General features: G+C 33.3%; 57 protein-coding genes (2 of these 57 cut by a window edge). 24 read left to right on the forward strand and 33 right to left on the reverse strand.

Translation table 11 applies throughout. From position 1 onward, the window contains the following. Both ACODSB_RS01585 and ACODSB_RS01590 read right to left on the reverse strand, forming a co-directional pair. Positions 1-623, reverse strand: partial view of an iron-containing alcohol dehydrogenase gene (locus ACODSB_RS01585; RefSeq protein WP_488935757.1) — the 5' portion only. It extends 535 nt beyond the left edge of the window; the window shows 623 of its 1,158 coding nt (coding positions 1-623); it begins with the start codon at positions 621-623; the stop codon falls past the left edge of the window. 177 nt (positions 624-800) lie between these two features. After that, entirely contained in the window at positions 801-1,562 is a 762-nt protein-coding gene (locus ACODSB_RS01590; protein ID WP_488935758.1) for a type 1 glutamine amidotransferase domain-containing protein, read from the reverse strand. 86 nt (positions 1,563-1,648) lie between these two features. Between ACODSB_RS01590 and ACODSB_RS01595 the strand changes: the two genes are divergently transcribed. The 13 genes from ACODSB_RS01595 to ACODSB_RS01655 all read left to right on the forward strand — a co-directional run bounded on the left by ACODSB_RS01595 (position 1,649) and on the right by ACODSB_RS01655 (position 10,392). Next, positions 1,649-2,554, forward strand: a complete 906-nt coding sequence (locus tag ACODSB_RS01595; protein ID WP_053473411.1) for a LysR family transcriptional regulator — start codon at positions 1,649-1,651, stop codon at positions 2,552-2,554. Between the two features lie 45 nt (positions 2,555-2,599). Continuing rightward, positions 2,600-2,959 carry a PKD domain-containing protein gene (locus tag ACODSB_RS01600; RefSeq protein WP_488935759.1) on the forward strand — a complete coding sequence of 120 codons (360 nt, stop codon included), beginning with the start codon at positions 2,600-2,602 and terminating at the stop codon, positions 2,957-2,959. Positions 2,960-3,087: 128 nt separating this feature from the next. Further along, positions 3,088-3,444: a PKD domain-containing protein gene (locus tag ACODSB_RS01605; RefSeq protein ID WP_488935760.1), complete on the forward strand. Its 357-nt coding sequence runs from the start codon at positions 3,088-3,090 to the stop codon at positions 3,442-3,444. Positions 3,445-3,565: 121 nt separating this feature from the next. Next, on the forward strand, positions 3,566-4,258 hold the full coding sequence (locus tag ACODSB_RS01610) for an NUDIX hydrolase (RefSeq protein ID WP_488935761.1): 693 nt from the start codon (positions 3,566-3,568) through the stop codon (positions 4,256-4,258). Between the two features lie 74 nt (positions 4,259-4,332). Then, entirely contained in the window at positions 4,333-5,166 is an 834-nt protein-coding gene (prs, locus tag ACODSB_RS01615; RefSeq protein WP_180855966.1) for a ribose-phosphate diphosphokinase, read from the forward strand. Further along, complete coding sequence (ybiA, locus tag ACODSB_RS01620) at positions 5,163-5,690, forward strand: riboflavin biosynthesis intermediates N-glycosidase (RefSeq protein ID WP_488935762.1); 528 nt, start codon at positions 5,163-5,165, stop codon at positions 5,688-5,690. Before prs ends, ybiA begins: the two co-directional genes overlap by 4 nt. A gap of 3 nt (positions 5,691-5,693) precedes the next feature. After that, positions 5,694-6,107, forward strand: coding sequence for an ADP-ribosylation/crystallin J1 (locus tag ACODSB_RS01625; RefSeq protein ID WP_456904043.1), 414 nt, complete (start codon positions 5,694-5,696; stop codon positions 6,105-6,107). Beyond that, positions 6,104-6,610: an O-acetyl-ADP-ribose deacetylase gene (locus tag ACODSB_RS01630; protein WP_488935763.1), complete on the forward strand. Its 507-nt coding sequence runs from the start codon at positions 6,104-6,106 to the stop codon at positions 6,608-6,610. Before ACODSB_RS01625 ends, ACODSB_RS01630 begins: the two co-directional genes overlap by 4 nt. A 90-nt stretch (positions 6,611-6,700) precedes the next feature. After that, entirely contained in the window at positions 6,701-7,171 is a 471-nt protein-coding gene (locus tag ACODSB_RS01635) for a macro domain-containing protein (protein WP_488935764.1), read from the forward strand. Between the two features lie 14 nt (positions 7,172-7,185). Next, positions 7,186-7,734 carry an RNA 2'-phosphotransferase gene (locus tag ACODSB_RS01640; RefSeq protein ID WP_488935765.1) on the forward strand — a complete coding sequence of 183 codons (549 nt, stop codon included), beginning with the start codon at positions 7,186-7,188 and terminating at the stop codon, positions 7,732-7,734. After that, positions 7,731-8,462, forward strand: coding sequence for a metallophosphoesterase family protein (locus tag ACODSB_RS01645; protein WP_488935766.1), 732 nt, complete (start codon positions 7,731-7,733; stop codon positions 8,460-8,462). Before ACODSB_RS01640 ends, ACODSB_RS01645 begins: the two co-directional genes overlap by 4 nt. A 2-nt stretch (positions 8,463-8,464) precedes the next feature. Next, positions 8,465-8,926 (forward strand): nucleoside 2-deoxyribosyltransferase domain-containing protein, encoded by a 462-nt coding sequence (locus ACODSB_RS01650; RefSeq protein WP_488935767.1) that lies wholly within the window; start codon positions 8,465-8,467, stop codon positions 8,924-8,926. Then, positions 8,923-10,392 carry a nicotinate phosphoribosyltransferase gene (locus ACODSB_RS01655; RefSeq protein WP_488935768.1) on the forward strand — a complete coding sequence of 490 codons (1,470 nt, stop codon included), beginning with the start codon at positions 8,923-8,925 and terminating at the stop codon, positions 10,390-10,392. The genes ACODSB_RS01650 and ACODSB_RS01655 overlap by 4 nt, the downstream gene beginning before the upstream one ends. A 260-nt stretch (positions 10,393-10,652) precedes the next feature. On the opposite strand, the gene nadD is transcribed toward ACODSB_RS01655, so the two are convergent. The 4 genes from nadD to ACODSB_RS01675 form a co-directional block, all read right to left on the reverse strand. Then, positions 10,653-11,234 carry a nicotinate (nicotinamide) nucleotide adenylyltransferase gene (gene nadD / locus ACODSB_RS01660; protein ID WP_488935769.1) on the reverse strand — a complete coding sequence of 194 codons (582 nt, stop codon included), beginning with the start codon at positions 11,232-11,234 and terminating at the stop codon, positions 10,653-10,655. 110 nt (positions 11,235-11,344) lie between these two features. After that, entirely contained in the window at positions 11,345-11,917 is a 573-nt protein-coding gene (gmk, locus tag ACODSB_RS01665) for a guanylate kinase (RefSeq protein WP_053473399.1), read from the reverse strand. Positions 11,918-12,010: 93 nt separating this feature from the next. Further along, positions 12,011-12,871 (reverse strand): YicC/YloC family endoribonuclease, encoded by an 861-nt coding sequence (locus tag ACODSB_RS01670; RefSeq protein WP_488935770.1) that lies wholly within the window; start codon positions 12,869-12,871, stop codon positions 12,011-12,013. 200 nt (positions 12,872-13,071) lie between these two features. Then, positions 13,072-13,419 carry an arsenate reductase family protein gene (locus tag ACODSB_RS01675; protein WP_488935771.1) on the reverse strand — a complete coding sequence of 116 codons (348 nt, stop codon included), beginning with the start codon at positions 13,417-13,419 and terminating at the stop codon, positions 13,072-13,074. Between the two features lie 79 nt (positions 13,420-13,498). Here ACODSB_RS01675 and ACODSB_RS01680 point away from each other — a divergent pair, with 79 nt between their 5' ends. Further along, positions 13,499-13,954: a DinB family protein gene (locus ACODSB_RS01680; protein ID WP_309844078.1), complete on the forward strand. Its 456-nt coding sequence runs from the start codon at positions 13,499-13,501 to the stop codon at positions 13,952-13,954. 41 nt (positions 13,955-13,995) lie between these two features. Here the strand turns inward: ACODSB_RS01680 and ACODSB_RS01685 are convergent, their stop codons facing one another. From ACODSB_RS01685 to ACODSB_RS01710, 6 genes are all read right to left on the reverse strand, one after another. After that, positions 13,996-14,484, reverse strand: coding sequence for a septal ring lytic transglycosylase RlpA family protein (locus ACODSB_RS01685; RefSeq protein ID WP_056208801.1), 489 nt, complete (start codon positions 14,482-14,484; stop codon positions 13,996-13,998). A gap of 90 nt (positions 14,485-14,574) precedes the next feature. After that, positions 14,575-14,997 carry a hypothetical protein gene (locus ACODSB_RS01690; RefSeq protein WP_053473393.1) on the reverse strand — a complete coding sequence of 141 codons (423 nt, stop codon included), beginning with the start codon at positions 14,995-14,997 and terminating at the stop codon, positions 14,575-14,577. A 107-nt stretch (positions 14,998-15,104) separates the two neighbouring features. Then, entirely contained in the window at positions 15,105-17,882 is a 2,778-nt protein-coding gene (locus ACODSB_RS01695; RefSeq protein ID WP_488935772.1) for a TonB-dependent receptor, read from the reverse strand. A 321-nt stretch (positions 17,883-18,203) separates the two neighbouring features. After that, positions 18,204-19,847 carry a glucose-6-phosphate isomerase gene (pgi, locus tag ACODSB_RS01700; RefSeq protein WP_488935773.1) on the reverse strand — a complete coding sequence of 548 codons (1,644 nt, stop codon included), beginning with the start codon at positions 19,845-19,847 and terminating at the stop codon, positions 18,204-18,206. Positions 19,848-19,967: 120 nt separating this feature from the next. Beyond that, positions 19,968-20,456 carry a lipocalin-like domain-containing protein gene (locus tag ACODSB_RS01705; RefSeq protein ID WP_488935774.1) on the reverse strand — a complete coding sequence of 163 codons (489 nt, stop codon included), beginning with the start codon at positions 20,454-20,456 and terminating at the stop codon, positions 19,968-19,970. Positions 20,457-20,466: 10 nt separating this feature from the next. Continuing rightward, positions 20,467-21,027: a short chain dehydrogenase gene (locus tag ACODSB_RS01710; RefSeq protein WP_488935775.1), complete on the reverse strand. Its 561-nt coding sequence runs from the start codon at positions 21,025-21,027 to the stop codon at positions 20,467-20,469. 95 nt (positions 21,028-21,122) lie between these two features. Between ACODSB_RS01710 and ACODSB_RS01715 the strand changes: the two genes are divergently transcribed. After that, entirely contained in the window at positions 21,123-21,965 is an 843-nt protein-coding gene (locus tag ACODSB_RS01715) for an AraC family transcriptional regulator (protein ID WP_488935776.1), read from the forward strand. Positions 21,966-21,989: 24 nt separating this feature from the next. Here the strand turns inward: ACODSB_RS01715 and ACODSB_RS01720 are convergent, their stop codons facing one another. The 11 genes from ACODSB_RS01720 to uvrC form a co-directional block, all read right to left on the reverse strand. Beyond that, a complete protein-coding gene (locus ACODSB_RS01720; protein ID WP_053473387.1) occupies positions 21,990-22,526 on the reverse strand; it encodes a GNAT family N-acetyltransferase in 537 nt (178 codons plus the stop codon). A 3-nt stretch (positions 22,527-22,529) separates the two neighbouring features. Next, on the reverse strand, positions 22,530-22,685 hold the full coding sequence (locus tag ACODSB_RS01725; protein WP_488935777.1) for a hypothetical protein: 156 nt from the start codon (positions 22,683-22,685) through the stop codon (positions 22,530-22,532). 103 nt (positions 22,686-22,788) lie between these two features. Beyond that, positions 22,789-23,409: a hypothetical protein gene (locus ACODSB_RS01730; protein ID WP_488935778.1), complete on the reverse strand. Its 621-nt coding sequence runs from the start codon at positions 23,407-23,409 to the stop codon at positions 22,789-22,791. A 21-nt stretch (positions 23,410-23,430) separates the two neighbouring features. After that, entirely contained in the window at positions 23,431-24,651 is a 1,221-nt protein-coding gene (locus ACODSB_RS01735) for a M23 family metallopeptidase (RefSeq protein WP_488935779.1), read from the reverse strand. 24 nt (positions 24,652-24,675) lie between these two features. Continuing rightward, positions 24,676-25,617: a tryptophan 2,3-dioxygenase family protein gene (locus ACODSB_RS01740; RefSeq protein WP_488935780.1), complete on the reverse strand. Its 942-nt coding sequence runs from the start codon at positions 25,615-25,617 to the stop codon at positions 24,676-24,678. Next, positions 25,617-26,387: a DUF3108 domain-containing protein gene (locus ACODSB_RS01745; RefSeq protein WP_053473383.1), complete on the reverse strand. Its 771-nt coding sequence runs from the start codon at positions 26,385-26,387 to the stop codon at positions 25,617-25,619. Before ACODSB_RS01745 ends, ACODSB_RS01740 begins: the two co-directional genes overlap by 1 nt. Positions 26,388-26,685: 298 nt before the next feature. Beyond that, positions 26,686-27,846: a 4-hydroxyphenylpyruvate dioxygenase gene (hppD, locus tag ACODSB_RS01750; RefSeq protein WP_142451496.1), complete on the reverse strand. Its 1,161-nt coding sequence runs from the start codon at positions 27,844-27,846 to the stop codon at positions 26,686-26,688. 228 nt (positions 27,847-28,074) lie between these two features. Continuing rightward, the gene (locus tag ACODSB_RS01755) at positions 28,075-29,232 is read right to left on the reverse strand and encodes a homogentisate 1,2-dioxygenase (protein ID WP_053473381.1); all 1,158 of its coding nucleotides are present in this window, start codon (positions 29,230-29,232) and stop codon (positions 28,075-28,077) included. 258 nt (positions 29,233-29,490) lie between these two features. Then, positions 29,491-31,788, reverse strand: coding sequence for a patatin-like phospholipase family protein (locus ACODSB_RS01760; protein ID WP_488935781.1), 2,298 nt, complete (start codon positions 31,786-31,788; stop codon positions 29,491-29,493). A 62-nt stretch (positions 31,789-31,850) separates the two neighbouring features. Next, positions 31,851-32,363: an XAC2610-related protein gene (locus ACODSB_RS01765; RefSeq protein WP_488935782.1), complete on the reverse strand. Its 513-nt coding sequence runs from the start codon at positions 32,361-32,363 to the stop codon at positions 31,851-31,853. Between the two features lie 6 nt (positions 32,364-32,369). Beyond that, positions 32,370-34,169, reverse strand: coding sequence for an excinuclease ABC subunit UvrC (gene uvrC / locus ACODSB_RS01770; RefSeq protein WP_180855926.1), 1,800 nt, complete (start codon positions 34,167-34,169; stop codon positions 32,370-32,372). A 136-nt stretch (positions 34,170-34,305) separates the two neighbouring features. On the opposite strand from uvrC, the gene ACODSB_RS01775 reads away from it, so the two are divergent. The 3 genes from ACODSB_RS01775 to ACODSB_RS01785 all read left to right on the forward strand — a co-directional run bounded on the left by ACODSB_RS01775 (position 34,306) and on the right by ACODSB_RS01785 (position 37,771). Further along, the gene (locus ACODSB_RS01775; protein ID WP_053473378.1) at positions 34,306-35,286 is read left to right on the forward strand and encodes a succinylglutamate desuccinylase/aspartoacylase family protein; all 981 of its coding nucleotides are present in this window, start codon (positions 34,306-34,308) and stop codon (positions 35,284-35,286) included. Continuing rightward, complete coding sequence (locus ACODSB_RS01780) at positions 35,273-35,845, forward strand: 5-formyltetrahydrofolate cyclo-ligase (protein ID WP_488935783.1); 573 nt, start codon at positions 35,273-35,275, stop codon at positions 35,843-35,845. The genes ACODSB_RS01775 and ACODSB_RS01780 overlap by 14 nt, the downstream gene beginning before the upstream one ends. Positions 35,846-36,220: 375 nt before the next feature. Beyond that, positions 36,221-37,771 carry a vWA domain-containing protein gene (locus ACODSB_RS01785; RefSeq protein ID WP_488935784.1) on the forward strand — a complete coding sequence of 517 codons (1,551 nt, stop codon included), beginning with the start codon at positions 36,221-36,223 and terminating at the stop codon, positions 37,769-37,771. A gap of 453 nt (positions 37,772-38,224) precedes the next feature. Here the strand turns inward: ACODSB_RS01785 and ACODSB_RS01790 are convergent, their stop codons facing one another. From ACODSB_RS01790 to ACODSB_RS01825, 8 genes are all read right to left on the reverse strand, one after another. Further along, positions 38,225-38,971 carry a tetratricopeptide repeat protein gene (locus tag ACODSB_RS01790; protein ID WP_053473375.1) on the reverse strand — a complete coding sequence of 249 codons (747 nt, stop codon included), beginning with the start codon at positions 38,969-38,971 and terminating at the stop codon, positions 38,225-38,227. A gap of 61 nt (positions 38,972-39,032) precedes the next feature. Beyond that, the gene (locus tag ACODSB_RS01795; RefSeq protein WP_488935785.1) at positions 39,033-40,787 is read right to left on the reverse strand and encodes a BatD family protein; all 1,755 of its coding nucleotides are present in this window, start codon (positions 40,785-40,787) and stop codon (positions 39,033-39,035) included. A gap of 123 nt (positions 40,788-40,910) precedes the next feature. Then, the gene (locus ACODSB_RS01800; protein ID WP_180855922.1) at positions 40,911-41,684 is read right to left on the reverse strand and encodes a tetratricopeptide repeat protein; all 774 of its coding nucleotides are present in this window, start codon (positions 41,682-41,684) and stop codon (positions 40,911-40,913) included. Between the two features lie 42 nt (positions 41,685-41,726). Beyond that, complete coding sequence (locus ACODSB_RS01805) at positions 41,727-42,755, reverse strand: VWA domain-containing protein (protein ID WP_053473372.1); 1,029 nt, start codon at positions 42,753-42,755, stop codon at positions 41,727-41,729. Between the two features lie 137 nt (positions 42,756-42,892). Then, positions 42,893-43,897 carry a vWA domain-containing protein gene (locus ACODSB_RS01810; protein ID WP_488935786.1) on the reverse strand — a complete coding sequence of 335 codons (1,005 nt, stop codon included), beginning with the start codon at positions 43,895-43,897 and terminating at the stop codon, positions 42,893-42,895. After that, positions 43,897-45,528, reverse strand: coding sequence for a hypothetical protein (locus ACODSB_RS01815; RefSeq protein WP_488935787.1), 1,632 nt, complete (start codon positions 45,526-45,528; stop codon positions 43,897-43,899). Before ACODSB_RS01815 ends, ACODSB_RS01810 begins: the two co-directional genes overlap by 1 nt. Before the next feature lie 142 nt (positions 45,529-45,670). After that, a complete protein-coding gene (locus tag ACODSB_RS01820) occupies positions 45,671-46,534 on the reverse strand; it encodes a DUF58 domain-containing protein (RefSeq protein ID WP_488935788.1) in 864 nt (287 codons plus the stop codon). A gap of 92 nt (positions 46,535-46,626) precedes the next feature. After that, entirely contained in the window at positions 46,627-47,631 is a 1,005-nt protein-coding gene (locus tag ACODSB_RS01825) for an AAA family ATPase (RefSeq protein WP_053473368.1), read from the reverse strand. Positions 47,632-47,843: 212 nt separating this feature from the next. Between ACODSB_RS01825 and ACODSB_RS01830 the strand changes: the two genes are divergently transcribed. From ACODSB_RS01830 to ACODSB_RS01840, 3 genes are all read left to right on the forward strand, one after another. Beyond that, positions 47,844-48,716, forward strand: a complete 873-nt coding sequence (locus ACODSB_RS01830) for an aldo/keto reductase (RefSeq protein ID WP_488935789.1) — start codon at positions 47,844-47,846, stop codon at positions 48,714-48,716. A 97-nt stretch (positions 48,717-48,813) separates the two neighbouring features. After that, complete coding sequence (locus ACODSB_RS01835) at positions 48,814-49,569, forward strand: SDR family NAD(P)-dependent oxidoreductase (protein ID WP_488935790.1); 756 nt, start codon at positions 48,814-48,816, stop codon at positions 49,567-49,569. Between the two features lie 129 nt (positions 49,570-49,698). Continuing rightward, entirely contained in the window at positions 49,699-50,844 is a 1,146-nt protein-coding gene (locus tag ACODSB_RS01840; RefSeq protein ID WP_488935791.1) for an ATP-binding protein, read from the forward strand. A 69-nt stretch (positions 50,845-50,913) separates the two neighbouring features. Here ACODSB_RS01840 and ACODSB_RS01845 read toward each other — a convergent pair whose 3' ends face one another. After that, entirely contained in the window at positions 50,914-51,657 is a 744-nt protein-coding gene (locus ACODSB_RS01845; protein WP_488935792.1) for a DUF3298 and DUF4163 domain-containing protein, read from the reverse strand. A 104-nt stretch (positions 51,658-51,761) separates the two neighbouring features. On the opposite strand from ACODSB_RS01845, the gene ACODSB_RS01850 reads away from it, so the two are divergent. Next, entirely contained in the window at positions 51,762-52,904 is a 1,143-nt protein-coding gene (locus ACODSB_RS01850) for a cystathionine gamma-synthase (protein ID WP_488935793.1), read from the forward strand. A 77-nt stretch (positions 52,905-52,981) separates the two neighbouring features. Here ACODSB_RS01850 and ACODSB_RS01855 read toward each other — a convergent pair whose 3' ends face one another. After that, a complete protein-coding gene (locus ACODSB_RS01855) occupies positions 52,982-53,776 on the reverse strand; it encodes a THC0290_0291 family protein (protein WP_053473360.1) in 795 nt (264 codons plus the stop codon). 323 nt (positions 53,777-54,099) lie between these two features. On the opposite strand from ACODSB_RS01855, the gene gdhA reads away from it, so the two are divergent. Together gdhA and porZ are read left to right on the forward strand one after the other, a co-directional pair. Then, positions 54,100-55,443, forward strand: coding sequence for an NADP-specific glutamate dehydrogenase (gene gdhA / locus ACODSB_RS01860; RefSeq protein ID WP_053473359.1), 1,344 nt, complete (start codon positions 54,100-54,102; stop codon positions 55,441-55,443). A gap of 133 nt (positions 55,444-55,576) precedes the next feature. Further along, positions 55,577-57,671, forward strand: partial view of a type IX secretion system anionic LPS delivery protein PorZ gene (porZ, locus tag ACODSB_RS01865; protein WP_488935794.1) — the 5' portion only. The gene runs 188 nt beyond the window's last position; the window shows 2,095 of its 2,283 coding nt (coding positions 1-2,095); the start codon lies at positions 55,577-55,579; its stop codon lies off the right edge, out of view.

The raw sequence follows: 57,671 nt of genomic DNA on the forward strand, positions 1-57,671 counted from the left end.
CCTTCGTGTGGATAAGTTAAGTATTGTTCCATTACGTGCGTGAAAGCATCAACAACACCGTTTTGAATTTGTCTTTTTGGTAAAGATTCAATTACAGTTGGATCACAGATAGAAAATTTTGGAAATAAAGCACTTCCGCCAAAAGCCAGTTTTTCCTGAGTAGCTTCGATTGTAACTACAGAACCTGAATTCATTTCACTTCCCGTTGCAGGAAGCGTTAAAACAGTTCCGAATGGTACAGCATTTTCTTTAATTAAAATTCTTTTTTGTAAAATATCTATAGGATTTCCTTGGAAATTAACGGCTGCCGAAATAAATTTCACACCGTCAATTACAGATCCTCCGCCTACGGCAAGAATAAAATTGATTTTTTCTGCTTTGATAACTTCAACAGCTTTCATTAAAGTTTCAAAATGCGGATTTGGCTCAATTCCTCCAAATTCAACAATTTCAAAACCTTTTAAGTTTGTGATTACCTGATCGTAAACACCATTTTTAAAAATACTTCCACCGCCATAAGCCAAAAGGATTTTAGCATCTTTTGGAACTAAAGTCGAAAGTTTTTCAATTTGTCCTTTTCCGAAAATTAAATTCGTCGGATTGTATAATTCAAAGTTTAGCATTTTTTTAGAGTTTCTAAGATGCTAAGTTTCTAAGGGACTAAGTTTTTTTAAACTTAATGTCTTAGTATTTAGCACCTTTTTGTTATTTATTCTTTTAATTTATTGATTAAGACTTAAACGATAAGTTGCTAAAATCTTAGAACCTTAGCAACTTAGAATCTTAGCGCCTTATAATATTTATTTTAATTGATCTAACAATTTTCCAGCTACTAATTTTGATGATGCCGGATTTTGGCCTGTAATTAAAAGACCATCTTCAACAGCATACGGCTGCCAGTTTGCGTCTTTAGAAAAAATTGCTCCATTTGATGCCAAAGCGTCTTCTAATAAAAACGGAACAACTTTAGTTAATCCAACCGCTTCTTCTTCGTCATTTGTAAATCCGGTAACTTTTTTGCCTTTTACCAAATAATCCCCTTTTACTTTTACATTTTTTAAAACAGCCGGAGCGTGGCATACAAAAGCTACAGGTTTTTTATGGGTATAAAAATCTTCAATTAAAGAAATTGAACTTTTATCTTCAACTAAATCCCAAAGTGGGCCGTGTCCACCAGGATAAAAAACGGCGTCGTAATCTTTTTGATTAACAGTTGATAGTTTCAGCGTGTTTTTTAATTTTTCCTGTAAAGTTTTATCAGCATCAAAACGTTTTGTGTCTTCAGTTGCCGATGATGGATCTGCACTTTTTGGATCAATTGGCGGCTGTCCTCCAAGCGGAGAGGCAATTGTAATTTCAACTCCTTTATCTAATAATTCATAATAAGGAGCTGCAAATTCTTCAGACCAAAATCCTGTCTTTTCTCCTGTATTGCCCAGCTTATCGTTGCTGGTAACAACAAATAATACTTTTTTCATCCCTTTTTTATTTGATTTTTGTGCGACAGCAGAAACCCCTGCTGTGGCAAATGCAATTATTGCGAGTAATGCTATTTTTTTCATGTGATTAAAATTTTTAACAAATTTACGCGGAAAGTGATATTAGTAAAAATAAAATAAACTATGTTTGCTATAAACAAATTTATATCATGGTAAATCTAGAATGGTACAGAACTTTTAAAGCAGTTTACAAAAACGGCAATTTTTCAGTTGCCGCAAAGGAATTATTTATGAGCCAGCCTGCAGTAAGTCAGCAGATTTCTATGCTCGAGGCTCATGTGGGGAATAAATTGTTTAATCGGAAATCAAAAGGAGTTGAGCCAACCGAATACGCTAAGTTACTGAATAATTTGATTATAGATGCACTCGACAGACTCGAAAGTGTCGAAACAGGTTTCAGGGCAAAAGCAGAAGATGCCAACCGATTAATTTCTGTTGGGGTTTCAAAAAATCTTTTCGATTGTATCGGTAATCTTTTAATTGCTAAGTTTGATTTAATCGATTTTACTTTTGCAGAAAACGACGAACTTTTTGAATTAGTGAATTCGAAAAAACTCGATTTTGCCATTACCACAAAAAGGTTTGATACGTTTGATACAACTTATGAAATTGTTGGAAAAATTAAACTGATTATGGTTGCGCCAACAAGTTTAGACATAACAGAATTCCGCCAAAGATTAAAAGCCGATAATTTTACAGAAATAGAACAATGGCTCAATGCACAAAAATGGTACAGTCATGATGCGAGAATTCCGCATATAAAAATGTTCTGGCTGCATGCTTTTAATAAAAAGAGACCGTCGATGGTTCCTAATTATATTATTCCTTCAGAATCTGAAATGCTTAGACTTTTATCTAAAAACGAAGGAGTAGCCGTTACCTGGAATTGTAATGCAAGAGATTATATCAAACAAAATAAATTGCAGTTAGTATGGAACAGTTTTCACGTTCCGGAAGAATTTGTATATCTGCTGACGCCAAAAAACAATAATTTGAATTCGTTTTTCGAAATTATTTCAAAAGAACTAAAGTTATTTTACGGTAACAGATTGTAATTAATTCTAAGAATATCTAACTAACCAAATCCCTTTAAACCTTAAATGAAAATAGCGGCGAAAATTTTATTACTACTAATGGTAATTTTTATCAGTGATTCCTGCACAGAAGAACAATTAGATTCTATAACAAATTGCTGGGGACAATCCTCTAAGGTTGAGATACAATATTCTTTAGATCCACTTAATGCTAAGAAAATTACGTATTCGGTTAAATATGAAGGATCAGGATCCTTAAGTTCTATAAAATGGACATTTGGTGATGGAAAACCAACTGTAGAAGGTTTAAGAGTAACGCACACTTATGAAACAGCAGGAACTTATGAAGTTCAAGCGGATATTACAGTTAGAAAAGATCAAGAGAATTGTAATGTAATCGAAAAGAAAAATGTACAGGTGAATTAATAATGTCCAAAAAAGCTTTCTTTAAAATCTGAAACGATTATAAAATATATGAAAATTCTTCTTTTTTTGTTTATGCTTGCCTTTTAAAAGTATAAATTTGAATTTAACAAACATAAAATCAATAACTTATGAAAAAGATGAGAAGAATTTTTGCAGTTGTTATTATAGCTTTTTTGAGTTTTTCCTGCAGTAAGCATGATGACGAAGAAATAGTAGATTGTTTTGGAGAATCAATTTTAATTCAATTAAAGCATTCTGTTGATGGAGCTAATTCGAAGAAAATTAATTATTCGATAGAATATGCTGGAACGAGAACAGTAAGTTCTGTAAAATGGACTTTTGGAGATGGAACTTCTGGTGAAGGAATGAATGTTTCACATACTTATGCGGCTGCCGGCACATTTGAGGTAAAGGCAGATGTTACTACAAAAGAGGGAAGTTCTGCGTGTACAAGCAGTCCAAAGAAAAGTATTACGGTGAATTAGAAAAGGTTAAAGAAAAATAGTAAGATAAAAATATTGAGAGTCAATTTTATAATTTATGCTTGTGCATTAGATTATAAAATTGGCTCTCATTCGTTATATTTGTTTGATATGATTTAGGATTATGGAAAATTTACAAAATATTAGAATTGCTGTCGATGCGATTGTTTTTGGATATAAAAACAATGATTTATATGTGTTATTGATTGAACAGCAATTTGGAACTTCAGAAAAATATTGGGCTTTACCTGGCGGTTTGGTTCAAAATTCTGAATCTTTGAGCGATGCCGTTATTCGTGAACTGCACGAAGAAACAAACGTTCAGCTGACTTTTATGGAACAATTATACACCTTTGGAGATGATATTTACAGAGATTCCAGAAATCGTGTAATTTCAGTTGCTTATTATGCTTTGGTGGATGCTTCAAACTTAGATATCAAAGCAAGTAGCGATGCCGAAAGAGTACAATGGTGTAAAATAGATGAAATTCCGGCTTTGGCTTTTGATCATAATTTAATACTCGAAAAAGCAATTTCGAGATTAAAATCTAAACTTACTTACGAACCAATTGGTTTTGATTTACTTCCAGAAGAATTCTTATTTTCAGATCTTGAAAATCTTTACTGCACTATTTTAGAAAAAGAAATTGACCGACGAAACTTCAGAAAAAAAATCTTAAGCTTTGATATTTTAGAGGAAACAGAAAAATTTTCACCAATAAAAACAGGTCGTCCAGCTAAACTTTTTAAGTTTAATAAGCAGAAATATAACGAGTTAACTCAAAAAGGCTTTCACTTCGAAATAAAGTTTGCGTAATTTTTACACAAAATAAATTGTTTATTTAAAATTTAATTCTACATTTGCGTATAATTAACGCAAACTAAAAAACCATGATACTAAATCTCGACCCAAAATTCGCTCCTTTCCAAAATCAGGAAGAAATCAAATTTCAAAGTTTTACATTCTCTGGAGGAGAACCACACATAAAAATTAATCCGGATTTTGATAGCAATCAAAAAATAACAATCACACACAGATTAAACTCTTTCAATGATTTAGGTTTGTTGTGTATTACGGTTGATGCTTTACGCAGAATGGACGTTAAAATCATCGATTTGTTTATTCCGTATTTCCCGGCTGCAAGACAAGATCGTGTTATGATTCCCGGCGAACCTTTATCTGTAAAAGTGTATGCTGATATTATAAACGGACTTCAGTTAAATAAAGTTTTTGTTTTTGATGCACATTCAGAAGTTACTCCGGCTTTGGTAAATAATTGTACCGTAATTCCGAACCATACTTTTATTCAGCAAATTTTAAAAGTTATTGGTGAAAACGTGAAATTGATTTCTCCAGATGGCGGAGCTTTAAAGAAAATCTACAAAGTTTCTGAATTTTTAGGTGGAATTGATGTGGTAGAATGCAGCAAAAGCCGAGATGTAAAAACAGGAAAACTATCTGGTTTTAAAGTTTATGAAGATGATTTAAATGGAATTGACTGTTTAATTGTAGATGACATTTGCGACGGCGGCGGAACTTTTGTTGGACTCGCCGAAGAATTAAAAAAGAAAAATGCCGGAAAATTATACTTAGCGGTAAGCCACGGAATTTTCAACAAAGGTTTTGAAGTTCTGGATTGTTTTGACAAAATCTTCACCACAAATTCTTTTAAAGATTTTGATGATGAAAGAGTTTTCCAAATCAAATTAGATCAATTAATATGAAATACAATATTCAAGATATAGCTCCGGAAAGTAAGTTTTTATTTTTCTGGGGACATCAGGCTAATAAAGACGGAAAAATTACCAAAACCTGTTTCAGTCAATGGTGGTTAAGTTCTTTTAAAGTTGAAAAAGTAACCTATAAAACGGCTGAACACTGGATGATGGCAAAAAAAGCAGAATTGTTTCAGGATGAAGAAATCTTAGAAAAAATTCTAGAAGCAGATTCTCCGGCCGAAGCCAAAAAGTTAGGAAGAGAAGTTAGAAATTATGACGAAAAACTTTGGTTAGAAAACCGATACGAGATTGTAAAGCAGGGAAATTATCATAAGTTCAGTCAAAATCGGGATTTAAAAACATTTTTACTAAATACAAAAGATCGGGTTTTAGTTGAAGCAAGTCCGGTTGATCCCATTTGGGGAATTGGAATGCCAAGCGATCATACAAATGCTTCGGATCCTGAAAAATGGCAGGGATTAAATCTTTTAGGTTTTGCTTTGATGGAAGTTAGGGATGAATTGAAATAAATTATGGAAACAACAAGATTATATCGTCCGGTTGGATTGAAAGAAATGGAGCTTATTGCAGATTTGGATTACAAAGCCTTTCCACCAAGATTAGATTGGCAGCCCATTTTTTATCCTGTAATGAATCAACAATATGCAGAACAAATTGCTTTAGAATGGAATACCGTTGATGAATTTTCAGGTTTTATTGCAATAGTCACCGCTTTTGAAGTCAAAACCTCTTTTTTGGAGAAATATGAAGTTCAAAATGTAGGCGATAAAAATCATAACGAACTTTGGATTCCGTCAGAAGATTTAAACGATTTCAATTCTAATATTATTGGAGAGATTGAAATAGTAAAAGTGGATTTCACAGATCGTTCAGTAATAAGTTCAAATGTCGGACTAAGGAACAAATTAAATGAATTTAAAAAATGATTTTAGAACTTCTAAAAGCAGATATAACAGAGATTCAGGTTGATGCGATTGTAAATGCTGCAAACACTTCTTTACTTGGCGGTGGCGGAGTTGATGGCGCGATTCACAGAAAAGGAGGAAAAGTGATCTTGGATGAATGTATTCAGATTCGAAATAAGCAAGGCGGCTGCAAAACGGGTGAAGCGGTTATAACAACCGCAGGAAATCTGCCTTCTAAATATGTTATTCATACTGTTGGTCCGGTTTGGAATGGCGATAAAGAAGAGAAATCAAAATTGTTAGCCGACTGTTATAAAAATAGTTTAAACCTTGCTATTCAAAACGGAATAAAAACAATCGCTTTCCCGAATATTAGTACTGGGATTTATCATTTTCCGAAAGATAAAGCAGCAGAAATAGCAATAAGAACGGTAAAAGATTTTGAAAGAATTTCAGAAATAGAAAAGGTAATTTTTGTCTGCTTCGATGATGAAAATTATCAGATTTACAAAAACATTTTATAGATGTTCCATAGGAATATCTCATCGGTAGAATAAGATGTTATCAGGTTGTATTTACGTTCCGTAGGAACGTTTGATTAAAATAGATAAAAAATGAAAGACATTCAATATATAAAAGGAGATGCAACATCGCCTCAAACATTAGGAAACAAAATAATTGTTCATGTTTGTAATGATGTTGGAGGATGGGGAAAAGGATTTGTAATGGCTATCTCAAAAAGATGGAAAGAACCAGAAACCCAATATAGAGAATGGTTCAGATCAAAAGATAATTTTGAATTAGGAAAAGTGCAGTTTGTTCAGGTTGAAGAAGATTTATGGATAGCAAATTTAATTGGACAGCACAAAATAAATAAAGATGAAAACGGAGGCGCTCCAATACGATACAACGCCATTGAAGAAGGATTAGAAGCAGTTTCTGATTTTGCAGAAGAAAATAATGCTTCTGTTCACATGCCTAGAATTGGTTGTGGTTTGGCTGGAGGAAAGTGGGAAATGATTGAACCAATTATTCTCAAAACGCTTTCGAGTAATGATATTGAAGTCGTTGTATATGACTTCTAGAAAAAATAATAATAATGAATGAAAATACAGCAAAAACAGTAAGTAAATTTCTAAGTTTAGTACTTAGACATTCACCGGAAAAAATCGGATTAAAACTGGATGAAAACGGCTGGGCAGATGTAGAAGAATTAATTTTGAAATGTTCTCAAAAAGGAAATAGATTAGATAAAGTTCTTTTAGATTATGTGGTAGAAAACAATGACAAAAAACGTTTCGCTTATAACGAAGATGAAACTAAAATCCGTGCAAGTCAGGGACATTCTATTTCGGTTGAATTGAATTTAGCAGAAACAGAACCTTCAGAATATTTATATCACGGAACCGTTGGAAAGTTTATGGAAAGTATTCAGAAAGAAGGTTTGAAAAAAATGAGCCGTCAGCACGTACATCTTTCCAAAGACAAAGAAACGGCAATAAAAGTAGGAAGCAGACGCGGAGTTCCTCAAATTTTAACCGTTAGAAGCGGTGAAATGCGCAGAGACGGATTCAAGTTTTATTTGTCTGAAAATAATGTTTGGTTGACAGATGAAGTTCCGGCAAAGTATATCGAATTTAAATCATGAAAAGAACTTTAGTTTTTGGAGATATTCACGGCGGATTAAAAGCCTTAATTCAGTTATTAGAAAGAATTGATTATTCTGAAAATGACAGATTTATTTTTCTGGGGGATTATGTCGATGGCTGGAGCGAATCAAAACAATTAATTGATTTTCTTATTGATTTATCCCAAAAACAAGAATGCATTTTTATAAAAGGGAATCATGATGCCTGGTGTCAGGAATGGTTAGAAAAAAATATCGTAAATGATATTTGGTTTTTGCACGGAGGAAAATCGACGATAGAAAGTTATACCGATATTGAGTCTTCGGAAAAAGAAAAACATCTTCATTTTTTCAACGCTATGAAAGATTACTTTGTAGATGAAAATAATAATTTGTTTATTCACGCTGGTTTTTCATCCATGCATGGTCCAGAAAAAGAACATTACAAAACAAATTATTCATGGGACAGAACACTTTGGGAAATGGCTTTGACAATGGACAAGAGAATCAAAAAAGATTCACTTTCGTACCCAAAAAGATTATTACTTTATAATGAAATTTATATTGGTCATACGCCAACACTTCATTATAATGTTGAAGTGCCAATGCAAGGCTGTAATGTATGGAATATTGATACCGGAGCTGGTTTTTATGGAAAATTAACCTGTATTGATGTTGAAACAAAAGAATTTTGGCAAAGTGATGCAGTACAAACGTTTTATCCAGCTGAAAAAGGAAGAAATAAATAGCCATGAAGAAAATTTATAAAGCACCAGAAGAAATTCCTTTGCAAATTGATTTAAAAACCGTTTTCTTAGCAGGTTCTATAGAGATGGATAAAGCTATTAATTGGCAGAAAAGATGTGAAGAATTGCTGCAAGATCAATTTGTTGTTTTTAACCCAAGAAGAAACGAATGGGACAGCAGCTGGTCGCAAACTATAGAGAATGTTCATTTTAAGGAACAGGTAAACTGGGAACTTCAGGCACTTGAAAGGGCAGATATTATTATCATGTATTTTGCAGGAAATACAATGTCACCAATATCGTTACTGGAGTTTGGACTTTATGCACAATCGAATAAAATGAAAGTAGTCGTCGAAGAAAATTTTTGGCGTAAAGGAAATATTGATATCGTATGCGAAAGATATTCGGTAGAACAATTTAAAACTTTAGAAGAGTTAATTCAAAATTTATTAAATAAAAATATATGAACCCATTACTATTAACCGACGGTTACAAAGTTGACCACAGAAGACAATATCCAGATAATACCACTTTAGTTTATTCTAACTGGACGCCTCGTAAATCAAGAATTGAAGATCTTGATGAAGTTGTGTTTTTTGGATTACAGTATTTTATCAAAAAATATATCATTCACGATTTCGAACAATATTTCTTCAAACAGCCAAAAGAAGAAGTAGTTAAGAAATATTCTAGAAGAATCAATAACTATTTAGGCGAAAACCAAGTTGGAACAAAACATATCGAAGATTTACATGATTTAGGATATATCCCAATGGTTTTTAAAGCTTTGCCAGAAGGGGCAAGTGTTCCATTGCGAGTTTCTATGTTTACGATGTACAATACAATTCCAGAATTCTTCTGGCTGACGAATTATTTTGAAACCTTACTTTCAGCAGTAATCTGGCTTCCTTGTAACTCTGCAACAATTGCAAAAGAATATAGAAAAGTATTAGACAAATATGCCGATGAAACTTCTTCTGTTCCTGAATTTGTAGATTGGCAGGCACACGATTTCTCTATGCGTGGAATGGGTGGAATCGAAGCGGCAGTAACTTCTGCAGCCGGACATTTATTAAGTTTTACAGGATCAGATACAATTCCGGCAATTGATTTCTTAGAAGAATATTACAAAGCCAATTCAGATTCAGAATTAGTTGCAGGTTCAGTTGCCGCTACAGAACATTCTGTAATGTGTATGGGAACGACAGAAGGCGAATATGAAACTTTCAAAAGGTTAATTACAGAAGTGTATCCAAAAGGAATTGTTTCTATTGTTTCTGATACCTGGGATTTATGGAAGGTTTTAACCGATTATTTACCTCGTTTAAGAGAAGATATTGTTGCTAGAGAAGGCAAAGTAGTAATTCGTCCTGACAGCGGTGATCCGGTTGATATTATCTGCGGAAATCCAAACGGAAAAACAGAACAGGAAAAGAAAGGTGTTATCGAATTGCTTTGGAATGTTTTTGGCGGTTCTGTAAACAACAAAGGATTTAAAGAATTAGTTCCGCAAATTGGAGCAATTTATGGTGACAGTATTACCGTAGCAAGAGCGACACAAATTTGCGAAAGATTAAAAGAAAAAGGATTTGCATCTACAAACGTAGTTTTAGGAATTGGTTCTTTTACGTATCAATATAATACCAGAGATACTTTTGGATTTGCAATGAAAGCAACTTACGGAGAAGTAAAAGGCGAGGGAAGAGCCATCTTCAAAGATCCGATTACAGATGACGGAACAAAAAAATCGGCTAAAGGATTGATGAAAATCGATTTAATCGACGGGAAGTATCATTTAACTGATAATGTTTCTTGGGAAGAAGAAAAACAGGGTGAATTGAAAGAGGTTTTCAGAGATGGAAAACTTTTAGTAGATCAATCTCTAAGTGAAATCAGAACCCGAGTAAAAAGTGAAGTTAACGTTGAAGCATAAATAAAAAAGCCTGAATTTAAATTCAGGCTTTTTTATTGGATGATTAATGAAGCGAGATCTTTGTCAAAGTTTTAAACTTTGACAAAGGTTTTTCCTTTTGCAGAGAAATCAATTGCCTCAAGTTTTAACTGGAGGTTAGAGAATAGATTTGGAATAGGGCTTTAGCCAAATATTCAATTTTGGCTAAAGCCCTAAGTTGTTAAATTAAAAAACCTCCAGCTAAAGCTGGAGGCTATTCATTATTTTTTAAATTCAATTTTTTACTTCTTATAAAAATTATTATGATCAATATATTCCCAAACCTTCGGCGGCAATAAAGGCTGAATATTTTTACCTTCTTTAATACTGTTTCGGATAAAAGTGGAAGAGATTTCTACAATTGGCGCATCAATTACATGAATTTTTGGATGCGATTTTAGCTCTGTATTTTCAGGTTCATCAGAAATTCTCGGATAAACATAAATATCATGATTTTCAAGAATCACTTCATAGTTTCTCCATTTATGAAGCGTTTTCAGATTGTCTTCTCCCATAATTAAAGAGAATTCATGATTAGGATATTTCTCCTGTAAATGCGCTAAAGTAATTACGGTGTAATTTGGCTGAGGTAATTTAAATTCAATATCTGAAGGTTTGATTTTCGGATAATCTTCTGTTGCCAGATAAACCATTTGCAAACGATGATGATCATCAAGCAGAGTAGCTTTCTTTTTTAACGGATTATGAGGCGTAACCACCATCCAAATCTGATCTAAATCTGCAAACTCGGCCATATGATTGGCAATTATTAAATGACCAACATGAATGGGATTATATGTTCCGAAATAAAGACCTATTTTCATTTTTTAAAGTTTCTCAGAGATTCGCTAAGATAACACAAAGATTCGCAAAGTTTAATTAGAACTCTGCGAATCTCTGTGATTTTTTCTTTGTGAATTTCTGCAGAATAAAATTACTTATTTACAAAATCCTTAACCAATTGATGTGCTTCTTCTAAAGCAACTGGTAAATCATAGTTTTTGATAATCACGTCAAATTGTGGCGCAGTGGCTAATTCTACAGACGCTTTTGCAATACGCATATTGATTTTATCGTCGCTTTCTGTAGAACGCTCTTTTAAGCGACGTTTAAGTTCGTCCACACTTGGAGGTTTTACAAAAACAGCTAAAGTTTGTTCCGGAAATTTATGTTTAATACGTAAACCACCTGCAACATCAATGTCAAAAATTACATTTTTTCCTAAAGCCCAGATTCTTTCAATTTCAGATTTTAATGTACCGTAAAAGTTATCGCGGTAAACTTCTTCCCATTCCAGAAAATCTTCAGCTTTAATATGTTTTTTGAATTCTTCCAGCGAAATAAAATAATAATCTTTTCCGTGGACTTCTTCTCCGCGTGGGTCACGTGAAGCTGCAGAGATCGAAAATTCAAGATTTAAATCTTCTTGCCCTAATAAGTGTTTTACTATAGTTGTTTTCCCCGATCCAGAAGGTGCCGAAAAAACAATTAATTTTCCTTTGTTCATTAATTTATGCTTTAGGCTTTAAGCAATATGCTTTAAGCTTTAATATTTGTGCGGTATTCTTGCCTATGGCTTATTGCTTACAGCTTAGAGCAATTACAAAACATTCAAAACCTGTTCTTTAATTTTCTCCAATTCATCCTTCATCATCACAACCAATTTCTGCATTTGTGCGTGATTTGATTTCGAACCCATTGTATTAATTTCACGACCCATTTCCTGAGTGATAAAACCTAATTTTCGGCCGTTTGCTTCGCTTCCGCCTAAGGTTTCGATGAAATAATCTAAATGATTCGTTAAACGAACTTTTTCTTCTGTAATGTCTAATTTTTCAAGATAATAGATCAATTCCTGCTCGAAACGGTTTTCATCAACATTAACCTGTAATTCTGAAATTGCTGTTTGTAAACGATCTTTAATCGCTTGAACACGTTCCGGATCAAGAGCTAAAGCATCATTCATATATTGACGGATGTTTCCAATTCGAAGATTGAATTCTTTTTCAAGAGATTCTCCTTCGTCTTTTCTAAAACTTAAAATGTTTTGTAAAGCTTCGTCAATAATAACCTGAATTTGCTCCCAATCGTTTTCATCGATTTCTTCGCGTTCTGTTTTTAACGTATCTGGCATACGAACTGCCATTTTCATTAATTCAGTTTCATCAGCATCAGCATAAACCTCTCTCAATTGTGCTATATAATTTTTCACAACAGGTACATTTACCTTTGTCGAAGTTTGTTCTGCAGTACTTTCTACATAGATTGCAAAATCAATTTTCCCTCTTTCCAGTCTTGTTGAGATTTGGGTTCTTAAACCTAATTCCATTTCGCGGTAAACCGATGGCATTCTTACGTTTAAATCTAAACCTTTACTGTTTAAGGATTTTACTTCGACTGTGATTTTTTTTGTAGGCAATTGCAAAGAAGCTTTGCCAAACCCTGTCATAGATTGTATCATATAATTGAGTATAAAGGCGCAAAGATAAATAAAAGTTTGCAGTGTTATGATGTAAAATACTATTCTGTAGGGTATAGAGGTATTTAAAGTTTTTTTGCCACGAATTTCACGAATTTACACTAATTAATTTCACAGCTTGTGAAGTTATTAAGCTTAAACAAAATTCGTGGAAATTCGTGAAATTAGTGGCAGAAAAAAAACTAACTCAAAGCCTGAATAACTTCCGCTACATTTTTTTGGCTGTTGCCAATGTAAATTTTACCGTCAATAATAAAAACCGGACGGCTTAGAAAAGTATAATGTTCTAAGATGTATTTTTTAAAATCAGCTTCGGTCAACGATTTGTTTTTTAAATCCTTTGATTTGTATAACTGCGCTTTTCTGCTGAACAAAGCTTCGTAACTTCCTGAAAGTTTATACATTTCTTCCAATTCAGCTTCGGTAATTGGATCTTGTTTGATATCGTGAAAAACTAAATTATTTTTCGGAAGACTTTTGATGATTTTACGGCAAGTGTCGCAAGATGCTAAATAATATATTTTGTTCATGTTTTTTCGAATTTGTTAGAATACAAAGAAAATTCATTTGAAACTTAAAATTGTCTAATTTTAGAAAAAAAATAAAATTATGAGTTCAGTTTTTGAAACACAAAAGACTATCAGGGAAATCCTTGTAAAAATTTTAGACCATCATTCATTGGAACAATTAAATAAAATCCCGGACGGATTTAAAAATAATTTGATTTGGAACATCGGACATTGTATCGCTTCGCAGCAAATTCTAGTCTATAAATTATCAGGTCTGCCTTTGCAGGTTTCAGATGAACTTATTGCCAAATATTCAAAAGGAACAAAACCGGAAGCAGATGTTTCTCAGGAAGAAGTGAGTGAAATTAGAGATTTGCTTATCAAAACATTACTTCAAACAGAAAAGGATTATAAAGACAATATTTTTAAAAATTATAACAAATACACAACTAGTATGGGGTTTGATCTCAAAAATGTTCAGGATGCATTAGATTTTGTGAGTTATCATGAAGGAATTCATACCGGAATTATAATGGGTATTAAGAAATTTATCTAAAAATGAAAAATCCCGTTCTGAAATTTCAGAACGGGATTTTTTTATTCTATTATTCTTTCGATAGTTACTTTCATAGCACCGGCACCTTTGTGCTTTGTGATTTCCATAAACGCTCTTTTTGAAAGATCTATTTCGCGGGTTTTTACAAATGGGCCGCGATCCGTTATTTTTACAATTACAAATTTTCCGTTTGCTTCATTCGTTACTTTAACTCTTGTTCCAAAAGGAAGTTTTTTGTGTGCGGCGGTGTATTTATTGTTGTTAAATCTGCTGCCGTCAGCTGTTTTTCTACCATTAAAACGATCTGCATAGTAGGAAGCGTGTGCCGTTTTTTTGTATAGTTTTAATTTTAAACCGTTGTCTGTAAATACAGAATCAGTTGGGATTGCAATAATGTTTGGTCTGGCATTTTTTACAGTGTCCTGAGGGGTTTTCGGCTCAATTACTGGCTTTGTTTGACTTATTACGTAGGTAAAACAACTCAAAAAAGTTATTGCGAATGCGGTAAGTATAAAGTTTTTTTTACTCATGGTTTATTTTTTTTCAGACTTGGGGAGTTTGTACAAATAATATGCCGAGATAAAAAAAGCCCTTTTTTGGAGGGCTTTAATTGGTATTTTCTAGAACCAAAGGTTCCACGGAATTCTACTTAAAATAAGTATTAATCCTAATCCGTAATAAATAGCAAAGGTTTTATGTTTCGCCTCGCTATTAATTAGTTTTTTATGTTTTGACCATCCAATAGTTATTAAAACTATAGCAATTAGGTTAATAAGCGGATGTTCTAATGAAGTTAATCGTAATGCGGCATTAGACATTTGACCAAAAGAATCTTTTCCTAATGGAGACACAAAATAAAGGATTAATCCAATCAATAATTGTGTATGCGTTCCAATTAAGGCAAATAAAGAAATTTTGCGGTCTTTTGCTGTAAATTCTTTTTTAGAAGTCAAGCCGATAACAGCGTTTATTACTGCAAACAATAAAAGCAGTAAAGCTAGATATGCCCAGCCCGAATGAAGCTTTTGAATAAAATGATACATAAACTGTGTTTTTTTGTTAAAAACAAATATAGCAAAATTGGTCAAAAAAAAACGGCATTAAACTTAAAAGTCAATGCCGTTTATAGTATTTATTTAGATTCTAAATATTAGAAATCGTAACGTAAAGCAAAGTTCCAAGTTCTACCGAAACCGAAGAACACTTGGTTTGTAGTAGCAATACCTTTGTATGTTGGAACAGTAGGAACATCAGCTGCAAATATATTTGTTTTAGCTTCAGCAATGTAAGTGTAATCAAAAACGTTATTAACGTTTAATCTGAAACCTACTGAGTTGTCTTTGTTTTTACCAACTAACCATTTGTAAGATAATCCAGCATCAGCTGTACCGTAAGATGGTAATTGTAATGACCCTCTGTTAGTTGCAGAAGTAAAGTTTCCTGGAGAAATTGCAGCATATAACTTATCATTGTAGAAATAGTTTGCATCAACAGTAAAACGAGGTAGGATTTCGTAAATTGCTCCTAACGCTGCAGTTGTTTGAGCAGCATCTCCAACTCTTACACCGTCAAGGTATAATGTTATAGGAGTTCCTCCGCCAATAGGATTGTTTCCTGAGTCATAACGGTTACTTGTACTTGTTCCTTCATATTTCCAATCTCCAATAGAGAACATTCCAGTAAGAGTAAGTTTGTCAAGAACTTTTGCAGTAGCGTCAAACTCGATACCTGAGTGAATTTCTGTAATCCCAGCGAAATCAAAGTAACCTCCAGGGTTGTCAGCAGCTCCGTCATTTTGTCTTTGGTATCTGTCTTTCCATGAAGTACGGTAAAAGTTTAAGTTTGCAGTAAACATTTGTGTACGTAAACCATAACCAGCTTCAATACCGAAGATTTTCTCATTTGTTAAGTTACCATTTACTAATGAAGCGTTGTTTGGGTAAACAGCATTAAAGAATGGTTGTTTTGAGTAGTATCCTGAGTTAACAAAAACGTTATGGTGCTCGTTGATGTTGTAGTTAACACCACCTTTTACGTTACCACCTAAGATGTTCTCATAATCTGTACTTGCCAACGGAGTTCCTGCTTGATATTTGAAATAGTCAACTCTTTTGAATCCTTGCTGAGAAAGTGCACCTTGAACGAATGCAGTAAATTTATCAGTAGAATACTCTAATTGAGTAAATCCACCATACCATCTTACATCACCATCATTGTTGAAGTTGATTTTTTCTTCTTTGTCAGTATCTTTAAATACGTTCCAAGCGGCGTATGTTGAATACGTACCGTATAAAGTTCTATTTGGGTTGTTAACATCAAAATTATCGATATATGCATCTGCTCCTAAAAGGTTATTTACGTTTTGGTAGTGAAGACCTTTGTATCCTCTTACGTCAACTCCTAAATCCCAAGTTAATTGATCAGAGAATTTTTTGTTGAAATTAATAATAGCTCCATACCAGTTGTGTGAGTTAACAGAAGATATTTGAGAAATACCAGAAGTATTGTTGAAAACATATGGAGAAGTTGCTGTTCCTGATCCAGTTCTTCCTGTATTAGAACTATTCTGGAATTGACCAGTTGTACCATTTGTTGCACGAACATTATCTGTATTGTTGAATCTGATAACTTGTTGTCCTGTATTCCAACGAACGATTTTATCATAATCAACTAAACCATCTGCTGTTCTAAATACAGCACTAGTATAATTATTGTTTCCAGCACCACCTGCTCCTCTAGATCCTCCTCCACGTCCGAAAGAAGCGTAAGCAACAGTTGATAATTTTGAAGTTTCATTGATTTGGAAATCATAGTTTAGCGAAACAACTGGTTTGTGGTAGTAGTTTCTTACCATGTTAAATTCTTGTCCATCTTTATAACCCCAATCAGAGTTATATTTAATGTTTGGATCAGTAGCTGTACCATATTGTTGGTATTGAGCTATAGTAATAAATGTAGATCTTTGATCGTGCCATTGTGGAGCACCAGTAACTGTAAATTGGAAATCGTGCTTGTTATTTTTTGTAGTATAACCAAGAGCTATATAGTAGTTGTCTCCGTTAAATTTAGTTCCATCAACGTATCCATCACCTTGTGTATGGCTATATAAAACAGAAGCAGAGAATCCGCTGTCTAATTTTCCTGTATTGTAAGAAACGTTAGATTTGAAGAAATTATCGTTACCAAAAGAAGTACCAACAGTACCGCCTTGTTTCAAATCTGAAGCTTTGGTTACGTAGTTCATAGTACCCCCAACAGAAGCAATAGCTAATTTTGAAGATCCTAAACCTCTTTGTACTTGGATGAAAGAAGTAACGTCAGATAAACCTGCCCAGTTACTCCAGTATACAGCTCCGTTTTCCATATCGTTAACCGGCATACCGTTTACCATTACGGCAACGTTATTTTGGCTAAATCCACGAACTGTAATTCTTGAATCTCCAAAACCACCACCAGATTTAGTTACGTAAACAGATGGAGTGCTTTTTAACATTTCAGGAATCTCTTGATTTCCTAATTTCGCCTGAATTTCAGCTGCCTTAATTGTAGAAACTGCAACAGGTGTTTTTCTGTCTTTCGCAATATCTACAGTAGTACTTTTTACAACGATTTCACTTAATTCGTTTGAATTAGAAGCTAAAACGATTGTTCCTAAGTTTGTAGAACCATTTACAGTAAATTTTACGGTTTGGCTTTGATAACCTAAGTAAGAGATAACGATTTCTCCCGTACTTGTTGCAGATTCGATAGTGAATTTACCATCAAAATCTGTTGAAGTGGCAGCGCTAGATCCTTTGATCAAAACGTTAGCCCCTGGTAATGAACCAGTACCATCTGTAATAGTACCAGTAACTTTTCCTTGAGAAAATACGGTTGAAACTATCATAAAAAATAGTCCAGTAAGTAACCAATTTTTCATTTTCTTCATTTGTTCTTGAGTTTATTGTTTTTGGCAAAATTATAACAATTAAATCAGATAATGTTATCAAAATGTTAAGAAAAATAAGTTTTACGGTTTGTGCTGCACATTAAAATGAAATTTTCTTTTTTCTTTAAATAAAACAATGTTTTGTTGAATTTAAACACCTGTATTTTGTTAAAATAATAATATTTCAAGTAGTGTTGTAGCGCTATACTTGCAATTATTCGTAAAAAACAGATCATATAGAGCTAATTTATACGAAAAAACGCCTTAATTTTTACAAATCAAGGCGTTTCAGATTGTTAAGAAAAATGTTCTTTATTATTCTTATTTATTCTTCAAAAAGTGGTTTAGCAAAAATGAAGTTGAGCTATCATGACTTTTTACTGTTTTAGAATTAATCTCATCTAAAATTGAATTTGCCAATTGTTTTCCTAATTCAACTCCCCATTGATCAAAACTAAAAATGTTCCAGATAACACCCTGAACAAAAATCTTATGTTCGTATAAAGCAATTAATGAACCTAAAGATTTAGGGGTTAATTTTTGAATCAAAATTGTATTGGTTGGTTTGTTTCCAGTGAAAACTTTAAATGGTCGTAAATAAGAAGCTTTGTCTGCAGATAAACCTTGTTTGTCAAATTCTGCCTGAACTTGTGCTTCCGTTTTTCCATTTAATAAAGCTTCCGTTTGAGCAAAAAAGTTTGACATCAATTTGTTGTGATGATCTTCGTTTCCATAAAGTGGTTTTACGAATCCAATAAAATCTGTTGGGATTATTTTTGTTCCCTGATGAATTAATTGGAAGAATGCGTGTTGCGAATTTGTTCCCGGCTCTCCCCAAATAATTGTTCCGGTTTGGTAATTAACCGGTTTTCCGTCGCGGCCAACACTTTTTCCGTTACTTTCCATAGTTGCCTGCTGCAAATACGGAGCTAATTTTGATAAATATTGTGTGTACGGAATCAAAGCTTCACTTTCGGCACCAAAGAAATTGTTATACCAAACGCTTAACAATGCTAAAATTACCGGAATGTTTTGATCAAATTCAGCCGATTTAAAATGTTCGTCAGTTTCATTTGCTCCAACTAATAATTGGTTATAATTATCAAAACCAATTGCCAAAGCTATACTTAAACCAACAGCACTCCAAAGAGAAAATCTTCCTCCAACCCAGTCCCACATTGGGAAAACATTGTCTGGATTAATTCCGAATTCTGTTACTTTTTGGATATTAGTTGAAACCGCCACAAAATGTTTTGCAACATCTTCCTGAGAAGCTGATTTCAAGAACCATTCTCTAATAGTTTCAGAATTTGATAAAGTTTCCTGAGTTGTAAAAGTTTTAGAAACAATTAAAAACAATGTTGTTTCAGGATTCAGTTTTTTAATAATCTCGTTTACGTGGTCACCATCAACATTCGAAACGAAATGTGTTTTAAGATGATTTTTGTAAAATTGTAAAGCTTCAACCGCCATAACCGGACCAAGGTCAGAACCACCAATTCCAATATTTACAATATCAGTAAAAGCTTTTCCTGTAAAACCTTTTCTTTCTCCCGAAATAACTTCGCTTGTAAAGTTTTTGATTTTATTTTTTACTTCATAAACTTCTGGAATTACGTTTTCTCCATCAACATTAATAACTGCCGATTCTGGAGCACGCAAAGCCGTGTGAAGAACGGCGCGATTTTCAGTTTGATTGATTAATTCTCCTCCAAAATATTGAGAGATTGCATCTTTTAATCCAATTGAATTTGCCAATTCTAATAAAAGAGAAAGCGTTTCTGGCGTAATATTGTTTTTAGAATAATCAACTAAAAAATCATTCCATTGTAAGTTGAATTTTTCAGCACGAGCATTATCCTGCTGAAATAATTCTTGTATCGTAGTTCCGTGAATTGCGTTATAGTGGTTTTGCAGATTTTTCCACGCTTCAGTCCCGGTTGGGTTTGTTGTGTTTAAAGCCATTTTTATTTTATTATTGAGATTGTTTTTTTTAGAATCACAAAAATACTGAAATAACTTTTAAAAGGGTAACGCTTCATGATTATATAACAATAAGTTGCGAAAACGTTTTTTGAATCTGCGCTATAATTTTTTCCAGACCACTTCTGCCGTGACAGATTTTCCTCCCTGCGTTGTATTAGTAACAACATATTTAAGTTCGTTATTTATCAAAGTATAAGATCGCTTTTGGATCGTTCCTTCCCAGTTTGGAAACGAAGCGGTTTTTATTTTAAAAGTAATAATCTTATTGGCTTCGTCAATTTCATATTCTCCAAAATGCGAATTACTTCCTTGTACAATTGCCGCATTTTCTTCGGGAGTGCATTTGTTTTTATCGCCCGAAATTATTTTTGATCTTTCATTTTTATATATCTGAACGGCGTAATTTCCTTTTTCATCAAAAAATAAAGTGCCTTTTGGATTTACATCATACGGAAGGGTTTTTGTTCCGTCAGAATTTTTGTTTTCAACCGAAACCAAAGTCCACGAACCTAAAAAGTCAGATTTCGTTTTTTGCGCAAAAGCCGAATTTAAAATGAATAGTAATAATAGGAAAGTTGTGTTTTTCATCTTTAAAATTTTAATAGTTTACTTTAATAATTTCTCCATTTATATTTTCTTTAATACTTTTTGTATAAGCATTTATTAAATCTTCTGCCGGAATGTCTGAAACCTTTGCCGGACTTATTGCATTTATTCTAATTCCTCTTTTTAATTCCAGCGAAGCCGAAAGCACAAAACTGTTAATTCCGCCATTTACAATTGCTTTGCTAATATTATTCTTCACAGGTTTATCGCCCATCTTTCCCGAAGTCAATATAAATGATCCGTTATCGTTTAAATATTTTTGTCCAATTAAAACTAGATTTACCTGACCCAATAATTTGTTTTTGATACCAATATTTAATTTTTCTTCGTCAAGCGAATGTAAATCTCCTGTATAACAATCGCCCGCAACACAAATACAGGAATCAATATTTTTGACTTCTTCGAATAATTTTTCTATCGAATTTGAATCTGATAAATCGATTTTAAAATCACCGCTGTTTCTTCCTGCCGAAATAATTTCATGATTTTTTGCCAGAGCAGGATTTAGTATTTTGCCAATTTCTCCATTAGCTCCAATTAAAAGTATTCTCATTTTTTTAGATTTTAATTTGTTATCTGAAACAAAATTAAGAGGTTAGCATTCACCGAAAATTGTACTAATTGGTACTAAAATTGTATTTTAGCCTAATGACAAATACGAATTTATATCTTCCTTTTGAAGTTGATTTTAAAGAATTGGAACAGTTTCCGAAAACAATTCGGAAGAACAATTTCTTTGAATTGATTTATGTGGTTGATGGAACGGGAATTCAGGTCATTAATGATAATAAATTCCAATACCGAAAAGGAAATATGTTTCTTGTAACACCGCAAGATGTTCATTCGTTTGAAATTTCAACGCCAACAAAATTCTTTTTTCTTCGGTTTAATGAATATTATATCAAAGCAAATTCTCAAAACGGACAATCGGAAACGGTTTTGCGAATGGAATATATTCTTCAAAATGCAAGTCATCGTCCCGGCTGTATTCTAAAAAATACAATTGATAAACCTTTAATTGCTTCGCTGATTGAAAGTATAATTCAGGAACTAAATAATCAGCAGATTTATCATCAAAAAATTATTGAGCAAATTGTAAATACTATAATTACAATTGTTGCGAGAAATATTGCAAAACTTCCGAAGAATATTAAAGAAACTACGGGAGAAATGGTTTTGGAAATACTGCATTATATTCAGGAAAACATTTACAATCCAAAACAATTAAAAGCAGAAAGAGTAAGCGAGCATTTTAATATTTCGCTGAATTATTTAGGGAAATATTTTAAGAAACAAACTGGAGAAACGCTACAGGAATATATTGTAAACTATAAATTAAGATTGATTGAAGCCAGACTTTTAAACAGCGATATGCGGATTAATGAAATTGCTGATGAATTAAATTTTTCCGACGAAAGTCATTTAAATAAAGTTTTTAGAAAACATAAAGGAATGAATCCGTCTGAGTTTAGGAAGAAGTTTTGTAAATGATCTTCTTTTAATCTTTATAGATTGTTATTCTAATCTCATTAAATCAAAATACATAAATCTATGTTTTTCTTCTTTATCAGAATCGAGTAGAAAAGTAAAGTCGTTTTTTTGATAAGTAGAAAGCTGAACAGGTTTGTTATAAGCATCTAATATTAATAATCTACAAGCTGGTTTGTGTTCGATAAAAGTCCAGCCTTTAATAAAATCAAGAAGTTGGTGAGATAGCCCGTTGCCTTTGTATTTTTTATCAATTCCTAATCGTGCTATTTTTACAGCAGGATATTGTCTGATTCTTTTTTCGTTTGGTAATTTGATTTTTCTGTGTAATTTATTCCAAATAGAGTTTTCATAACCTAAATCATTTAGGCAATCATTTGAAATAGAAAAGAAAGCAGCTACCTCGTTGTTTTCTTTAAATAAATAAGTGTTTGTGATTTTTTCGCTTTGAAAATTCTTAGAATCTTCAAGTAAGAATTCATTTATTTGGTTGTCTTCACAATCAAAATTATCTAAAACGTCGTCATTGTGTAATGATGAAAAAGCAAAATCAAATAAATTCATTCATTAAACCTTTTTTGCCATTACCTTGCTGACTAAAGAAAATATTTCAGCTTTTTTTTCTTCAGAAATCTTGTTTGTTTTACTTGTAGATATGGCAGCATTGAATCTTTCAGATTCCTTGCCTTTTACTACCGGAGTAATTTTAATTGTAGTTGCCATTTTATAAGTTTTAATAAAAAGTAATAATTATGCTACAAATATACAAAAAAATATATTAATTTCAATTCTTATATTTCTGTAGACTTTTAAGAAATATGCTATTTTACCAAATCTTCCACCAAGGCTTTTTATTAACTTCAATAGTTTTTTTCTCAATATTGATTTCAATTCTTTTTGGAGATTCAACTTTAATCTTCGAATCGTCAAAAAACAATTCTCCATTATCATTCATTCCGAGAGGAGATTTTGTTCTTTCTTTCCAGCTTTCCGTTTGTAATTCCGGAATTAAAGCTAAATGAATTTTAGATTCAAATTTCCTTCTTGCTTTTTCTATAATCTCATCTTCCAGATTTGATGATGAATTTTTTAAAAGTAAAATTGAATTGTCTGGAATGTTTAAAAGAAAAACTTGTGTTTTATTGCCGATTTTCTGAATATCCAACACTTTAAAATAAGCAATAGTGTCTAAAAGAAAATGACCAATTTTTGCCGAGTCAGGATTGAATTTCGATAAATCTTTGGCATGAGCACTTGCAATTAAATACCTGAAATTGCCCGAAAGTCCGCCGCCAATAGAAGTCATATCTGTAAAACCCTTTTCCTGAATTATTTGCCCAATTTTATAATTAGAAATTAAATTATCAGGCAAATTAGTGTCTCTGTAATATAGTTTTAAGCCAGAAAAAGTATCATTGTAAATTGCTTTAAGACGTGAATTTTTCATTCGGCTTTTGATTTCAGATATTTACAAATTCCCAATACTATCCAACTCCCTTTTCAAAGGTTCGATTTGTTTAAAGAAACGGGTTTTATCATTTCCGGTTAAAGATTCTCCGGTTGGTAAATTCAATCGAAGCGCATCTACCTGAACACCATTTTTCCAGAAACGGTAACAAACGTGAGGACCAGAAGCTAAACCAGTGCTTCCAACTAAACCAATTGTTTGTCCTTGTGTAACGCGTTGTCCGCGGCGCACTAAAATTCTGGACATGTGTAAATATTGAGTTGAATAAGTTCCGTTGTGTTTTACTTTTACAAAGTTTCCGTTTCCTGCCGTATATCCGGTTGCTTCAACCACTCCAGATGCCGTTGTTGAAATTGGCGTTCCGGTTGGAGCCGCATAATCTGTTCCTTTGTGTGCTTTCCAGGTATGCTGAACCGGGTGAAACCTGTTCATAGTAAATCTGGAAGTGATTCGGCTGAATTTAATTGGAGTTTTTAAGAAGAAGTTTTTCAGTGTTTTTCCTTCATCATCATAATATTCAATTTTTCCTGAAAGAGTATCTTTTTCGAAAGGGAAAGCATAAACGATTTTTCCTTTATATTCAAAAAAAGCAGCTTCAAGATCTTCAACACCGTCGTAGGTTTTTCCGTTTATAAAACGTTCTGTGAAAATTAAACCGTAACGGTCTCCTTTTTTAAGTTTGAAGAAGTCAATCGACCAGGAGAACACTTTTGTAATTCTGCTGGCAAGTGCAGTTTCTACATCTTCATCTCCTAAAGTTTCAGATAATGAAGTTTTTAAAACGCCGCCAATAATTTTTCTTTTTAAAGTAACCGGTTTTATTTTTTTATAGGCTTTTGCAATACTGTCACGTAAATCGATTACATAATAAGTTAAAGCATCTGGCTGATAAATAAAAACCTGAAGATTATTTGTTTTGTTTTTTGAACGAAGTAATGTAAAAGGTTTGTTGTAACGAATAGTTCTTACATCAAAAGTGTCTTTAACCTGTTCAACAATGTCGTATACTTTTTTGTCGCCAATATTTTGACTCTGCAAAATAGATCCAAAAGAATCTCCTTTGGAAATAGTATCGTTAACAACATTAAAATCAGCGTAATTAAAACCAAACTCTACCTTTTTGGTTTTTGGTTTTGTAATTTTAATTTCAACTTTTTCCTCTGTTTTATTACACGAAAATATTGAAAATAATACTATTATAATTACGAATGCTTTTTTCAAACTCTTAATTTTTTTTGCAGGAAATTAAAGTAGGTCTTCATTTCCCCAATTGGACAATTCTTCTTCGGTCCACAATTTAGGAAAAAAGATGCGTCTTTGGTATTTTGGATGCATATATTTTTGCCACTCACTTCCGCCGGTTGCTTCGCCGTTGCCTTTTCCGCTTTCTAAGATGTATTTTCTTGCAGTATTAAGGTGCTGCATAACCCAGGTAATGTTTACCGTTTTGTCGTAATGACGCATTGCGTGAATTAATTCTTGATTTTGCTGGTCTTCAATAGGTAATTGCGTGAATTTCTGCCAAATGTTTTTAGTTTTAAACGTAGACATTTGTCTCAAAAACTGAACTTTATATTTGTTTTCGAATTCCTGAAGTAAATATGATTTTTCACCTGTATGATAATCTTTTCCGGCTGCCTGCCAGTAAAGGTGTTCAAAAGTAGTTTCTAAATCTGTATTTTCGTCAAAGTTTGCTTTGTATCTGCGGTCTGTTAAATTGATAACATCTGTCGAAGCAAATTCAATTAATCTGTATTGAGCACTTTGAAACCCGCTTGCAGGAGTAAGTGTATTTCTAAATTTCATGTATTGATCGACTTCCATTCCGTTTTCCATAATACTGAACGAATTCGTCAGCATATCAAAATAGCGGGTAATTCTGGAAAGTCTTTCGCTGAAAAAATCAACCTGAATATTTTGTGTGTCTGCGATTTGATCGATTTCCCACAAAATCATTTTAAATATCAATTCATTAACCTGATGGTACATAATAAATACCATTTCATCAGGAAGTGTTGTGCGTTGTATTTGTAAATTTAAAAGAGCGTCTGTTTGAATGTAGTCCCAATATGTAATTGGTTTTGACCAAAGCAATCCTTCTAACTGAACATCAGTTTTTTGGTTTATTGCTTGAAATTTAAGGTCAATTTCTTTTAAAATTGATTCTGAATGATCAGTAGGGTTCATTATTTTTTAACTTTAAATGGATTTTTCAATCCTTTATATTCATCGAGATCTGCTTTTAGAGATCCAACAGCCAAATCCGCTTTAATTCTAATCGGAACTTTGTTGTCATCATCTGTAATCCAGAGCGTTAAACTTTCTTTTTCTTTAAAAACTCTTCCTGTTTGTACAAGTGGTTTAAAAACCATCGTAGAAACCGTCCCAAATTTAGTTGTAATATCTTGACGGCCTACATATTTTAACTTAAATTTTGTGATTTCATCATCAAAAAACATATCAATCGTAATCGATTCGCCCGATTTTAATTTATCAATATTCGGATGGTTTCTTAAGTAATAAAAAGCAGATACAATATCTTGCACATTATTAGTAATTACAATCGTTTTTTCAGTCTTTCGTTTGTAATCTTTTACTAAAACTTTATTGCCGCTCTGGTCAAAAAAACCTTCCTGATTTTTAGTGTAGCCGCCTTCGTCAATTTTTCTCACAAAGCGGTAAGGATCTCCATTTTCCTTATCAAAATAACTTTCGTATAAATCTTCAACTTTGAAGAAAAATTTTGACATTCCGGTGGTATATCCTTTACCAACAGCGTGGTGAACTTTTTTATTGTTTATTGTGGCATCTTTAATTTCAAGAGTTGCATAGCCGGCATTTACGATTCCGTAATGAATTCTAAATTTGAAATATTCCCCGGTATCAAAAGCATTTTCTTTTTGAGTGTCGAATGCCAGAGTAGAGAGAATTAATATAGCGAGAATGAACTTTTTCATAGTACAATTTTTACATTTCATTATAAAGGTAAATAAATGCAAATTCTATTCCAAATGTACCAAAACAAAAAAACTCAGTCAAGGATGACTGAGTTTTTATGCTATTAACTAACCAAAAAACTATAAATTATGAAATTTATATCAATTCAGAAGGAAACCACCCCTTCTTGATTTGCGAGTGCAAAGATAGATAGAAAGTTCAAAAAATAAATAGCAAAAGTCAAGTTTAACATAACATTTGCATAAAAATCAACGTTTTACAGAGAATTTTTCTGCATAATGCAAAAATAATGCGTTTTTATAGAGTTCCTCTCAATTCCTGTTCTCTTTCAATTGACTCAAAAAGAGCTTTAAAATTACCTGCGCCAAATCCTTTTGCACCCATTCTTTGAATAATTTCGAAGAAAAGGGTAGGGCGGTCCTGAACCGGCTTAGTAAATATTTGTAAAAGGTAGCCATCTTCATCGGCATCGACCATGATGGCAAGCTTTTCAATTTCATTAATATCTTCTTTCATCATATCCATATGAACTCCTAATCTTTCAGGAATCGCTTGGTAATAGGTATGAGGAGGAGCTGATAAAAATTCAACACCGCGTGCTCTTAATTGTGATACGGTTTTAATAATATCATCTGTAGCAATAGCGATATGCTGAATTCCAGGCCCGCCGTAGAAATCTAAATATTCTTCAATTTGTGATTTTTTCTTTCCTTCGGCTGGTTCGTTGATAGGGAATTTAATTCTTCCGTTTCCGTTTGACATTACTTTACTCATCAATGCAGAATATTCTGTAGTTATTTGTTTGTCGTCAAAAGAAAGGAAATTTACAAATCCCATTACGTCTTCGTAAAATTTTACCCAGGTATTCATTTCATTCCAACCCACATTTCCAACCATGTGATCAATATATTTTAATCCCGTTGGTTCTGGATTATAATCTGATTTCCATTCTTTATAACCTGGTAAGAAAACACCATTGTAGTTTTTTCTTTCTACAAAAATGTGAACCGTTTCTCCGTAAGTGTAAATTCCTGAACGAATAACTTGTCCAAATTCATCTTCTTCAACAGTTGGTTCCATGAAAGAACGTGCACCGCGTTTCATAGTTTCTTCGTAAGATTTTGTAGCATCTTCAACCCAAAGTGCAGCTACTTTTACTCCGTCACCATGTTTTTTCAAATGTTCATTAATTGGAGAATCAGCTGTTAAAGGCGTAGTCAAAACAATTCTGATTTTGTCTTGTTTCAAAACATACGATGCTCTGTCTTTTACTCCGGTTTCTAATCCGGCGTAAGCTAATGATTGATATCCGAAAGCAGTTTTATAATAATGTGCAGATTGTTTTGCATTGCCTACATAAAACTCTACATAATCTGTTCCTAATAACGGAAGGAAATCTTGTGCTCCTTCAAAGATTTTTTCTAATCCGTATTCTACTGATTTTACTTCTTTTGACATAATGTTTATTTGTTTAATCGGTTAATCGTTTATTTGATTTTTCCGAAATGTTGTTTTTAGATTGTTTTTTTTTTACCGCAAAGAGCGCAAAGATTTTTATTATTAAGATTTTAAAAATTGCAAAGAACGCAAAGCTTTGCGAACTCATTTAAGTAAAACGTCATTAAAAATCTTTGCAAACTTTGCGAAAAATCCTTTGCGAACTTTGCGTTAGATTAATTACAATAACTATTCAGTCCAAGATTTATAATACTGTCCATCATCAAGACCCATAGCTTCTTCCGTAACCATAAGCGGTCTGAAAGTATCAACCATAACGGCTAATTCCTGAGTTTCTTTATGACCAATACTGCGCTCCATTGCGCCCGGTGCTGGACCATGCGGAATTCCTTTTGGATGTAAAGTGATATGACCTTGCTCAATATTATTACGACTCATAAAATCACCATCAACATAATACAGAACTTCGTCAGAATCTATATTGCTGTGGTTGTACGGCGCCGGAATTGCTTTCGGATGATAATCGTAAAGTCTTGGGCAGAATGAACAAACAACAAAAGCTGCCGTTTCAAAAGTTTGATGTACCGGAGGCGGTTGGTGAACACGTCCCGTTATAGGTTCAAAATTGTGAATCGAGAATCCGTACGGGAAATTATAACCGTCCCAACCCACAACATCAAAAGGATGCGTTGCATAAACCACTTCGTGAATCATGCCTTCTTTTTTAATTTTAATTAAAAAATCACCTTTTTCGTCGTGTGTTTCCAATTCGTTAGGCAAAATAAAATCACGCTCACAAAACGGAGAATGTTCTAAATGCTGACCAGATTGGTTTTTATATCGTTTTGGAGTATAAAATGGAGAATACGATTCTACATAAAATAGTCGGTTTTCTGTTGTTTCGAATTCGATTTGGTAAATAATCCCGCGTGGAATAATTAAATAATCACCATATTCAAACGGAATATTTCCTAACATGGTTCTTAATTTTCCTTTTCCTTTATGGATGAAAAGCATTTCATCAGCATCGGCATTTTTATAGAAATAATTTCGAAGCGATTCTTTCGGCGCAGCCAAACCAATAATACAGTCTTTATTGACTAACATGGCTTTGCGGCTGTCAAGAAAATCATTTTCCGGTTTTAATTCAAAACCTTTAAAAAGAAGTGATTTTATATTTTTTCCGATTGCAATTTTTGGTTCAACCGAATAAGAATTTAAAATTTCTTTAACCTGCGTTGGTCTGTGAACATGATAAGAAAGGGAAGAATGTCCGTGAAAACCTTCTGTTCCAAATAACTGTTCATAATAAAATCCGCCGTTTGGTTTTTCGAATTGGGTGTGTCTTTTTTGAGGGAAATCCCCAAGTTTATGGTATAGTGGCATGGCTTTTTCAATTAGATAATTTGTAAATTAGATAATTCGAAAATTTGAATTGAAGAACAGATAACCAGTTCAATTTTTTCAATTGACTAATTATCTCAATTCGATAGAGGCATTACTCTGGATTTCTCTTGATAAGAAATTGAAGATACTCTAATAAACCTGTCCAATTTGTTTTCATTATGACAAATGTCGTAATTTTTATTGATCAAAATTACATATTATATTATTTATAACATAAAATATTTATAAAAAATCAGCTTAAAAGGCAAATCCAATACTAAACCATGTAAAGCTTTTTGAAGTTTCCGGCGACCAGGATTGTTTAACTTCGATTGGGCCAATTATAGTTTCTAATCCGTAACCTACAGAATAACCGGAATATTTAGGCATTGAAATCCAATCGACTGTCGTAAAAATATCATCTCCAATGTTGGCAAAATTTGCCGAAATATTGATGTGATTCTTTTTTAGGATCTCATAATCCAAAGTAATATCTGATTTTATAAAACTATTTCCGGCAATACTTAAAAAATCATATCCGTAGAAATAATTGAAGTTATTGATCTTGTTGTATCCAAAACCTCCAAGTATAAAATCGAAAAAAGGAACGCTGTCACTGCCAATGTTAAATCCGGCATCGGCTCCAATTTTGATGGTCGCTTTTCTAAATACAGTTTTAACAAAAGAAACTTCTGCTTTTGCAATCGAAAATGGTTTAAATTTATTGGTATAATCAGACGAAGCCAGATAAGTCTGCAAATCTGTAGAAAAAAACAATCCCGAATTTGGAAAATGTTTATCGTCAAACGAATCGTATTTTAAATAAGCAAACGCGCTGATATAACTGCTTTTGTCTATTATGTTTTCTTCATTACTAAGTGTAGGCGAATTTATTTTTAGGTATTTATATTCTAAACCGCCGCCCATTAAAAACTTTTGTACAAAAATGGTTTGAAAATAAGCCTGATTAGTCAAATCTAAAAAGTCAACATTAATCAGTTTTAAATTTGGATTTTCTGAAACCAGTCCGCTTAAACTTGTGGTTACATTTCGGTTGAACTGATTCAATCTTGAACGGAAACCAAAGCTGATATTAAAACCATTTTCAACATAATAGTTGAAATCATATCTAAAATTATCTCCCAAAATAATGTCCATTGAAGTAACATCATTTTTTAAGAATGTCTTTTTATGAGTAAGATTCAATAAAACAGCACTTTTGTAAAGTCCGTCATAATGAAGTCCGAGTTTTAAAAAAGTCTGCGTTGGATTTTCTTTCAATACCAAATCTAAATCATCCTGATTGCCGTCTGGCTGCAAACAATACGAAATCGTACTAAAGTTTTGAGTGGCATTCAAATTATTTATTCCCCTTTTCAGATCATCATATGTAATTGTACTTCCCGGTTTAAAACGAAGTTTTCCGCGAATGTATTCTTTCGTATAATTATCTAATTGTTCCGTATTTATTTTTTGAATTTCAAGAGTATCTGAAGCGATTTTTAATTTCGGTTTTTTATAAAAATTGTCTTCGTTTACCAATGATTTAATTTTTTCGTAAACGGCAAAAGCAGCTTCTTCCCCTTTCCTGATAATTTCTTCCCCTCTGTCAAATGAAATTACACCAAAGTCACGAATGTCCGGTTTTATGTAAACATCGGTATCCTTTATTTTGCTTTTCATTTTATCTATAGATTGCAAATTAGTAATCTGAACCAAGATTCTGGTAGCATTTTTTAAGTTTTTTCGCTTCATTAAATCGTCCTGAACATCAACACCAATAATAATATCGGCACCAAGATTTCGAACTTCTTTAATTGGGTAATTGTTTACAACGCCGCCATCGACCAATAAATTTCCGTCGATTTCAACCGGAGTAAATAAGGAAGGAAAAGCAGCACTCGCCATCATGGCCTGAACCAGATTTCCTTTGTTTAAAAGTACTTCTTCACCCGTTTCAATATTGGTTCCAATACATAAAAACGGAGTTGGCAATTTATTAAAATCACGAACATGGCGAACGTTTCTTGTTAAACTGCTTAACAAATTATAATTGTACATTCCTTTTGAAAGTGCTTCGGGAATGCCGACTCTGAAATTACTAAACGGTAAAACGATCGCATATAATTCATCATTTTTTTTACCGTAAAAGTTTTTTGAGGAACGCGGAATATAATCGTTTATTAATTCGTCGAAATTGGTTCTTTTGAAAATAGAATCAATTTGTGAAGCGTTATAACCAGAAGCATACAATCCGCCAATTACAGAACCCATGCTGGTTCCTCCAATATAATCGATTTTGATTCCGGCTTCTTCCAAAACTTTTAAAACTCCAATATGCGCAAAACCTTTGGCACCGCCGCCGCTTAAAACCAAACCAATTTTAGGTCTTTTTTTTACACTGTCTTGTTTTATTTCCTGCGAAAATAAATTTTCGGGCAGCAATAAAAACACAAAAAACAACAATGCCGCACCCCAAATGGTTCCGATGCTTTTCGGAACGGGAGAAAATCCTGTTGACTGAGTTTTTAAAATTAACAGCTTGTTGAGGCGCATAAAAAATAAGTAATTGGTTTTGTAAAAGTCGGTAATTTTTTCGGCTTTATACTAGATTTATCTTAATATGATTGTGTTTTTGAAAGTATTAATTTTTTGTTTTTATCGTATTTCCAAACATCGGTATGATTTCTTGCGCCGCCTCTGCAGCTTGATGTAAGTGTCTTTTTAATTTTATCAATTTTCACATCACAAAACATATCGCATTTAGGATTAAAATTTGACGGAAAATTTAATGTGTCAAATAGTTTTGTTTTCGGGTTAAAAATAAAAATTTGATAAATGGTATAAACTCCCATTCCGTCATCGGTATGAAAAGAAGCAAAATCCATAAACCCGTCAAAATTAAAATCGTTAACTTCTAATCTGGATTGCTTTCCTGTTATCGAAGCTTCAACATTGTTTATGACTTGAATTTGCCCCGTTTTAGAATTTTTTATTTTTAATGTTTCAAAATCATCTTCAAAACTAACGTTAAATTCACTTTTGTCTTTTTGTAAAACCGAAACTTCATTTTGACTATACGAAATAGAAAAAACGAACAAGAAACAAATAGGTAAAAAGAGCTTTTTCAAAATGAGTTAATTTTCTTTTGGATGATAAAATTCGACAATTTTTTTTGCTTTTGATACACCAACAACTGCTGATATGTCTTTTTCAGAAGCTAATTTCAATCTCTTAACACTTTTAAAATGTTGTATTAACGTGAGCATTGTTTTTTCGCCAATTCCCGGTATACTTTCTACAGAAGAATTAAGTGCTGCTTTGCTTCGTTTATCACGGTGAAATGTAATCCCAAATCGGTGCGCTTCATTTCGTAACTGCTGAATTACTTTTAAAGTTTCTGATTTTTTATCGAGATATAACGGAATCGAATCGCCCGGATAAAAAAGTTCTTCGAGACGTTTTGCAATCCCGATAATCGCAATTTTTCCTCGCAAACCTAATTCGTCAATACTTTTTAAAGCCGCAGACAATTGCCCTTTTCCACCGTCAATAATTATTAATTGCGGTAAAGGTTCATTTTCATCTAATAATCTTTTGTAACGACGATATACAATTTCGGTCATCGAAGCAAAATCGTCAGGGCCTTCAACCGTTTTTACATTAAAATGGCGGTAATCTTTTTTACTGGCTTTTCCATCTTTAAAAACGACGCAGGCCGCAACAGGATTTGTTCCCTGAATATTCGAGTTATCAAAACATTCTATATGTCGAGGCTCAACAGGAAGACGTAAATCTTTCTGCATCTGTGCCATAATTCTATTAACGTGACGATCAGGATCAACAATCTGCAATTGTTTCAATTGTTCAATTCGGTAGAATTTGGCATTTCGAATTGATAAATCTAAAATCTGTTTTTTATCTCCAAGCTGCGGAACGGTTACTTTTATTTTTTCTCCCAAATCAATTTCAAACGGAACAATAATTTCTTTTGATAATAATTGAAAACGCTCCCGAAGCTCGATAATGGCCAGTTCTAATAATTCTTCGTCGCTTTCGTCCAGTTTTTTCTTGATTTCTAAAGTATGCGAACGAATAATCGAACCGTGAGAAATTTGTAAAAAGTTGACATAAGCCGCGCTTTCATCTGAAACAATCGAGAAAACATCAATATTGGTAATCTTTGGATTTACAATTGTTGATCTTGATTGATAATTTTCGAGGATTTCTATTTTTTCTTTGATTTTTTGAGCCTCTTCAAAACGCAAATCCTGTGCATATTGTGCCATTAAACGTTTGAAATCTTTCATACTTTCCTTGAAATTTCCTTTTAAAATCTCTCGGATTGCGTCGACTTGTCTTTGATAATCTTCCAGAGATTCTATGCCTTCGCACGGACCTTTGCAATTGCCAATATGATATTCCAGACAAACTTTGAATTTGCCTGATTCAATATTGGATTTACTTAAATCGTAATTGCAGGTTCTTAACGGATATAATTCTTTTATCAAATCCAGAATCGTATAAACCATTTTGAAATTAGTGTACGGACCAAAATATTCAGATCCGTCTTTGACCATTCTTCGGGTTAAAAATATTCTCGAAAAAGGTTCTTTTTTTATACAAATCCAGGGATAACTTTTATCATCGCGCAGCAAAACATTATATCTTGGCTGTAATGTTTTGATTAAATTGTTTTCTAATAAAAGCGCGTCGGTTTCTGTGGGAACCACAATGTGTTTTATGGTTACGATTTTTCGAACCAAAACATTTGTTTTAGCCGTATCGTGAATTTTATTGAAATAGGAGGAAACCCTTTTTTTTAAATTTTTGGCTTTGCCTACATATAAAATTTTCCCGTCTTTATCGTAATATTGATACACACCGGGATTATCCGGCAAGGTGAGAATTTGTAGATCTAAGGACGGTTTTGACATTCTGTTTTATTTCTGAAGATAGTTGAAAAGCGTTTTCAAAAACCATTCTAGTTCCTGAAAAAAGCTTAACAGTGATTTAGTTTCAAATTTACGAAATCAAAAGAATAATTTCTATATTTAGATTTTATAATTCTACATGAAAAATAGTAAGCCCCTTGTTATTTTTGGCGAATCGATTTTGCCGGGAGAACATAAAACCATAAACGTCGAAATAGCGCGATTACATACTACAACAAAACTCAATATTCCTGTAATTGTCCGTCGTTCCAAGCTTGAAGGACCGGTTGTTTTATTTTCGGCAGGAATTCACGGCGACGAAATTAATGGAGTAGAAGTCGTTCGGCAGATCATCAGCAAAAAAATAAATCGTCCGCAAAGAGGAACAATAATTTGTATTCCCATTATCAATATGTATGGTTTTGTGAATAAATCCCGCGAGTTTCCTGACGGAAGAGATTTAAACAGGGTTTTTCCGGGAAGTAAAAAAGGTTCTCTGGCCAGCCGATTTGCGTATCATATAGTAGAACAGATTTTGCCCATTATAGATTATGCAGTCGATTTTCATGCCGGCGGTGCAAGCCGTTTTAATGTTCCGCAGATTCGAATTACCGAAAATAATATGGAATTGAAATTACTGGCTGATATTTTTAATGCTCCTTTTACTTTATATTCCAAAAATATTGGAGGTTCTTTTAGAAATACCTGTGAAAAAGCCAATATTAAAATGCTTCTTTTTGAAGGCGGAAAATCGCTTGATATAAATGATGCTGTTGCCAATGAAGGAATAAAAGGAGTAATGCGTTTACTAAATTATTTAGGTATGCTCGATCCAAAACACATTGTTGAGCCTGCTTTAGAATCTTCTATTTATATAAAATATTCAGTCTGGCTTCGGGCAAAATGTTCCGGTTTGCTTCATGATTATAATATGGTTGGTAAATTTGTAACCAAAGGAACTATCCTGGCTATTATTACAGATCCGTTTGGAAAGTTTGAGCAAAAAGTAAAAGCGCCGCACGACGGATATGTTATTAATGCAAACCACTCGCCAATTGTTTATGAAGGCGATGCGATTTATCACATTTCTAAAAATTCTCCTGTAAATGATGACGAGTAAAAAAGAATTAAGGCTTGAATATAAAAATCTTCGAAAACAACTTTCTGAAACTGATATCGAAGAAAAAAGTCTGGCTATAGCCAATAATTTAATTCAGCTGCCTATTTGGGATAAGATTTATTATCATGTTTTTTTGCCAATTACTGAGCAAAAAGAAATTGATACCGAGTTTATTCTGCATTTACTTTCCGGAAAAGATAAAGAAATCGTGATCTCAAAAAGCGATTTTGAAACCAGGGAAATGACTCATTTTTTATTGACAGATAATACCAAAATCAAAAAAAACGAATATAACATTCCAGAACCCGTAAACGGACTTCCTGTTCCGACTCAAAATATTGAGGTTGTTTTTGTACCGCTTTTGGCATTTGATGTTTTTGGAAATAGAATTGGTTACGGAAAAGGCTTTTACGATAAATTTTTAGCCAATTGTAAACCTGAAACGATAAAAATTGGTCTTTCTTTCTTCGAATCCGTAAATCAAATCGATGACATTTTTGAATCTGATATAAAATTAGATTATTGCGTTACGCCTGAGAAAGTTTACAATTTCCAATAAACTTTCCAACATATATTTTCACAATCAAAATTGTAGAGCGCACAGCAGTGCGTCTACGCAAAGTTTGTCTACACAGAATTTTTATAAGTTTGCGCAACGTTTGCCGATATACTGGACGTAGACGCACTGCTGTGCGTCTCTACGATATACGGTGTCGATACATTTGTTATAAATAAAAATATCAATTAACTACAAACAAACTTAAATTTCCTTATATCACTTATATGGTGAGATATCTTCATGTTTAATTTTTAGGAATCTTGGCATCAAATTTGGATTGCCGGAAATTGCAGATAATTTTCTTAGTACATCCGGAATGCTAGTTATTATTTGAAAGAAAAAAATCAAATTATTAATTCCTAAAATTTATTTTAAATGAAAAATAAACCATTTTATTTGTTAGCATTCCTTTTACTTACTGTATTAAGTTGTAAAAAATACGACGCCGCAGCTGAAGAGACAATGAACATGGACACGACTGTTGTTGCAACAACTGATGAAATTCCCGAAGAGAATATTTCAGATCCTAATACTGAAAGTTACGCCGGACTCGAAGAAAATCCTTTTGAGTCTCCACAAAAATCTCCTCTTTCTACTTTTTCCATAGATGTCGATAATGCATCTTATACCAATATCCGCCGATTTATAAACGAAGGTCAGCCTGTTCCTAAAGATGCCGTTCGTATCGAAGAAATGATGAATTTCTTTAAATATAAATACCCACAGCCAGAAGGACAAAATCCGTTTTCTATCAATACCGAAGTAAGTGAAAGTCCGTGGAATAAAAACTCTTTATTGTTGAAAATAGGTTTACAGGGAAAAAATATTCCAATGACAAATCTGCCTGCTTCAAACCTTGTTTTTTTAATTGATGTTTCGGGTTCTATGGATGAGCCTAATAAACTGCCATTATTAAAAGAATCGATGAAAATTTTGGTAAAAGAACTGCGCCCGCAGGATAAAGTTTCGATTGTGGTTTATGCAGGTTCTGCCGGAGTTGTTTTATCACCGACTTCTGGTGATGAAAAAGATGAAATTATGGATGCTTTTGATAAATTAAGCGCGGGTGGAAGCACAGCCGGCGGCGAAGGAATTGAATTAGCCTACAAATTAGCTCAGGAAAATTTCATTAAAGAAGGAAACAACAGAGTTGTAATTGCAACCGACGGCGATTTTAATGTTGGCGCATCGACTGATGATGATATGGAAAAACTGATTGAAGAGAAAAGAAAATCGGGTGTTTTTCTAACCGTTTTGGGTTTCGGAATGGGGAATTATAAAGACAGTAAAATGGAAATTCTAGCCGATAAAGGAAACGGAAATTATGCTTATATCGATAATATTCAGGAAGCAAACCGTTTTTTAGGAAAAGAATTTAAAGGTTCAATGTTTGCGATTGCAAAAGATGTGAAAATCCAGATTGAGTTTAATCCAAAACATGTTCAGGCATATCGATTAATTGGCTACGAGAACCGAAGATTAAAAGACGAAGATTTTAAAAATGATGCTATCGATGCAGGAGAATTAGGAAGCGGACACACGGTAACGGCGCTTTATGAAATTATTCCAACGGGTGTTGAAAGCGATTATGTTCCATCTGATTTAAAATACACAAAAGTAAAAACTGATGAAACTAATTACAGTGATGAACTGGCTACGATTAAATTCCGTTATAAAAAGCCTGATGGTGATAAAAGTATCGAAATCGTAAACACAATTCCGAATCGAAAAATTTCATTAGATAATAGTTCTTCTGATTTTAAATTTACAATCGCTGTTGCCTGGTTTGGTTTGAAATTGCGAGATTCTAAATTTATTAGTAATTCGTCAACTTCAGACATTAGAAAACTAGCAAAATCTGGTTTAGCAAATGATGATGAAGGATACAAAGCAGAATTTGTACGATTAGTTGATGCGGTAAATTAATTTTAAATTCCAAGAAAAGTAAAAATCCCAAATTCCAATTATTGTCTTGGAATTTGGGATTTTTTTATTTGATTTTTTTGCACAATTTATTCTGTAGAGACGCACAGCAGTGCGTCTCCGCAAAGTTTGTCGACAAAGATTTTTTATATTAATTGTTTTAAGAAAAATTCGAAAAATAAACGGTGTGTTTATACAACTGTTGTCGATATGCTGGACGTAGACGCACTGCTGTGCGTCTCTACAATATGCTGGGGTGGATATAGATTGTAGAGAAAAGGTTTGTAAATAAATTTTTGCCCAAGAATATTTTGACAATCAAAATCGTAGAGACGCACAGCAGTGCGTCTACACAAAGTTGATCGACATAGGTAAATCAAATTCCAAAAAAAGTAAAATCCCAAATTTCAATGTTATGTTGGAATTTGGGATTTTTTATTTGAAATTTTTGAAACCTTATTTTACTTCTTTAATTGTTGTAGCATCAATCCAGCCTTCAGTTCCGTCTGTTAATTCGATTTTTTTCCATTTTCCAACCGTTTCCATAACATAAACTTTTGCTCCTTCATGAAGCAGGATAATAGCAGAACCTGCTTTTTGAGGTTCGCTTCTAACTTCGCTTAATTCAGCAAAAACAATTGCCGGACGATCGTTGTCAAAATGGTCTTTTTCAGACATTCCAGCAAAAACACTTAAAATCAAAGCAACCAAAAGAATAAACATTCCAATGAAATAAATTCTTTTTGTAATCGTAAGCTGTGAAAAATAATAGCCAATAAAACTCAGCAAAAAAACAAAACCAAAGGCAACAGAAATCTTAGCCCATTGATTATAATCGAAAATGCCCGTAAAATTCTGAATCAGTTTTGCAAAACCAACTTTCGGAACTTCCTTGATTTCATCGATTGTCAGTTTTTTGGCAAATTTTAAGTTGTTTAAAGTCTCAGGATCGTTTGGTTTTAGTACCAAAGCTTTTTCGTAATTGTAAATAGAAGGCGCAACTTTATTCAGTTTATAATAACTGTTTGCCAAATTAAAATACAACTCTGCCGATTGCTGTTTGTTTTCTTTAATAATATCTTCATAAACCTGAACAGCTTCCTGATATTCTCCCTTTTGGTACAAAGCATTTCCTTTTTCAAAGCTGCTTTGAGCAAAGAAAACCTGTGAGATTAGTAAAAAGAGATATAATATATTTTTCATTATTAATTTTTTAAACCCGACAGGTTTTAAAAACCTGTCGGGTTTGAATTTAAGTTAAAAATTAAACGATTTGTTTTTCTAATTCTGAAATAATCAGAACAGCTTTATCATAATCCTGCTGAATCGAAGCGCTTGATGCTGGAGCATAACGTGCAAATTCGCAGTTTTCGGTCAGATTAATGAAATTCTGAACCGTTTCAGGTTTTGAATTTCTTGATAAAAGCAGTTCCTGAATATTATCTTTACTCATTTCTGAAGTCTCAATGTGCAGTTTTGCTTTTAAGAAATTGTGCATCGCTTTTTCCAGAGCAATATAAAACGCCTCTTTATTATTAAGCTGTTTTTTAGCCTGCGATAAATATTTCTTCGCAAGTTTATTGTTCATTCTAATTCTGTTTCCGGTTACATCGCTGTCAATCGCTTCTTTTTTCTTTCTAACCAAAATTATAATTGGAATAATGGCAAAAGGGAAAAACAATAAAGCATAATACAAATCTGAACCGTAAAAATCATCTTTAGCAATTGATGCTAAAGTCGTTTTTGACTTAATATATTTGAATTGTTCTGTTTTAGTAATTACGTTTTTAGCCGCTGTCGAAGGATTTGCTTCCGCTAAAGTCGGACCGTCTAAAACATCCATCATAATTTCAGGAGAAGTTATAGTTTTATAAGAACCTGTACTCAGATCAAAATAAGAGAACGTCATTGGTTTGATCGCATATTTTCCTTTGTATTGCGGAATAATAGTGTATTTATCGGATATTTTTCCAGACATTCCAGACAATGAAGTAGTTACTTTTTCATCGTGAACCGGATCATACATTTCTAATGCATTTGGTACAACAGGTTTTGGCAGCGTAAACAATTTCATGTTTCCTGTACCTGAAGCGCTCACAAGCAAATCTAAACCTTCACCGCTTTTTAGCGTTGTTCTGGATGGCGTAACTTTAAAACTAAAGTTACCAACTGCTCCGGTAAATCCTTCTGGTTTTCCTGATTCAGGAAGTGGTCTTACACTTATAGTTCGGGCTCCTGTTGTTACTACTTTATTATCTTCAGCAATAATCATCTGGCCAAACATATCGCGGCGATTTGTTGGCAATTGCACGCCAATATCTAATGAAAAAGGTGCGATTGTTAATCTGCCTGATTTTTGCGGATATAAAATGGCTTTCTTTAATATTACATAATGACATCTCTGGCCCTGATAACTTCCTTCTTCCATTACCAATCGTGTGATGTCAATATTCTGATTCCAGAAATCGTTGTATTTTGGCTTAGCAATTTCTCTAAATCCGGTAACACCAATTTCATTAAAATACAGTTTGTAAACAACTGTTATTGGTTCATTTACATAAGGAGTTGTTTTAGAAACCTCTGCAACTAATTGTAATAACTCGTTTCCAGAGCCTGCGCCTTGTTGTCTAGGGTCATTAGGATCTCTTTCTTGTGCAACTGCATTCGTAACAGTAACTTTTATTGGAGCCGTTTTGTAAACCTGTCCATTATATTCTATGGCAGCCTGTTTAATAATAACAGTCCCTTTTTTTTCAGGCTGAAGAATATAAGAATATATTTTTTGAAAAGAGCTTCGGCCGTTTACCCAAGACTGGCTTATTTGCTGGCTTGGTCCGGCTACAAGTTTAAATCCTTCAAATGCAGGCTGGTCAAAATTATCGCCATCGACATTCATAATGAAGTCAATACGGAGTCTTTCGTTAAGTCCAAGCGTGTTTTTGCTTACTCTGGCTTCAAATTGAACTTGAGCCATAAGCCCTTGAAAAGTGAGCAGTAATAGAATTAAATATCTTTTCATTAATTGTTAGTCAGTTTTTGTTTAACTGTTTAATTGTTAATTTGTTTAATCGTTTTTTTTACTGTTTTATTGTTACAGTTTTGCCGAATAGCAGATTAAAAAATAAACGATTAACCTAAAATCCTACCAGTCTTTTTCTGGTTTTTTAGGATTTCCTTTTATTTTTTGAGCGTTTACTTTGTCTTGAATTTTCTTTTCTTCGTTGTTTACAGCATCTAATAAATTCTGAACACGTTCTTTTGAAATTCCTCCGGGCTGCGGTTTAGGTTCTCCTTTATTGTCAGACTTGTCGTCTTTCTTCGGATCATTTTTACCGTCATTTTTATCTTTATCCTTATCGCCTTTGTCGTCTTTCTTATCCTTGTCCTTATCTTGGTTTTTATCCTTGTTCTTGTCTTTATCTTTGTTTTTATCCTTGTCTTTGTCCTTATCCTTATTTTTGTCTTTGTTCTTATCGTTATTTTTAGGAGGATTTTCTTTTAGTTTCTGTTTTGCGTAAGCGTAGTTGTAACGCGTTTCGTCATCGGTAGGATCGTTTCTTAAAGCTTCTTTGTACGCTTCAACGGCCTGCGTATAATCTTTCTCTTTCATAAAAACGTTACCAAGATTATGAAAAGCTTTGTGTTTTTCAGGTCTTGTTTTGGCGATTTTTATGGCATTCGCGTAAGCGTATTTTGCTTCAGAAGCCTGATTTTGTCTGTAAATCGAGTTTCCTAAATTGTAAGAGCCAGCTGCGCGTTTTGAAAATTTTGAAGCCGAAATTCTATAATTAGCTTCGGCGTCAGTAAATTTATTCTGCTTATATTCTTCATTGGCATCAGGCAATGTCTTGTCTTTTTCCTGAGCAGAAACTGCAAAAGGAAGCGTTAGTAAAATATAAAGAAGTAAATTTTTCATTCTAATTTTTTTATTTTTTGTTCCGAATTTCGAGCGGAATCTTTATTTCTTTTCGTTGAATAAATTCAACTCTTTAATCCAGTTTGTTTTTCTTTCTAAAAGGAAAATATCTACAAATAACAGTAAGAGTCCAAAACCAATAAACCATTGAAACTGCGATTGAAAATCGGCCATTTGTGTTGATTCAAATTCTGTTTTCTGAATCTTGTTTAATTCGTTTTTGATGAATTCCAAAACCTCTTTGGTATTTCCGCCGTAAACATACTTTCCTTTGGTTGCAAGAGTTTTTAATCCTTCCTGATTTAGTTTTGTAATAACAGTTTGTCCGTTTTGATCTTTCTGATAATTTTTAACGATACCATTTTCTCTTAACGGAATTGTTCCTCCTCTTTCTGTTCCAACACCAATCGTAATGATTTTGATTCCTAGTTTACTAGCTTCTTCTGCCGCCGCCGAAGCACCTTCAGAATGATCTTCACCATCAGAAATTAAAATTATAAGTTTGCTTGTTTTGCTTTTTTCGTCAAAATATTTAGCTGATAATCTAATTGCTTCATCAAGAGAAGTTCCTTGTGATGAAACCATATCAGGATTCATGCTTTGCAGGAACATTTTTGCAACACTATAATCAGATGTAATTGGCAATACCGGAAATGCGCTTCCTGCATAAGCCACAATACCAATTCGGTCACTTCCTAAAGAGTTTATAATCTGCGAAACCAATTGTTTACTTTTCTCTAAACGACTTGGTGCGACATCTTCGGCAAGCATACTTTTAGAAACGTCGACAGCAAAAACGATATCAATTCCTTCACGTTTTACAGTTTCCATTTTTGTTCCAATCTTCGGATTTACTAAACCGATAATTAAACACGCCAATGCCAAAAGCAAAATCGATAATTTTAAAACAGGTTTAAAAACAGATCTGTCCGGACTCAGTTTTTTTACCATGTCTAAATCTCCAAATTCACGTTGTTTTTTTCTTTTCCAATACATATTGAAAAGGAAAATACACACCACAATTGGAAGTAATAGTAAGAGATATAAATATTTTTTTTCGTCTAATTCCATAAATATTTTAAAATTCCAAAAATCTAAATTCCAAATTCCAATTTCTGTTGTTTGTCTAAAAAGCTGATTTTAAAATTCCACTTCAAATTGGAATTTGGTCCCGATGGCTATCGGGAGTAATTTTTTGATTTTTCAAATCAAATGAAGCTTCTGTAAACTGTATTTCTTAAACCAACTTCAAGTAGTAATAAAAATGCTGCGAGTAAAACAAAAACTCTGTATTTTTCGTCGTAATCGTAGAATTTTAATTCCTGAATTTCAGTTGTTTCTAATTTGTTAATTGAACTGTATATTTCAGCTAATCTATCGTTGCTTGTTGCTCTAAAGTAGGTTCCGTCTGTTTTGCGGGCAATATTTTTCATTAACTGCTCATCAATTTCAACTTTCTGCATTTTGAATAAAAAACCGCCGTTTGGTGCATAAGCATATGGAGATTCAGCCATTCCGTTTGTACCAAGACCAATTGTATATACTTTTATTCCGTATTGTTTTGCAATGTCAGCAGCAGTTTCTGGCTCAATAAATCCGGCATTATTAACACCGTCAGTCATTAAAATAACAACCCTGCTTTTTGCTTTACTGTCTTTAAGACGATTTACTGCCGTTGCTAAACCCATTCCAATTCCGGTACCATCTTGTAAAACGGTATCATATTTAATTCCTTTTATAGCTTCAAGAATAATTGGTTTGTCACTTGTAACAGGTGTTTTTGTATAAGCTTCAGAAGCGTATAAAACTAAACCAACTCTGTCATTTGGTCTTTCTTCAACGAAATCAGCAGCAACTCTTTTTAAAGCTTCCATACGGTTTGGCTTTAAATCTTTTGCAAGCATACTTCCGGAAACGTCAATTGCTATTACAATATCAATTCCTTTTGTCGTTTTGGTCTGATTACTGATGTCGACTGTTCTTGGTCTTGCTAAAGCAATAATCAGTGAACTTAAAGCGATAATCCTGAAAACATATAAACTAGGCTTTAATTTGGTCAACAACGATTCGCTGTTTTTAAAACCTGCCGTCGAACTCATTTTTAATGTAGCGGCCTGCTGATTTCTTTTCCAAAAAAACCAGCCAATAGCGATTGGAATTAATAGAAACAACCAAAAGAATTCCGGATTTAAAAAAGTGATCTGATTATTCATTAGTTACTTGCTTTTTTAAGTTCAACAGAATTTAGAATTCGGGTTGTAATGTCGTTTGCATACGTATCGCCTTCCTTATGCAAAATCATAATTTGCTGTAAACCTTGATCTTGTTTAAAAAGAAGGATTTCGTAATATGATTTTGTACTTGTTTTACTGTTTGGATCGATAATGCTCATTGTTCCATATCCTTTTATTCCCTGTATACCTTGATTGGTTTGAAAATCTTCTTGTTTAACAATGATATTTTGTCCGCCTTGAAGTTCAATAATTTTTAAAGTTCCTTCTAAAGCTTTAGACAAATCAATATCAACAGGGTTTTTGAATTTGCTTGTTGAAACGGTAACATAAAAATTATCAATCATACTTCCGTAGATAAAAAGCTGCATTTCTTTAATCAAAGCCATAGCTTCTTTTGGCAGCATTTTTTGAGTATCCATTCGTTTTAAAACCTTTGGAGTTTCAATGATAACGCCCGGATTTCCGTATTCACTTTTTACCCATTCTCCTTCTAATAATTCTTTAGTAGGATGTCCGATAATATTGTCTTTTACATAAGTAAAACCTTTTGTTGCAATAAAGAAAGTTGTAGTTGCTAATAATAAAAACAAAACAGAACCTACTGTAATGGCAATTCGTTTGTTTCTTTGTTTTTTTAACTGCAGCTGAATTTGTTTTTGTCTTTGCGCTTCGTTTAGCAATTGATCTTCTTCTTCAGCCGGAACTTCTGTTGGTATTGCATTGTCAAGCGTTAAAATTGCTTTCTGAATTTTATTTCTGTCATCCGTAATTTCAAATTCAAGTGGTTTTGATTTAGCAAATTTTACTAAATCGGCCTGACGTAATACGCGTTCCAGATTCTCAACTGTTTCTGGCGTTAAAGTCATTTTCTTTTTAGTCGAAGCTGTTCTAATTGCCTGAATTAATTCAGAAGTTGTACTTTCCATTGCTGGAATGTGAATCGCTTCTTCAATATAGTTACGCGCAATATCCGTTAGTTCACTATAATATTCTTTGATTTCTCCTTTTTGAACAAGTTCTTTTGACTCTAGATTGTTTAATAAGCTTGTCGCTTTTTCAATAGGAGTTTTATAAACTTCTTCTTCGATTTTTTTCTTCTGATGTTTTTTAACGTACCAATAAATTCCGGCTCCAATTGCTAAAATAATAACCAGTGCCAAAACGTATTTCCACCAATCGCCAATTCCGCCATCAGCAGCGGTAATGTCTTTGATATCATACATTTTTTGCTGTAATGTATCGACTTTTACATTAGCAACTTCAACACGAATAGAATCTGAGAAATAAGGTTTTTTATCAATTAAAATTTGAACACTCGGAATCACGTATCTTCCTGAATCAAATTGAGTTAATCCATATTTTTTGATTAATTCGTAAGTATCGTTTTTCTTTACCGTATCGATAGGATAAGACTGAATAACCTCTAAAGGGCCAAATCTTTTTAGTTTAGGGAAAACAACTTTCGAATTAGCATTTACAACCGTTTTCAGCGTTAGCTTAAACTCGGCGCCAATTTTATTTTTGGTAGTATCAATGCTGGTTTCGACTTGTTTTTGAGAAAAAACAGCCGTAGAAAGCAAAAATAAAAATATGTAAAACTTTAATTTCATTTGATTTGTGATTTCAGATTTTAGTCTAAAATGAATGCTTAAAATTGGAACACGAATGACACAGATTTAAGCGGATTTTTTATTTGAATAATTAGAGCAGATAAAAATTCTAAAATTTAAAATCTACAATCTAAAATTATATTTATCGTGACTTGAAATAGCCTAACAGCTTAGTAACATAATTTTCGTCAACTCTTGTGTTTACAACACCAGCGCCAGATTTACTGAAAATATCTTTGAAATAATTTACGCGTTCCTGATAATGTTTTTCGTAATTCATTCTCACTGTTTTTGAGCCTGTATTTACCAATTGAATTTTTCCCGTTTCGGCGTCAAGCATGGTTACCATTCCTAAATTTGGGATTTTTTCTTCACGGATATCGTACACACGAACACCAGTAATATCGTGTTTTTTAGAAGCGATTTTTAAAGTCTGTTCGTAATTCTCAGACATGAAATCAGAAATTACAAAAACAATCGCTTTCTTTTTCTGTGTTCCCGATAAAAATTTCAAGGCTTGTGAAATATCTGTTTTGTTGCTTTTTGGTTCAAATTCGATTAATTCACGAATGATTCTCAAAACGTGTGAACGGCCTTTTTTTGGCGGAATGTATAATTCGACATTATCAGAAAATAAGATCAATCCAATCTTATCATTGTTTTGTGTAGCCGAAAAAGCCATCGTTGCAGCAATTTCTGTTACGATGTCTTTTTTAAACTGACTTTTTGAACCAAAACCTTCAGAGCCCGAAATATCAACCATTAAAACCATGGTTAATTCTCTTTCTTCTTCAAAAACTTTTACGTGGGCTTCGTTGTAGCGTGCGGTTACATTCCAATCGATGTTACGAATATCATCGCCATATTGGTATTGGCGCACCTCGCTGAAAGTCATCCCGCGCCCTTTAAATGAAGAATGGTATTCACCCGAAAAGATATGATTGCTCAGTCTTTTGGTTTTGATTTCTATTTTCCGTACTTTTTTTAAAAGCTCTTTTGTATCCATTTTTCGGATTGCAGATTTTAGATATTAGATTTTAGATTATTTTAGATTGCAGATTTAAATCTAAATTCTGCAATCTAAAATCTAAAATTTTTTTAAGGTACTTCAATCTCGTTTACGATTTTGTTGATAATGTCTACAGAAGTAATGTTTTCGGCTTCAGCCTCATATGTGATTCCAACTCTGTGACGTAATACATCATGCACAACTGCACGAACATCTTCTGGAATTACATAACCACGACGTTTGATGAAAGCGTAACATTTAGCAGCGTTTGCTAAGTTGATACTTCCACGTGGAGATGCTCCAAAACTGATAAGTGGTTTTAAGTCGGCTAATTTGTATTTCTCTGGGTAACGAGTAGCAAAAATGATATCCAGAATATATTTTTCGATTTTTTCATCCATATAAACTTCACGAACCGCTTCTTGCGCACGTAAAATTTGTTCTACAGAAACTACGGCATTTACTTTTTCGTAGCTTCCTTTTAAGTTTTGACGAATTACAAAACGTTCTTCATCAATTTTTGGATAATCAATTACAGTTTTCAACATGAAACGGTCAACCTGTGCTTCAGGAAGCTGGTATGTTCCTTCTTGTTCAACCGGGTTTTGAGTTGCTAAAACTAAAAAAGGACGATCTAGTTTGAAAGTGGTATCACCAATTGTAACTTGTTTTTCCTGCATCGCCTCTAAAAGCGCAGACTGAACCTTTGCCGGAGCACGGTTTATCTCATCGGCAAGTACGAAGTTGGCAAAAATTGGCCCTTTTTTAATAGAGAATTCGTTTGCTTTAATGTTGTAAATCATGGTTCCGATAACATCGGCAGGAAGTAAATCCGGCGTAAACTGGATACGGCTGAAAGAACCCTGAACCGCTTGTGACAAAGTGTTAATGGCCAAAGTTTTTGCTAAACCAGGAACTCCTTCAAGTAAAATATGTCCCTGACCCAAAAGACCAATTAACAGACGCTCGACCATATGTTTCTGGCCCACAATAACTTTGTTCATTTCCATTGTAAGAAGGTCTATAAAAGCACTTTCTCTCTCAATTTTTTCATTTATCGCTCTAATGTCTAAAGTCGTTGTATTTTCTTCCATATAAATATTTTTAAAACCTTGATTTTTACGCCTAATTTTTGAGAGTGCAAATTGAATATTTTTTAAGAAGTAAGATGTTAAAGAATGGTTAAAACTTCGACCAATCACCTAATTTTAAGGACGAATTGTGAATCTATTTTTATATTTTTAAGAACTTTGGTGATTATGTTTTATAAAAGCATATTTATTAGCAAAAATAACTCAATATAACCATGAGCAAAACAGCATTATCGCCTATAATTTCGGGCACTATGAATTGGGGTGTTTGGGATAAAAACCTTTCACCAAAAGAAATGGAAAACATGATACAAATTTGTATCGAAAACAAAATCACAACTTTTGATCACGCCGATATTTACGGAGATTATACCACCGAAGCCGATTTTGGAAAAGCATTCAAAGCTAGTAAAATTTCGCGCGAAAAATTACAATTAATTACAAAGTGCGGAATTCAGCTGGTAACAGAAAGCCGTAATAACAAAATCAAACATTACGATTATTCTAAAGAGTATATCATTTGGTCTGTTGAAGAATCTTTAAAGAAACTGAAAACAGATTACGTTGATGTATTTTTACTGCACAGGCCAAGTCCGTTAATGCAGGCAGATGAAATTGCAGAAGCAGTTGAAAAATTAAAATCGGAAGGAAAAATTTTAGATTTCGGACTTTCGAATTTTACAAGTTCACAAACGGAGTTAATTCGCCAGAAAACAGAAGTAAGCTATAATCAGGTACAATTTTCTGCAACTCATTTTGAACCAATGGTTGACGGAAGTCTTGATTATATGCAGACACACGGAATTCGTCCATTGTCATGGAATCCACTTGGAACTGTTTTTAGAGAAGACACCAAAAAAACACGTCGTTTGAAAAAGTTATTCTCGACATTGCTTGAAAAATATCATCTTGGAGCAGATACACTTTTATTAGCATGGATTTTAAAACACCCGGCAGCAGTTATTCCAATTGCAGGAACAGTTAACGTTGCCAGAATTCAATCTTTAGTAAAAGCTGCTGAATTAGAAATGGACAAAGAAGACTGGTTTGCGATCTGGACAGAAAGTATGGGTGACGATGTTGCTTAAATAAAAATATTAGCCCACGGATTTTACGGATTGAACAGGTTTACACTGTGATTTTTTAAATCTGTAAAATCTGTGGGCAAAAAAACAAATACTTAGAATGAAAAAAACAGTTTTAATTACTGGTGCTACAAGCGGAATTGGAAAAGCTACCGCTCAGATTCTAGCTAGAAATAACTATAAAATTATTCTTTGCGGAAGACGTAAAGATCGTTTAGAAGAATTGGAAAAAGAACTTTCTGTTTTTACAGAAGTTCATTCGCTTTCTTTTGATGTTCGTGATAAAAATGATGTTTTGAAAAAAATTGGTGCTTTGCCAGATGCATTTTCAGATATTGATGTTTTGATCAATAATGCCGGAAATGCTCATGGTTTAGATCCAATTCAAACAGGAGATTTAGACGATTGGGATGCGATGATTGATATTAATGTAAAAGGACTTTTATATGTTTCAAAAGCGGTGATTCCGAAAATGACAGCTAAAAATTCCGGACATATTATTAATATTGGTTCAACTGCTGCGAAAGAAGTTTATCCAAATGGAAATGTATATTGCGGAACAAAACATGCTGTTGATGCTATTACAGCCGGAATGCGAATCGATTTAAATCCATTTGGAATAAGAGTCGGAGCAATTCATCCGGGAATGGTAGCAACAGAATTCAGTGAAGTGCGTTTTAAAGGAGATACAGAAAGAGCTTCAAATGTATATAAAGGATTTGATCCGCTGCAGGCAGCAGATATTGCAGATATTATTCATTTTGTAGTTTCAAGACCGTATCACGTAAATATCGCTGATTTAGTCGTGATGAGTACCGCGCAGGCATCATCAACGATTGTCAAGAAAAATATCTGATAAAATTTTATTGTAAAGACGCACGGCAGTGCGTCTTTTTTACGTTTAAAGTAATAGAATTGAAAGTAAAGTGATTACAAGTTTTAATTAGTATAAATTAGTGCAATTAGTGGCAAAAAAACTTAGACTATGATTAATAAACGCCTTTTGATAAAGAATTTACTTGCTCACAATGACGAGAGCAGTTTTTATGACAAAAAAAGGCAGTTGAATCTACATTCGCGAGAAGGCAAAGGAAAGTTTTTAAAACACATTTGCGCACTCTCCAATTCAAATCCGGCGAATAACTCTTATATCGTTGTTGGAGTAGAAGATCAGGATAACGAAATTGTAGGCGACGATTTCTTCGATGACAGCCGAATTCAGAATCTCGTAAATGCATTTTTAGAAAATCCTCCAAAAATTCAATACGAAAACGTACCATTTCCCAATCTTCCAAAAGATAAAGTAATTGGTTTGGTTACGATAAAGCCTAAAAGCAAAATTTCCTATTTTAAAAAAGGAATTCATACCATTCTAGCCAATAGTGTTTTTATAAGACGCGGCAGTAATTCCATTCCTGTGGAAGAACATGAAGAAGTCGAAAAAAATAATCAGAATACAGAAACGGTAATTGGAATCGAAAATAGTTCCCGAAACAGTATTCAATATACGCTGGACGGCGTAATCGATTTTATGAATTTCAGGCATAAAGATATGTCGCCAAAATACAATGTTTTTAAAGAATTGTTTGTGATTTGCTGGGCGGGAGTTCCAAAAAAATCCAGAGATAAAACCTTTTTATCCCGCGTAGATATTGAGTTAATTAATGAGCAGGTTAAACTTTTTTATTCGGCGCAGGATGTGGTTACAATTTTCTTTGATGATGATACTTTTACAATTACAGAATATGTTCCGCTTGGATTAAATGATAAAACAAGTTATTATCCGCTAGAAGAACAAACCATCCACTTTTTTGATAACGGCTATTATAAAATTGACCGTAAAATGCTTTTTCAACCGCCTGAATTCAATAAACGAATGTTATTTCATATTTACAATGCAAATATTGCATTGCTCCAAAAATTGCAAAGAGGGATTTCTTTATCTGGCCGTGAATTAATAGATCTTGAAAATCTTCCTTCAACTTTTATGATCTGCTATTTGAATGGTTTTGATGATGCCAAGCAAAAATTAATCGATGCCAAACTGCTTTTAAAACCTTATAAACATATTTATTCTTCATTTAAAGAGGCATTGAGAATTTTGCGTAAAATGAAATATGATGTTCAGTAGAAAAGGTTCAGAGGTTCAAAGGTTTTTTCTGTAGAGACGCACAGTAGTGCGTCTAACCCAATGCTTTTCTTATTGAAATTTCAAATATTTACTCACTTTATCATACGGAAATACAATTTCTTTTGGGCCATCGGCATAAGATGCGGCTTCGTATGAATTATAATAAAGAAGTAAACCTGCTGAAGTATAGAAAATATTCTGAGGCAATTGAAATTTATCATTTTCGAACATTAAACCTGTTGCGTTTATGTTGGCATTTTCGGGAATTTGATATTTAAGTCTGAATTCTTTTTCGGCGAAAGCCTTAAATTCTTTTTCATTTTTAAACAATTGATCGTTAAAAATAACTTTTCCGGTTTTTTGATTAAATAATAAAGACCTGAAACCTTGGTAGCCATGTGCGCCGCCGGTAAAAGTATAATGATCTATTTTGATGTTTAAAATCTGCTCTGATTCAAATTCGACATTTCCTGTTATTTTTCCTTCCCAGCCAAAAGTATCGTGCGGGAATTTTTTATGCATTTCTTCGTAAGAAGCAATAAAAGATTTTGACAATGATTTATAATCGTTGACCTTTGTTGAGTCTTCGCCGAAATAGATGATTTCTTTTATTACATTGAAAACTTTTTTATTAATACTGTCAGCGATGATCTTTTTATTTTTAGCAATTGGGACTTCTATTGTGATTTTCGGGCAATCATTTTTGCACGGAATAGTAGATTTTTCTTTAAACGTTTCATTTTCAAATGAAAGCTCTTTGTTGCAACTCGTAAAAATCAAACACAAAAAGATTATAAATATGTAATTTTTCATATCAAAAAGTGTTAATTATCTACAAAGGTAAGAAGTTGTATCAGGATAAAATAAATTAAGCGGTAAATTTGTGCGACAATTATGGATTTAAAATTTATAACTATATGAAATTCAATACAAAAGTAATACATGGTGGCCAGCATCATGATCCAAGTACAGGAGCGGTAATGCCGCCGGTGTATCAAACGTCAACTTTTATTCAGACAAGTCCGGGAAAACCTCTGGCAGATTATGAATACAGCCGCGCATCAAACCCAACTCGTACAGCTCTTGAAGAGGCTTTAGCAAGTATTGAAAATGGTACACGCGGACTGGCTTTTTCTTCTGGTCTTGCCGCTACAGATTGTATTTTAAGATCATTTAAAGCAGGTGACGAAGTTATTGCAATGGATGATTTATACGGCGGAACTTACCGTATGTTTTCAAGAATTTATAAAGATTCAGGAATAAAATTCCATTTTGTTGATATGACGGATATTGCAAAATTGAAATCATTAATCAATGAAAACACAAAATTGGTTTGGGTAGAAACGCCAACAAATCCGTTAATGAAATTAGCTGATATTGCAGAAGTGGCAAAAATCACTAAAGAACATAAAATTTGGTTTGCTGTAGACAATACTTTTGCAACCCCATATTTACAAAAACCTCTTGATTTAGGTGCAGATATCGTTATGCATTCGGCTACAAAATATTTAGGCGGACATTCTGATGTTATTGCCGGAGCTTTAATTGTAAAAGATGCAGCTTTAGGAGAACAATTACATTTTCAGCAATTTGCAACTGGTGCAACTTTAGGGCCAATGGACAGTTTTTTAGTTTTAAGAGGAATAAAAACTTTGGCATTAAGGGTGCAGAGACATTGTGAAAATGGAGAAAAAATAGTGGAGTATTTAACTAAACATCCAAAAATAAATACAGTTTATTATCCTGGATTAGAAAATCATCCATTTCATGAAATTGCAAAAAAGCAAATGAAAGCTTTTGGCGGAATGGTTTCTTTTACATTCAAATCTGGTAAAAAAGAAGATTCTATTGCGTTTTTAGAGAAATTGAAAGTATTTACTCTGGCTGAATCTTTAGGAGGTGTAGAATCGCTTGCAAATCATCCGGCTTTAATGACACACGCTTCAATTCCTGCTGATAAAAGAGCAGAAGTTGGTATTACTGATGACTTAGTAAGATTAAGTGTTGGTATTGAAGATGCAGAAGATTTAATTGCAGATTTAGAGCAAGCATTGTCTTAAAAAAAAATCAATAAAAAAATTCCAAATTCCAATTGTAACTATTTTGGAATTTGGAATTTTTTTATTTTGGAATTTCTTTAGAATTCTAAGTAATAAATGTATCCAACATTAAACCAAACCTGCCAGTCATTAGCCTTGTTTTCTTCATAAAGATCTTTGTTCGGGTTTAAACCATCAATCCAGTCTGAACTAAAAGCTTGAAAACGAGTTTCAAACATTACATCGCTCATTTGAGTTAATTTAAGGTGGAATCCAACACCGGCTGTTGCCGCTAAAGCTACTCCGCTTTCACTTGCAAAACCATATTGATGACCATCTGAAGGCGTTAAATATTTAGGGAAAGTTGTTGACGGAAGTCCTAATTCACCCATTGTTGAGCTTACTTTCGAAGTATAATAAGTTGCCAGGAATCCGACACTAAAATACGGGCTAAAACCGCCTGCTGTATTTTCGAAATCGTGAATTTTCATAAATGGAGAAAATTCTAACTGAGCTCCAAGATTTAATAAAGTAGATTTACCACTCATTGCTTTTAATTGCGCAACAGCCAATTTGTTTTTTGCAGTTTCAATATAACCGCCAAAATGGTTAAGAGTTGTGGTATTAAAAGATAATTCGGATCTAACTTTAAAATGTTCTGTGAAGAAACTTTCTCTGTTATTATTTGCAGAAAAGTTAATAAAGTGAACAATTCCTACACCAAAACCGGTGTTTCCCACATTGGTATCGAAATTATGTCTTTCTCCAAAATCGGACTGAAATGCTACAGGGCCGAAAATAATTCCTACTTCTTGTGCCAGATTAGACTGAGCATTGGCAATAGTGGTAATGCCAAATAGGGCGAAAATTGTGAAATATAGGTGTTTAAACATCTCTTGGGGCTTTCAAAATATTGGCAAATATAAAAAAAACATAGTCGAATCAAAATAATATATACTTCTATTAAAAATTTAATAACAAAACACTTAATTTTCTGACTTTAAAGGCGGTAAATTGCTGTAAAATCGGAGGTGTAAAATTGTATTTTTAAGATTGTTTAAAAAATACACAATTCTTCTCTAAAAACAAAAAAAAATAACAAATCATGTTGATTTTGCTATATCTTTGTATGTTATAACGAAAACGTTTTCTTAAAACGTATTTTCTTATGTAATTGATTAAGTTTAAAACTATTATTTGAATAATTTATTATAAAATGGAACAAAAAATAAATGAATTTATGGCTCTTGTGGAGTCAAAAAATCCAAACGAGCCAGAATTTCTTCAAGCCGTTAGGGAATTTGCAGAAACGGTAATTCCATTTATCGCAGAAAGAAAAAAATACGACGGTAAAAATTTACTTCTTAGAATTGCTGAACCAGAAAGATCTATAATTTTCAGAGTTCCGTGGGTTGACGACAAAGGAGAAATAATCGTAAACAGAGGTTTTAGAATTCAAATGAACTCAGCGATTGGCCCATATAAAGGCGGAATCAGATTTCATCACACTGTAAACCTATCAGTTTTAAAATTTTTGGCTTTCGAACAGGTTTTCAAAAATAGTTTAACAACACTTCCAATGGGTGGGGGTAAAGGAGGATCTGATTTTGATCCGGAAGGAAAATCAGATGCAGAAATCATGCGTTTCTGTCAATCATTTATGACTGAATTATGCCGTCATATTGGTCCTGACTTAGACGTTCCTGCAGGAGATATTGGAGTTGGTGCCAGAGAAATTGGTTATTTATTTGGTCAATATAAAAGAATTAGAAATGAATTTACCGGAGTTTTAACCGGAAAAGGCCTTGCTTACGGTGGTTCATTAATCAGACCTGAAGCTACAGGATATGGAGTAGTTTATTTTACAGATCAAATGCTTCGTACAATTGGTCACGAAATTAAAGGTAAAAGAGTTGCTATTTCAGGATTCGGAAACGTTGCCTGGGGTGTAGCTTTAAAAGTGAATGAATTAGGAGGAAAAGTTGTTACGATTTCGGGACCTGATGGTTATATTTTGGATGAAGAAGGTATTTCTGGAGAAAAAATAGATTACATGGTCGAAATGAGAGCAACTGGCGATAACAGAGCAGAGAGGTATTTAGAAAGATATCCAAATGCAATTTTCCATAAAGGAAAAAGCCCTTGGGAAGTTAAAGTTGATATCGCTATTCCATGTGCTACTCAAAACGAGCTGAACGGAGACGACGCTAAAAAATTAATTGATAACGGTGTTTTATGTGTGACAGAAGCGGCTAATATGCCTTCTACTTTAGATGCAATAAAACTTTTCTTAGATAATAAAGTACTTTTTGCTCCAGGAAAAGCAGCAAACGCTGGTGGAGTTGCAGCATCTGGATTAGAGATGACACAAAACTCTATTCGTTTAAACTGGACAAGTGAAGAAGTAGATTTAAGATTAAAAGATATCATGGTTGGAATTCACAACCAATGTAAAAAATACGGTGCAGAAGAAAATGGTTATGTAAACTACGTAAAAGGAGCTAACATTGCCGGATTTGTTAAAGTTGCCGATGCTATGCTTGCTCAGGGTGTAGTGTAAGATTAATTACAATTGAAGAATGCTCTCATTTGTCTTGTTAAGGATAAATAGGGAGCATTTTTTTATTTAGTTAAAGAACAAAAATCAAATACTTTCGTTTGTAGTATATTTGTCTATCCGATATTTGTAAACAATGACAAGAAAGTTTCTTTACGTTTTATTTTTAGTACTATCTCAATTTGGCTTTGCACAAGGCCAATTGTCGTGGGAAGGCTATTTTTCGTTTAATGAAATAAAAGATATTTCAGAATCTTCTACAACGGTTTTTACTGCTTCAGAAAATGCCTTGTTTTCTAAAAATGCAGCTTCAAATGTTATAAAAACAATAACAACTGTTGACGGACTTTCGGGACAGACGATTTCTGCAGTATATCATAGCGAAAGTTTCAAAAAAACAATCGTTGGTTATGAAAATGGTTTGATGATCATAATTAACGAAACAGACGGAAGCATCATAAAAAAAGTAGATATCATTAATAAACAATTATCGGCAAGTCTTAAAAAGATTAACCATTTAATGGAGCATAACGGATTATTGTATGTTTCCTGCGATTTCGGGATTGTGCAGTTTAATTTAACGACATCACAATTTGGCGATACTTATTTTATTGGAGATAATGGTGCAGAAATCAGCGTAAAACAAACCACTTTTTTTAATGGATTTATTTTTGCTGCAACTTCCAGCGGAATTAGAAGAGCAGATATTACAAATCCAAATTTAATTGATTTTAGCCAGTGGACTGTTGTAAATACAGGAAATTGGGCAAGTGTTGCGACGCTAGATGCAGAACTTATTGCAATTAATTCAACCGGAAATATTCATCGATATAACTCCAATATTTTTGTTAGTTTCTCGCAGCTTCCGCAGCCTTCTGTTGATATGCGAGCGGTAAATCACAATTTGTTTGTTACAACATCAACTTCGGTTTACTTGTATAACAATCAAATGGTTTTAACTCGTTCGATAGTTAATACACAACTTCCGGATATCAATCTGACGTTTTCTTGTGCTTCGGCAGTTGGCGATATAATTTACATCGGAACAAAAGAAAAAGGATTATTTTCTGGCGCACTTTCGGGAATTGGAACTTTCGAAAACAATACTCCGGCAGGTCCTTCACGAAATAATATTTTTTCACTAGATGTGACACCAAATGTTCTTTGGGCAGTATACGGAGATTATGATATTTATTACAATCCTTATGACTTAGATAGTTATGGTATAAGTAAATTTAATAACTCAAAATGGTTAAATATCCCATATTCAGAAGTTTATGATGCAAAGTCAATTACTCGCGTTATTGTAAACCCAAGTAACGAAAAACAAGTTTATGCAAGCTCTTTTTTCTCTGGATTATTGCGAATTGAAGATGATGTTCCGAATTTTTTATACAATGAAAAAAACAGCGGATTAGAAACTTTGACTTATGAAGGGCCAAATTATATTGATGTTCGTATTAACGGAACTGCATTTGACAGAACAGGAAATTTATGGGTAACAAACAGCCGAATTAAAAACGGATTGAAAGTTTTAAAAACCGATGGTCAATGGCAGAGTTATTCTACAAGTACAATTTTAAGTAATGCCGAAAGTACAAGCTATGCTAATATCGTTATTGATAAAAATAACGTCAAGTGGATTTCTACAAGCAATGAAGGTGTAATTGCATTTAACGAAAGCACAAATACGTTCAAAAAAATGACTTTTGGTACCGATGCAGGAAATTTACCAATTGCCGATGTAAGATCTGTTGCAATCGATACCAAAAACCAGCTTTGGATAGGGACTACAAAAGGATTAAGAGTTTTATCGAATGTTGGAAATTTCCAGACCGAGGCACAATTAAAAGCAAACCCAATCATTATTCTGGAAGATAATCTGGCTCAGGAATTAATGTACGAGCAGTTTATTACTTCGATTGTTGTTGACGGCGCGAACAATAAATGGATTGGTACAGCAGATTCTGGTATTTTTATGGTTTCGCCAAATGGTCAGGAAACCAAATATCATTTTACAATTAATAATTCACCTTTGCCAAGTAATACGATAAACGATATTAAAATTAACAGCGCAACCGGAGAAGTTTTTATAGCAACCAATAAAGGAATGATTTCTTTTAAAGGAATTGCAACCGGAGCAAACGAAGATTTAAATAACGTTTATGTATACCCAAATCCGGTTCGACCAAGTTATTCCGGAACCGTGAAAGTGGCCGGCTTGATTGATA

This window comes from Flavobacterium sp. FG68, assembly GCF_057808895.1.

Coding starts and splice junctions, on each gene's coding strand:
- ACODSB_RS01590 (WP_488935758.1), bottom strand. CDS start 1,562: ATGAAAAAAATAGCATTACTCGCAATAATTGCATTTGCCACAGCAGGG.
- ACODSB_RS01595 (WP_053473411.1), top strand. CDS start 1,649: ATGGTAAATCTAGAATGGTACAGAACTTTTAAAGCAGTTTACAAAAAC.
- ACODSB_RS01600 (WP_488935759.1), top strand. CDS start 2,600: ATGAAAATAGCGGCGAAAATTTTATTACTACTAATGGTAATTTTTATC.
- ACODSB_RS01605 (WP_488935760.1), top strand. CDS start 3,088: ATGAAAAAGATGAGAAGAATTTTTGCAGTTGTTATTATAGCTTTTTTG.
- ACODSB_RS01610 (WP_488935761.1), top strand. CDS start 3,566: ATGGAAAATTTACAAAATATTAGAATTGCTGTCGATGCGATTGTTTTT.
- prs (WP_180855966.1), top strand. CDS start 4,333: ATGATACTAAATCTCGACCCAAAATTCGCTCCTTTCCAAAATCAGGAA.
- ybiA (WP_488935762.1), top strand. CDS start 5,163: ATGAAATACAATATTCAAGATATAGCTCCGGAAAGTAAGTTTTTATTT.
- ACODSB_RS01625 (WP_456904043.1), top strand. CDS start 5,694: ATGGAAACAACAAGATTATATCGTCCGGTTGGATTGAAAGAAATGGAG.
- ACODSB_RS01630 (WP_488935763.1), top strand. CDS start 6,104: ATGATTTTAGAACTTCTAAAAGCAGATATAACAGAGATTCAGGTTGAT.
- ACODSB_RS01635 (WP_488935764.1), top strand. CDS start 6,701: ATGAAAGACATTCAATATATAAAAGGAGATGCAACATCGCCTCAAACA.
- ACODSB_RS01640 (WP_488935765.1), top strand. CDS start 7,186: ATGAATGAAAATACAGCAAAAACAGTAAGTAAATTTCTAAGTTTAGTA.
- ACODSB_RS01645 (WP_488935766.1), top strand. CDS start 7,731: ATGAAAAGAACTTTAGTTTTTGGAGATATTCACGGCGGATTAAAAGCC.
- ACODSB_RS01650 (WP_488935767.1), top strand. CDS start 8,465: ATGAAGAAAATTTATAAAGCACCAGAAGAAATTCCTTTGCAAATTGAT.
- ACODSB_RS01655 (WP_488935768.1), top strand. CDS start 8,923: ATGAACCCATTACTATTAACCGACGGTTACAAAGTTGACCACAGAAGA.
- nadD (WP_488935769.1), bottom strand. CDS start 11,234: ATGAAAATAGGTCTTTATTTCGGAACATATAATCCCATTCATGTTGGT.
- gmk (WP_053473399.1), bottom strand. CDS start 11,917: ATGAACAAAGGAAAATTAATTGTTTTTTCGGCACCTTCTGGATCGGGG.
- ACODSB_RS01670 (WP_488935770.1), bottom strand. CDS start 12,871: ATGATACAATCTATGACAGGGTTTGGCAAAGCTTCTTTGCAATTGCCT.
- ACODSB_RS01675 (WP_488935771.1), bottom strand. CDS start 13,419: ATGAACAAAATATATTATTTAGCATCTTGCGACACTTGCCGTAAAATC.
- ACODSB_RS01680 (WP_309844078.1), top strand. CDS start 13,499: ATGAGTTCAGTTTTTGAAACACAAAAGACTATCAGGGAAATCCTTGTA.
- ACODSB_RS01685 (WP_056208801.1), bottom strand. CDS start 14,484: ATGAGTAAAAAAAACTTTATACTTACCGCATTCGCAATAACTTTTTTG.
- ACODSB_RS01690 (WP_053473393.1), bottom strand. CDS start 14,997: ATGTATCATTTTATTCAAAAGCTTCATTCGGGCTGGGCATATCTAGCT.
- ACODSB_RS01695 (WP_488935772.1), bottom strand. CDS start 17,882: ATGAAGAAAATGAAAAATTGGTTACTTACTGGACTATTTTTTATGATA.
- pgi (WP_488935773.1), bottom strand. CDS start 19,847: ATGGCTTTAAACACAACAAACCCAACCGGGACTGAAGCGTGGAAAAAT.
- ACODSB_RS01705 (WP_488935774.1), bottom strand. CDS start 20,456: ATGAAAAACACAACTTTCCTATTATTACTATTCATTTTAAATTCGGCT.
- ACODSB_RS01710 (WP_488935775.1), bottom strand. CDS start 21,027: ATGAGAATACTTTTAATTGGAGCTAATGGAGAAATTGGCAAAATACTA.
- ACODSB_RS01715 (WP_488935776.1), top strand. CDS start 21,123: ATGACAAATACGAATTTATATCTTCCTTTTGAAGTTGATTTTAAAGAA.
- ACODSB_RS01720 (WP_053473387.1), bottom strand. CDS start 22,526: ATGAATTTATTTGATTTTGCTTTTTCATCATTACACAATGACGACGTT.
- ACODSB_RS01725 (WP_488935777.1), bottom strand. CDS start 22,685: ATGGCAACTACAATTAAAATTACTCCGGTAGTAAAAGGCAAGGAATCT.
- ACODSB_RS01730 (WP_488935778.1), bottom strand. CDS start 23,409: ATGAAAAATTCACGTCTTAAAGCAATTTACAATGATACTTTTTCTGGC.
- ACODSB_RS01740 (WP_488935780.1), bottom strand. CDS start 25,617: ATGAACCCTACTGATCATTCAGAATCAATTTTAAAAGAAATTGACCTT.
- ACODSB_RS01745 (WP_053473383.1), bottom strand. CDS start 26,387: ATGAAAAAGTTCATTCTCGCTATATTAATTCTCTCTACTCTGGCATTC.
- hppD (WP_142451496.1), bottom strand. CDS start 27,846: ATGTCAAAAGAAGTAAAATCAGTAGAATACGGATTAGAAAAAATCTTT.
- ACODSB_RS01755 (WP_053473381.1), bottom strand. CDS start 29,232: ATGCCACTATACCATAAACTTGGGGATTTCCCTCAAAAAAGACACACC.
- ACODSB_RS01760 (WP_488935781.1), bottom strand. CDS start 31,788: ATGCGCCTCAACAAGCTGTTAATTTTAAAAACTCAGTCAACAGGATTT.
- uvrC (WP_180855926.1), bottom strand. CDS start 34,169: ATGTCAAAACCGTCCTTAGATCTACAAATTCTCACCTTGCCGGATAAT.
- ACODSB_RS01775 (WP_053473378.1), top strand. CDS start 34,306: ATGAAAAATAGTAAGCCCCTTGTTATTTTTGGCGAATCGATTTTGCCG.
- ACODSB_RS01780 (WP_488935783.1), top strand. CDS start 35,273: ATGATGACGAGTAAAAAAGAATTAAGGCTTGAATATAAAAATCTTCGA.
- ACODSB_RS01785 (WP_488935784.1), top strand. CDS start 36,221: ATGAAAAATAAACCATTTTATTTGTTAGCATTCCTTTTACTTACTGTA.
- ACODSB_RS01790 (WP_053473375.1), bottom strand. CDS start 38,971: ATGAAAAATATATTATATCTCTTTTTACTAATCTCACAGGTTTTCTTT.
- ACODSB_RS01795 (WP_488935785.1), bottom strand. CDS start 40,787: ATGAAAAGATATTTAATTCTATTACTGCTCACTTTTCAAGGGCTTATG.
- ACODSB_RS01800 (WP_180855922.1), bottom strand. CDS start 41,684: ATGAAAAATTTACTTCTTTATATTTTACTAACGCTTCCTTTTGCAGTT.
- ACODSB_RS01805 (WP_053473372.1), bottom strand. CDS start 42,755: ATGGAATTAGACGAAAAAAAATATTTATATCTCTTACTATTACTTCCA.
- ACODSB_RS01810 (WP_488935786.1), bottom strand. CDS start 43,897: ATGAATAATCAGATCACTTTTTTAAATCCGGAATTCTTTTGGTTGTTT.
- ACODSB_RS01815 (WP_488935787.1), bottom strand. CDS start 45,528: ATGAAATTAAAGTTTTACATATTTTTATTTTTGCTTTCTACGGCTGTT.
- ACODSB_RS01820 (WP_488935788.1), bottom strand. CDS start 46,534: ATGGATACAAAAGAGCTTTTAAAAAAAGTACGGAAAATAGAAATCAAA.
- ACODSB_RS01825 (WP_053473368.1), bottom strand. CDS start 47,631: ATGGAAGAAAATACAACGACTTTAGACATTAGAGCGATAAATGAAAAA.
- ACODSB_RS01830 (WP_488935789.1), top strand. CDS start 47,844: ATGAGCAAAACAGCATTATCGCCTATAATTTCGGGCACTATGAATTGG.
- ACODSB_RS01835 (WP_488935790.1), top strand. CDS start 48,814: ATGAAAAAAACAGTTTTAATTACTGGTGCTACAAGCGGAATTGGAAAA.
- ACODSB_RS01840 (WP_488935791.1), top strand. CDS start 49,699: ATGATTAATAAACGCCTTTTGATAAAGAATTTACTTGCTCACAATGAC.
- ACODSB_RS01845 (WP_488935792.1), bottom strand. CDS start 51,657: ATGAAAAATTACATATTTATAATCTTTTTGTGTTTGATTTTTACGAGT.
- ACODSB_RS01850 (WP_488935793.1), top strand. CDS start 51,762: ATGAAATTCAATACAAAAGTAATACATGGTGGCCAGCATCATGATCCA.
- ACODSB_RS01855 (WP_053473360.1), bottom strand. CDS start 53,776: ATGTTTAAACACCTATATTTCACAATTTTCGCCCTATTTGGCATTACC.
- gdhA (WP_053473359.1), top strand. CDS start 54,100: ATGGAACAAAAAATAAATGAATTTATGGCTCTTGTGGAGTCAAAAAAT.